50 protein-coding genes and 2 pseudogenes (1 of these 52 cut by a window edge) are annotated in these 57,671 nt (G+C 35.1%); 26 read left to right on the top strand and 26 right to left on the bottom strand.

Going from position 1 to position 57,671, the window contains the following annotated elements:
- The 4 genes from pepE to SCA31_RS02130 form a co-directional block, all read left to right on the top strand.
- Positions 1-433 carry the 3' portion of a dipeptidase PepE gene (gene pepE, locus SCA31_RS02145; RefSeq protein WP_410695171.1) on the top strand. Its footprint begins 260 nt before the window's first position, so 433 of the gene's 693 nt are visible here — the last part of the coding sequence; the start codon falls outside the window, past its left edge; it ends in the stop codon at positions 431-433.
- Complete coding sequence (locus SCA31_RS02140) at positions 433-1,293, top strand: hypothetical protein (RefSeq protein WP_410695170.1); 861 nt, start codon at positions 433-435, stop codon at positions 1,291-1,293. Before pepE ends, SCA31_RS02140 begins: the two co-directional genes overlap by 1 nt.
- A gap of 109 nt (positions 1,294-1,402) precedes the next feature.
- Positions 1,403-2,776, top strand: coding sequence for a D-alanyl-D-alanine carboxypeptidase/D-alanyl-D-alanine-endopeptidase (dacB, locus tag SCA31_RS02135; RefSeq protein ID WP_410695169.1), 1,374 nt, complete (start codon positions 1,403-1,405; stop codon positions 2,774-2,776).
- 7 nt (positions 2,777-2,783) lie between these two features.
- Entirely contained in the window at positions 2,784-3,950 is a 1,167-nt protein-coding gene (locus tag SCA31_RS02130; RefSeq protein ID WP_410695168.1) for a sensor histidine kinase, read from the top strand.
- 86 nt (positions 3,951-4,036) lie between these two features.
- Here SCA31_RS02130 and SCA31_RS02125 read toward each other — a convergent pair whose 3' ends face one another.
- The 6 genes and pseudogenes from SCA31_RS02125 to SCA31_RS02100 all read right to left on the bottom strand — a co-directional run bounded on the left by SCA31_RS02125 (position 4,037) and on the right by SCA31_RS02100 (position 11,364).
- Positions 4,037-5,893 (bottom strand): peptidase M61, encoded by a 1,857-nt coding sequence (locus SCA31_RS02125; protein ID WP_410695167.1) that lies wholly within the window; start codon positions 5,891-5,893, stop codon positions 4,037-4,039.
- Between the two features lie 195 nt (positions 5,894-6,088).
- Positions 6,089-7,720, bottom strand: a complete 1,632-nt coding sequence (locus SCA31_RS02120) for a M1 family metallopeptidase (protein WP_410695166.1) — start codon at positions 7,718-7,720, stop codon at positions 6,089-6,091.
- Between the two features lie 277 nt (positions 7,721-7,997).
- A complete protein-coding gene (gene tatC / locus SCA31_RS02115) occupies positions 7,998-8,825 on the bottom strand; it encodes a twin-arginine translocase subunit TatC (protein WP_410695165.1) in 828 nt (275 codons plus the stop codon).
- 221 nt (positions 8,826-9,046) lie between these two features.
- Positions 9,047-9,734: pseudogene (locus tag SCA31_RS02110) on the bottom strand (type 1 glutamine amidotransferase domain-containing protein).
- 96 nt (positions 9,735-9,830) lie between these two features.
- The gene (locus SCA31_RS02105; RefSeq protein WP_410695164.1) at positions 9,831-10,394 is read right to left on the bottom strand and encodes a Crp/Fnr family transcriptional regulator; all 564 of its coding nucleotides are present in this window, start codon (positions 10,392-10,394) and stop codon (positions 9,831-9,833) included.
- A 10-nt stretch (positions 10,395-10,404) separates the two neighbouring features.
- Positions 10,405-11,364: an SIS domain-containing protein gene (locus SCA31_RS02100; protein WP_109617704.1), complete on the bottom strand. Its 960-nt coding sequence runs from the start codon at positions 11,362-11,364 to the stop codon at positions 10,405-10,407.
- 158 nt (positions 11,365-11,522) lie between these two features.
- Here SCA31_RS02100 and recQ point away from each other — a divergent pair, with 158 nt between their 5' ends.
- From recQ to SCA31_RS02070, 6 genes are all read left to right on the top strand, one after another.
- The gene (gene recQ / locus SCA31_RS02095; RefSeq protein WP_410695163.1) at positions 11,523-13,727 is read left to right on the top strand and encodes a DNA helicase RecQ; all 2,205 of its coding nucleotides are present in this window, start codon (positions 11,523-11,525) and stop codon (positions 13,725-13,727) included.
- Between the two features lie 193 nt (positions 13,728-13,920).
- Positions 13,921-15,000 (top strand): glycosyltransferase, encoded by a 1,080-nt coding sequence (locus SCA31_RS02090; RefSeq protein ID WP_410695162.1) that lies wholly within the window; start codon positions 13,921-13,923, stop codon positions 14,998-15,000.
- A 68-nt stretch (positions 15,001-15,068) separates the two neighbouring features.
- Positions 15,069-15,416 carry a hypothetical protein gene (locus SCA31_RS02085; protein WP_410695161.1) on the top strand — a complete coding sequence of 116 codons (348 nt, stop codon included), beginning with the start codon at positions 15,069-15,071 and terminating at the stop codon, positions 15,414-15,416.
- Between the two features lie 61 nt (positions 15,417-15,477).
- Positions 15,478-15,804 carry a hypothetical protein gene (locus SCA31_RS02080; protein ID WP_410695160.1) on the top strand — a complete coding sequence of 109 codons (327 nt, stop codon included), beginning with the start codon at positions 15,478-15,480 and terminating at the stop codon, positions 15,802-15,804.
- A 121-nt stretch (positions 15,805-15,925) separates the two neighbouring features.
- Complete coding sequence (gene lpdA / locus SCA31_RS02075) at positions 15,926-17,329, top strand: dihydrolipoyl dehydrogenase (RefSeq protein WP_410695159.1); 1,404 nt, start codon at positions 15,926-15,928, stop codon at positions 17,327-17,329.
- Between the two features lie 98 nt (positions 17,330-17,427).
- The gene (locus SCA31_RS02070; protein ID WP_410695157.1) at positions 17,428-18,267 is read left to right on the top strand and encodes a DUF4476 domain-containing protein; all 840 of its coding nucleotides are present in this window, start codon (positions 17,428-17,430) and stop codon (positions 18,265-18,267) included.
- Positions 18,268-18,379: 112 nt separating this feature from the next.
- Here SCA31_RS02070 and SCA31_RS02065 read toward each other — a convergent pair whose 3' ends face one another.
- Positions 18,380-18,826, bottom strand: coding sequence for a hypothetical protein (locus SCA31_RS02065; RefSeq protein WP_410695156.1), 447 nt, complete (start codon positions 18,824-18,826; stop codon positions 18,380-18,382).
- 128 nt (positions 18,827-18,954) lie between these two features.
- Between SCA31_RS02065 and SCA31_RS02060 the strand changes: the two genes are divergently transcribed.
- The gene (locus SCA31_RS02060) at positions 18,955-19,779 is read left to right on the top strand and encodes a S1 RNA-binding domain-containing protein (protein WP_410695155.1); all 825 of its coding nucleotides are present in this window, start codon (positions 18,955-18,957) and stop codon (positions 19,777-19,779) included.
- A gap of 33 nt (positions 19,780-19,812) precedes the next feature.
- On the opposite strand, the gene SCA31_RS02055 is transcribed toward SCA31_RS02060, so the two are convergent.
- Positions 19,813-23,724 carry a T9SS type B sorting domain-containing protein gene (locus tag SCA31_RS02055; RefSeq protein WP_410695154.1) on the bottom strand — a complete coding sequence of 1,304 codons (3,912 nt, stop codon included), beginning with the start codon at positions 23,722-23,724 and terminating at the stop codon, positions 19,813-19,815.
- A 189-nt stretch (positions 23,725-23,913) separates the two neighbouring features.
- On the opposite strand from SCA31_RS02055, the gene SCA31_RS02050 reads away from it, so the two are divergent.
- The 4 genes from SCA31_RS02050 (at position 23,914) to SCA31_RS02035 (ending at position 30,214) form a co-directional block, all read left to right on the top strand.
- On the top strand, positions 23,914-24,507 hold the full coding sequence (locus tag SCA31_RS02050) for a TetR/AcrR family transcriptional regulator (RefSeq protein WP_106917642.1): 594 nt from the start codon (positions 23,914-23,916) through the stop codon (positions 24,505-24,507).
- Positions 24,508-24,594: 87 nt separating this feature from the next.
- Positions 24,595-25,947, top strand: coding sequence for a TolC family protein (locus SCA31_RS02045; RefSeq protein WP_410695153.1), 1,353 nt, complete (start codon positions 24,595-24,597; stop codon positions 25,945-25,947).
- A gap of 9 nt (positions 25,948-25,956) precedes the next feature.
- Entirely contained in the window at positions 25,957-27,018 is a 1,062-nt protein-coding gene (locus tag SCA31_RS02040) for an efflux RND transporter periplasmic adaptor subunit (protein WP_106917640.1), read from the top strand.
- Between the two features lie 7 nt (positions 27,019-27,025).
- Complete coding sequence (locus tag SCA31_RS02035; protein WP_410695152.1) at positions 27,026-30,214, top strand: efflux RND transporter permease subunit; 3,189 nt, start codon at positions 27,026-27,028, stop codon at positions 30,212-30,214.
- Positions 30,215-30,332: 118 nt separating this feature from the next.
- Here the strand turns inward: SCA31_RS02035 and SCA31_RS02030 are convergent.
- The 5 genes and pseudogenes from SCA31_RS02030 to SCA31_RS02010 form a co-directional block, all read right to left on the bottom strand.
- A pseudogene (locus tag SCA31_RS02030) lies at positions 30,333-31,064 on the bottom strand (SDR family oxidoreductase).
- 68 nt (positions 31,065-31,132) lie between these two features.
- Positions 31,133-31,537, bottom strand: a complete 405-nt coding sequence (locus tag SCA31_RS02025; protein ID WP_410695150.1) for a helix-turn-helix domain-containing protein — start codon at positions 31,535-31,537, stop codon at positions 31,133-31,135.
- A gap of 138 nt (positions 31,538-31,675) precedes the next feature.
- A complete protein-coding gene (locus SCA31_RS02020; RefSeq protein WP_410695149.1) occupies positions 31,676-32,572 on the bottom strand; it encodes a retropepsin-like aspartic protease in 897 nt (298 codons plus the stop codon).
- A 154-nt stretch (positions 32,573-32,726) separates the two neighbouring features.
- On the bottom strand, positions 32,727-33,491 hold the full coding sequence (locus SCA31_RS02015) for a hypothetical protein (protein WP_410695148.1): 765 nt from the start codon (positions 33,489-33,491) through the stop codon (positions 32,727-32,729).
- A 149-nt stretch (positions 33,492-33,640) separates the two neighbouring features.
- On the bottom strand, positions 33,641-34,390 hold the full coding sequence (locus SCA31_RS02010; RefSeq protein ID WP_410695147.1) for a hypothetical protein: 750 nt from the start codon (positions 34,388-34,390) through the stop codon (positions 33,641-33,643).
- Between the two features lie 237 nt (positions 34,391-34,627).
- On the opposite strand from SCA31_RS02010, the gene SCA31_RS02005 reads away from it, so the two are divergent.
- Positions 34,628-36,931, top strand: a complete 2,304-nt coding sequence (locus SCA31_RS02005) for a tetratricopeptide repeat protein (RefSeq protein WP_410695145.1) — start codon at positions 34,628-34,630, stop codon at positions 36,929-36,931.
- 20 nt (positions 36,932-36,951) lie between these two features.
- On the top strand, positions 36,952-39,420 hold the full coding sequence (locus tag SCA31_RS02000) for an SEL1-like repeat protein (protein ID WP_410695144.1): 2,469 nt from the start codon (positions 36,952-36,954) through the stop codon (positions 39,418-39,420).
- 63 nt (positions 39,421-39,483) lie between these two features.
- On the opposite strand, the gene SCA31_RS01995 is transcribed toward SCA31_RS02000, so the two are convergent.
- The 10 genes from SCA31_RS01995 to SCA31_RS01950 all read right to left on the bottom strand — a co-directional run bounded on the left by SCA31_RS01995 (position 39,484) and on the right by SCA31_RS01950 (position 47,406).
- Complete coding sequence (locus SCA31_RS01995) at positions 39,484-39,864, bottom strand: VOC family protein (RefSeq protein ID WP_410695142.1); 381 nt, start codon at positions 39,862-39,864, stop codon at positions 39,484-39,486.
- Between the two features lie 277 nt (positions 39,865-40,141).
- Entirely contained in the window at positions 40,142-40,828 is a 687-nt protein-coding gene (locus SCA31_RS01990) for a DUF2306 domain-containing protein (RefSeq protein WP_410695141.1), read from the bottom strand.
- A 27-nt stretch (positions 40,829-40,855) separates the two neighbouring features.
- Positions 40,856-41,314 carry a DUF2750 domain-containing protein gene (locus tag SCA31_RS01985; RefSeq protein ID WP_410695139.1) on the bottom strand — a complete coding sequence of 153 codons (459 nt, stop codon included), beginning with the start codon at positions 41,312-41,314 and terminating at the stop codon, positions 40,856-40,858.
- A 366-nt stretch (positions 41,315-41,680) separates the two neighbouring features.
- Positions 41,681-42,277, bottom strand: a complete 597-nt coding sequence (gene nudK, locus SCA31_RS01980) for a GDP-mannose pyrophosphatase NudK (protein WP_410695138.1) — start codon at positions 42,275-42,277, stop codon at positions 41,681-41,683.
- 73 nt (positions 42,278-42,350) lie between these two features.
- Positions 42,351-42,926, bottom strand: a complete 576-nt coding sequence (locus SCA31_RS01975) for a hypothetical protein (RefSeq protein ID WP_410695137.1) — start codon at positions 42,924-42,926, stop codon at positions 42,351-42,353.
- A gap of 9 nt (positions 42,927-42,935) precedes the next feature.
- Positions 42,936-43,847, bottom strand: coding sequence for a TIGR01777 family oxidoreductase (locus SCA31_RS01970; RefSeq protein ID WP_410695136.1), 912 nt, complete (start codon positions 43,845-43,847; stop codon positions 42,936-42,938).
- Between the two features lie 30 nt (positions 43,848-43,877).
- Positions 43,878-44,222 carry a hypothetical protein gene (locus tag SCA31_RS01965; RefSeq protein WP_410695135.1) on the bottom strand — a complete coding sequence of 115 codons (345 nt, stop codon included), beginning with the start codon at positions 44,220-44,222 and terminating at the stop codon, positions 43,878-43,880.
- 5 nt (positions 44,223-44,227) lie between these two features.
- A complete protein-coding gene (locus SCA31_RS01960) occupies positions 44,228-44,830 on the bottom strand; it encodes an HPP family protein (RefSeq protein ID WP_410695134.1) in 603 nt (200 codons plus the stop codon).
- 467 nt (positions 44,831-45,297) lie between these two features.
- The gene (locus SCA31_RS01955; protein ID WP_410695132.1) at positions 45,298-46,464 is read right to left on the bottom strand and encodes an iron-containing alcohol dehydrogenase; all 1,167 of its coding nucleotides are present in this window, start codon (positions 46,462-46,464) and stop codon (positions 45,298-45,300) included.
- Positions 46,465-46,530: 66 nt separating this feature from the next.
- Positions 46,531-47,406: an AraC family transcriptional regulator gene (locus SCA31_RS01950; RefSeq protein WP_410695131.1), complete on the bottom strand. Its 876-nt coding sequence runs from the start codon at positions 47,404-47,406 to the stop codon at positions 46,531-46,533.
- 836 nt (positions 47,407-48,242) lie between these two features.
- Between SCA31_RS01950 and SCA31_RS01945 the strand changes: the two genes are divergently transcribed.
- The 9 genes from SCA31_RS01945 to SCA31_RS01905 all read left to right on the top strand — a co-directional run bounded on the left by SCA31_RS01945 (position 48,243) and on the right by SCA31_RS01905 (position 55,259).
- Positions 48,243-48,575, top strand: a complete 333-nt coding sequence (locus SCA31_RS01945) for a single-stranded DNA-binding protein (protein ID WP_410695130.1) — start codon at positions 48,243-48,245, stop codon at positions 48,573-48,575.
- Positions 48,576-48,592: 17 nt separating this feature from the next.
- Positions 48,593-49,045, top strand: coding sequence for an HRDC domain-containing protein (locus SCA31_RS01940; protein WP_410695128.1), 453 nt, complete (start codon positions 48,593-48,595; stop codon positions 49,043-49,045).
- 123 nt (positions 49,046-49,168) lie between these two features.
- Positions 49,169-50,536: a histidine--tRNA ligase gene (gene hisS, locus SCA31_RS01935; RefSeq protein WP_410695127.1), complete on the top strand. Its 1,368-nt coding sequence runs from the start codon at positions 49,169-49,171 to the stop codon at positions 50,534-50,536.
- Between the two features lie 132 nt (positions 50,537-50,668).
- Complete coding sequence (locus SCA31_RS01930) at positions 50,669-51,151, top strand: SHOCT domain-containing protein (RefSeq protein ID WP_410695126.1); 483 nt, start codon at positions 50,669-50,671, stop codon at positions 51,149-51,151.
- A 109-nt stretch (positions 51,152-51,260) separates the two neighbouring features.
- On the top strand, positions 51,261-52,124 hold the full coding sequence (locus tag SCA31_RS01925; protein ID WP_410695125.1) for an SHOCT domain-containing protein: 864 nt from the start codon (positions 51,261-51,263) through the stop codon (positions 52,122-52,124).
- A 145-nt stretch (positions 52,125-52,269) separates the two neighbouring features.
- Positions 52,270-53,136 carry a PH domain-containing protein gene (locus SCA31_RS01920; RefSeq protein ID WP_410695124.1) on the top strand — a complete coding sequence of 289 codons (867 nt, stop codon included), beginning with the start codon at positions 52,270-52,272 and terminating at the stop codon, positions 53,134-53,136.
- An 11-nt stretch (positions 53,137-53,147) separates the two neighbouring features.
- Positions 53,148-54,005, top strand: a complete 858-nt coding sequence (locus tag SCA31_RS01915; RefSeq protein WP_410695123.1) for a PH domain-containing protein — start codon at positions 53,148-53,150, stop codon at positions 54,003-54,005.
- A complete protein-coding gene (locus SCA31_RS01910; protein ID WP_410695122.1) occupies positions 53,956-54,663 on the top strand; it encodes a GNAT family N-acetyltransferase in 708 nt (235 codons plus the stop codon). Before SCA31_RS01915 ends, SCA31_RS01910 begins: the two co-directional genes overlap by 50 nt.
- Before the next feature lie 65 nt (positions 54,664-54,728).
- On the top strand, positions 54,729-55,259 hold the full coding sequence (locus tag SCA31_RS01905; RefSeq protein WP_410695120.1) for a PH domain-containing protein: 531 nt from the start codon (positions 54,729-54,731) through the stop codon (positions 55,257-55,259).
- 139 nt (positions 55,260-55,398) lie between these two features.
- Here the strand turns inward: SCA31_RS01905 and SCA31_RS01900 are convergent, their stop codons facing one another.
- From SCA31_RS01900 to SCA31_RS01890, 3 genes are all read right to left on the bottom strand, one after another.
- On the bottom strand, positions 55,399-55,635 hold the full coding sequence (locus SCA31_RS01900) for a YtxH domain-containing protein (protein ID WP_410695119.1): 237 nt from the start codon (positions 55,633-55,635) through the stop codon (positions 55,399-55,401).
- A 97-nt stretch (positions 55,636-55,732) separates the two neighbouring features.
- Positions 55,733-56,575 carry an isoaspartyl peptidase/L-asparaginase gene (locus SCA31_RS01895; protein ID WP_410695117.1) on the bottom strand — a complete coding sequence of 281 codons (843 nt, stop codon included), beginning with the start codon at positions 56,573-56,575 and terminating at the stop codon, positions 55,733-55,735.
- 141 nt (positions 56,576-56,716) lie between these two features.
- Positions 56,717-57,604: a cyanophycinase gene (locus tag SCA31_RS01890; RefSeq protein ID WP_076352082.1), complete on the bottom strand. Its 888-nt coding sequence runs from the start codon at positions 57,602-57,604 to the stop codon at positions 56,717-56,719.
- Positions 57,605-57,671 lie beyond the last annotated feature (67 nt).

Raw genomic sequence — 57,671 nt, 5'->3', positions numbered from 1 at the left:
TGGTGGAAATACTTTTCTGTTGGTTAAAACATTACACGAAGAAGGCTTAATGTCTGTTCTAAAAGAAAATGTCAGCAACGGAAAAGCATATCTTGGATGCAGTGCAGGAAGTAATATCGGAGGGCAAAACATGAAAACAACGAATGATATGCCGATTGTTTATCCGCCAAGCTTTGACTGTATGGGATTGGTTCCTTTCAACCTCAATCCACATTATCTTGATCCCAATCCGGATTTGAAACATAACGGAGAAACAAGGGAAACCCGTATCATGGAATTCCTTACTCAGAATGATATCAAGGTTGTAGGGCTTAGAGAAGGGAACTGGATTAGAAGAGCCGGAGATACCATTACTGTTGAAGGGAGTGAACTGACTAGAATTTTTGAAAAGAACAAGGAACCTTATGAATTAGAGGCCGGAAGCTCATTGTAATGAGACAGGAAGAGATAGACCACTTTATAGAGCGTAATCTGAAGAATTTTTCTGTCAATAGTACCGGATGGAGGAATATGATCAGACACATGTTGTTTGAATTTGCCATTGGAGGCTGGAATATTGAAAATGATGTTTTCGGAAAAGAAAAATTCGGAGAACTGTGTTGCAATATTTATTCTGAGCATGAAGAACTCAATATAACGCTTAAAAATATTACCGACAAATACTCGAGATTATCTACAAAAACCTGTGAGATCTGTGGAAGCGAGGGTAAAATGAGAACAATAGATTCTTGGCAAACCACCTTATGCCTAAGTCATTTTCTGGAACAGCAACCTGTGATTGAAATTGACGAAGATCTTAATGTCAAATCAAAAGGTAAAAAGATATTGAACCTTAAAGACGTTACGAGCGTGGAGATTGAATATGATCTCCAAGGTATATGGTTTACAGGGCCTGAATTGGATCAAGAAGAGCAGGCTTATTTTTCCTGGCAGCAACCCAATTATTATTTGCTTTTGAAGACTGTTCCTTCACATCTGTTTGCTGAAGAGATACAATACGATGTCTCTGAATTGTTTAATAACCTGCAGGATTGTGAAATATGTGGCTATAAAGCCATTCATCAAAGAGAATGTCTGCGTTGTCATCATGAACCCTGGAATGATTCTGCATCTTCTATTGAAGATTATGGAGAAAAATCAAGCTATATCAAAGATTGTCAGATAGAGCTTTTTATAGATGAAGATGATTATGAAAAATACTTCAAGTATGACCGTTCATTTGAGAAAGTTCCTGATCATCAGATTCTTTTCAGTCACAACGATCTCAATGAATATGAGAAGCTTTTATTTTAACTATATTTGATTAGAATTTAAATTAAATAAAAATACTCCGGGCACTGCATTTATATATGTTGTAAAGGCTTGGAGGCATTAGTAAAGTTTACAACCAAACTACAATGTAATGAAAAAAACACTTGCAGTTCTTACCCTTTCTGTACAGATTTTTTCGGCTCAAAATATAGCCCAGAAATTAGATAAGGTAACCAAGGATCTTATGGATTCTTCGGGAACGGTTTCCTCTAGTTTATCGTTTTATGTATCAGATGAAAACGGGAATTTTATATATGAATATCAAGGAAATAAAGGACTTTCAACAGCTTCTACCCAGAAAATCTTTACAGCAGGCGCTGCATTGGAAACATTAGGGAAGAACTACACCTATACCACAACGTCAAGCTATTCCGGAAATATCTCCGGAGGTACTTTGAATGGGAATCTTTTCATCAGTTCCAATGGAGACCCTACGCTGGGAAGCTGGAGGTATGATGCTTATAAACCTGAAAACTTTAAAAAGAAACTCATTGAAGCTGTTAAAAAATCAGGAATCACAAAAATATCCGGTGACCTGATCATTGATGATTCCTATTTTGATCATCAGACAATTCCCGGAGGATGGCCTTGGGATGACCTTGGAAATTACTATGGAGCAGGCGTTTGGGGAATCAACTGGAGAGAAAATCAATTTGATATCAATATTAACGGATCAGATTTTAAAAGCTTTTCTTATCCATTGGAAGGAGTGAAATGGCTCAATGATTTAAAGGCTGGTGGTAGTTCCGATCAAAGCCTCATCTTTACAGCACCTCATTCCAATGTTGCTTTAATCAACGGAATGCTTCCGGGCGGAAAAACAGTAACGGTTTCCGGATCTACACCCAATCCTCCTTTACAACTGGCTTCAGAGGTAAAGCTATGGTTAAAAGAATCGGGAATAGAATTTTCAGGAAAGGCAGTGACCAATTCGGAACTTGAAATAGAAGGAAAACAGGCTTTGGAAGCTCCTAAAAATAATGTTATTTTGACGTACCAATCTCCAACCCTCGATAAAATTGTTTACTGGTTTTTGAGAAAAAGTGTCAATCTTTATGGGGAAACCCTAATTAAAACGCTGGGAAAAGAGAAAAAAGGAAACCCAAGTTTCAAAAGCGGGGTAGCTTATCTGAGAGAATTCTGGAAATCAAAGGGAATCAATCCAAATATGATCAATTTTGCTGACGGAAGCGGACTTTCCCCCCAGAATTATGTTGCTGCCAAAGCAGAAGTTCAGGCCCTTTTATACGCTAAAAAACAATCGTGGTTTGAATCCTATTATGATGGATTTCCTGTTCAGGATAATGGAATGAAAATGAAAAGCGGAACCATGAGAGACACCAAATCTTTTGCAGGCTACCATACTGCCAAAGATGGAAAAAAATATGTGTTTTCAATTATTATCAATAATTATCAGGGAAGTGGAAGTGCAGAGTTGCAGAAAATTCTTAATGTTTTAAAATAAAATAGCCTTGAGGAAATCTATACTTGCCAGAATGAATAACTGGATTATTTTTGTTGTGATGACTACCTTGGTGATTGCCATCGTGGTGGCTTCTACATCGCTTATTAATTTTCTTAGGAAAGAGGAAATAAAAAGGATTAGTCTTCTTTCCAAGGCGATAAGAATCCAACAGGAAGTAAAGACTCCAGATACCGATGTTCTTGATCTTCTTCCTGAAATCCTGAACATTAATAATACCATTCCGTTCATTGTAACAGATAAATACAAAAAACCTATTCTTGACCTGGGGTATTACAGAAATATTCCGGAAAGCACTATAAAGAACCCTGAGAAACTGCATGATTTGATGGCAAGTATGGAGAAAAACTATACTCCAATCGAAATCAAGGTTCCGGATGGGAATAATCAGTTTGTGTATTATGATAACTCACGTCTACTGAATAATCTGCGCTATTCACCTTATATTTTAGGATTATTTATTCTGTTGTATTTTGGATTTACTTTCTGGTTTTTCAGAACGATCAAAAAAACAGATGAAGGATATCTTTGGGCAGGTTTGGCGAAAGAGACAGCCCATCAGATTGGAACACCTTTGTCCTCAATGATCGGATGGATGGAGATTATGAAGCTGGATACTCCGGATTCTGAGGGAGTTCATGAAATTGAAAAAGATATTGAAAGACTAAGAACCATCTCCGAACGTTTTTCAAAGATCGGTTCAGTTCCGGAATTGAATGACATGAATTTTAATGAAACCATTCAGGAAAATTACGATTATTTAAAGACCAGAATCTCCCGAAAAGTCAATTTTACCCTTCATCTTCCTACTTATACCGTTCAGGTTCCTCACAATAAAATTCTGATGAGCTGGGTAATCGAAAACCTTGTAAAAAATGCAGTGGATGCCATGAAAGGGGAGGGTGCCATTACCATGTCAGTTTTTGAGAGAAATAAAAATATTCTGATCGAAGTAAAGGATAACGGAAGCGGTATGACCAAGCAACAAGCGAGAAATGCCTTTAAACCGGGATACTCTACCAAGAAAAGAGGTTGGGGACTTGGCTTGTCATTAGCCCGAAGAGTGATTCATGAATATCATAACGGAGATATTAAGATTTCTCAGACAGAAGTAGGAAAGGGAACTACCTTTAGAATAACGATTAGAAAAGCGTAAATTAATAATTTTATACCTGGAAATACAGAAATCTATTTTCAGAGTAAGCATAATAAAAGCGGGGAAAACATCCCCGCTTTTTGTTTTTATTTTTTACCAGTCAGCCACTGGCTTTGTAATTTCAGCTCTGCCGGTGTCGCGTTGGCTTTAAACCCAAGTACCTCCATGGACATTTTATCTAAAATAGCTTTTCCTTTAAGGTCCATTTTTTCTTTCTTACCTCCATTATCTCTCAAAATGGTTACGGTAACATTTTGACCGTCTTTAATGGTTTTGGTGTAACCGATAAAATCCTGAATTTTTTGAATGTCTATTGTTTTTCCGTCCATAGCAAGGATCTGATCGGTAATTTTAAATCCTATGCTTTTAGCGAAAGGAGACAGTGCAGAATTCTCATCAAAGGCTAGAGCTTTCGTTTTATCATCATAACCTGTCTGATTTGGATCTCTGATAAACCAGAAAATAGGAGATGTTTCCTGCTTATGTACTTCTACACCTACTGAGTTTAGATATTCGGCATAAGGAGTTGGCTGGCTTCCTGCAATATATTTATTATAGAAATCCTTTACCTGCGGATATCCGGTTACCGTTACCAGTTCATCAATCAGTTTATCATCCTTGAACGGCTTATTTTCCCCGAATCTTTGAGATAATTTTCTGATCATATCACGGTAACCCATTTCTCCATTAGATAATTTTCTCAGTTCAATATCCAGACACATGGCTAGTAATGCTCCTTTCTCATATACATTTCTGTATTGGTCTTTATAAGCATCCTGTAATACATTTTTGCTCATTACCGTAAAGGGCATGGTATCATCATAATTCTTGGAGTTAGCAATTTTTTCTCCAATTCTTTGAAGAAATTCATCCTTGGTGATTAAGCCTTCCTGAATCTGGAATAGATTGGCAAAATATTCTGTTCCTCCTTCGTACATCCATAAGTGCTGAGACATTTTAGGATCTGCATAATCGAAGTAGTGAATCTCCTCAGAATGGGTCTTCAAAGGATTAACGGTGTGGAAGAACTCATGGGAAACCACATCAGTGATTGTTTGGTCAATAGCATCCTTTGGCATAGCCTCTGGAAGTACTACACTGGTAGATTCATGATGTTCTAAAGCTCCGAAGCCCTTAATTTTTGGTCCGTCACCACCGGAAAGATACAACATGATTGCATACTTTTTATTGGTGTTCATATCCCCAAGGAATTTCTTTTGGGCAACAACCATTTTTTCAAGATTGGCCTTGAAGTCTGCTGCCTTATATTTTCCTGTCGGCGAATAAACGCCCAGTACAAGTTCCATTCCGCCTGCATTAAAGGTGATGAAATCAGGTTTGGTATACATCAGCGGAGAATCAGTTACCTTGGCGTAGTTGGCCAGTATATAGGTGTCTGTAGAGTCAGACTTATCCTGATCTACCAAAGCTGTTGTTCCATAGAAATCAGTTGGTTTTTGTATGATCAATTGATAAGGTACATCCTGCATATTATCAATATACCCAACAAAGCCATGGGTGTTTACCATATAGACCTTTCCTTGTTCAATGTCAGTTCCTGAAGGAGAAAATACGGCTTTATGCTTTGATGCATCCATTTCTTCATCAAAACTATCATTTACAAGATAAGAGATCTTGCTCAGGTTCTGAGCGTTTTTTAATGAATAGGTATTGTCATTTACCTTTGTATAAGTAAGTTCTTTGCCTTTGTTATCATAAAACTTGATTCCCTCTACAAATCTTCCATAATCATCTACAGAATAAGTACCCGGAACCGTTTTTGGGAAATGAAATTTAATATCCCCGGATTTCATTTTCGGAAATTCCATGGTAACGGCTACTTTATCATCTTTTACATTAACGAGGTCAATAGTGGTTTTTATTGATTGTGCATTGGCTAAAAAAGCGGCAAAAAGGCCTAAGCTAAGTGCTGTTTTTCTCATTAGGTTTAAATTTTATAGTTAACTAGTTGTTTTTTTCTGCAATTTGTTACGCAATGGAGTATTAAACTTTTCTTAAAATTTCATGGGATAAGAAAGTAAAACTGTAAAAAGAGTGAATGCGCAGAACTGAGGTATAGAATTAAAAAAAGGCAAAATCTGCAGTGTTATTTTGCGATTTTGCCCTTTGTGTTTTATTTATTGAACACTCTTATAATTAATATAATAATTCTTACTCAATTCAACCGGAGTACTTTTTTTAAGCGTTACAGTCTGCCATTCCTCGGTGGGGTTTATGGTTTGATCTCCATTGATGATGATAGGGAGCTTCAGGTTTTTTACCACATCCGTATATCTGAATTTAAAAGAATCTCCATTTTGAGCATATTCAAGAGTAGGAATCTTTATGGTTCTTAAATACTGATTGAATACGCTTGAAAAATCAATTCCTGATTTTGATGAAATATAATCTTCAACTTGCTTCGTAGTAACCGTCTGATGATAAAAGTCTTTGCTCAATCCTCTTAAAATCTGTCTGAATTTTTCATCATTATTAATCACCTGTCTAATGGTATGCAGCATATAAGCTCCTTTAGGGTACATATCACCACTGCCTTCATTTCTGACACCATATTGCCCAATGATAGGAACATCATTCTGAATCTTATTTCTAAGACCGACCATGTAGATATCAGCAGACTTTTTATCGATGTAGTTTTCTGTAAAAAGAACCTCGGAATACATTGTAAAACTCTCATGAATCCACATATCTGCCTGATCTTTTGCTGTGATATTATTGGCAAACCATTCATGACCGCTTTCATGGACAATGATGTAATCCCATTGTAGCCCGACTCCCGTTCCGGAAAGGTCTTTTCCACGGTATCCATTCTGATAATCGTTCCCATAGGCAACATTACTCTGATGTTCCATCCCTAAATAGGGCGAATCTACCAGTTTATAAGAATCTTCATAGAAAGGGTAGGGACCAAACCAATGTTCAAATGCAGAAAGCATCGGCTTTACCTGTTGAAACTGTTTCTTTGCCTTTTCCAGGTTATAATCAAGAACCCAGTAATCCAGATCCAGTTTTCCTTTTTCACCATCAAAGGTATCCTTAAAGTTTACGTATTTACCAATATTAGGAATGATAGAGTAATCATTGATAGGATTTTTCACTTCCCATGTATAAGTAGTCTTACCACCGTTGGTTTTTTTGTCGATCAGTCTTCCGTTTCCAACTCCTACAAGGTCATTTGGTGTAATAATCTTCATAATGATGCCGTTATCTGGCTCATCACTCCATATATCCTTAGTTGGCAACCAAATGGAAGATCCAATTCCTTGAACAGCGGGACTCATCCACGGATTTCCATTTTGATCTTTAGTAAAAACCCATCCTCCGTCCCATGGTGCATTTTTAGCAATTAATGGATTTCCGGAATAGGTAACATCGATGGTGTATTTCTCACCTTTTTTAAACTTTTTATTGGTGGTAATAAAAATAAAGTCTCCATCCTGCTTATAGCTGGCGATTGGGAGGTTTCCAACAACCTTGTCTGCTTTCATCGGTTGTTGAAGATCAATTTGAAAGACAGGATTGGTGACGTTTTTTATAATTTCAAAGCTTATTTTATTAGTTCCCTTAATGCTTTTTTGTTCAAAGTCAGGCTCTACAGAAAAGTCATATTTTTTGACATCCCAGAAATCTCTGAACGCAGTATTGGATCCCTTTAATGTATCCTGTTTGGTATAAACCTTACCCTTTTCAAAGAACTGCCCAAAAGCAATTCCGGAAACAAATAAAAGGGTGTATGACAGCTTTTTCATATAAAATTAAATTAATAATCTTTTCAAAAGTATAAAATAAAATTAACAGCTAAATAAAGATGAAGTGAAAATGATGAGTAATTTATCTACAAAACAATTGTGAGCTTTTTAAATTAATATGAAATTTCAGCAGTATATCAATGATCAAATATAGAATTTTTGCCCTTTAAAGAAAATAGAGACATAAAACTTTTGTGTCTTTAATCGTTTTAAAAAATTTTAAAAGCCCAACTATTGCCGGGCTTTTGATATAGATGGTGAAATTTTTATTTCTTAATTACTTCTGTACAGTAGGAAGATTTCCGTTGCTCTTTTGTAGCTTTTTATATGTAAAGGTACACATAATGATACTGAATTCATATAAAATAAGTAATGGAAATGCAGCCATCAACATACTCAAAACGTCTGCAGGAGTAATAATTGCTGCAACCACCATGATTAATACAATAGCATGACGACGGTAAGTCTTCATAAATGTTGGAGTCAAAATTCCAATAGTGGTAAGGAAATAGATCAAAATAGGGAAAAGAAAGATTACGCCCATTCCTAATACCACCTGCAAAAATAAAGTAGTATAATCACTCAGGTCATAAAGCGGAACAATAATATCTGAAATCTTAAAAATCACCCCAAAATTGACAGCAAAAGGTAGGATTAAAAAGTAGCCACATAAAACTCCTGTCATGAAAAGCATCCATACTGCATTAATAATATAAATGGAATTCTTTCTTTCCCTTGGATGTAAAGCCGGACCAATGAAACGCCACAATTCCCAAACAATATAAGGGAAAGCCGCTACCAGTCCTCCAAAAATGGAAACCGACATCATTACATTAAACTGCTGATACAGTCTCTGTACACGCACAGGGAAATCCTTTGGAAGATGAATACTGTCTTCTCCTAAGATCATTCTTGAAAAATGATTAACAACTTTGAATGTAGGAAAATCATTTCTGGTAGGCCCGAAAAAAACGTGGTCCATAATCCAATTGATATTGAAACCAACCGCAAAGGCTGCAATGATGATAGCAATAATCGAACGGACTAAATGTCCTCTTAATTCTCCAATGTGCCCAAGAAAGGACATGTCTTTGTTATTGTCCATATAGTAGAATCTATCAAAATGCTAACCCTGTGAGGCAAGCAGTTTAAGTCTGCGAAATTATGAAATAATAATCAGTATTTAGAATTTATTGCCAATGATTTTGTTCAAGTTTATGTTACAGACAGTTGACGTATTCTTGAAGATACTTTCGGATATAATAATTTGCAGTCCAAAATAATTATTTTGGACTGCAAGCTGTTTTTTATCTCTAGTTTTGGGGTTTATTTTTCCAGAATTTCCAATACTTTATCTGCTACGGCACCTCCGGATTGAGGATTTTGCCCTGTAACAAGTTTTCCATCAGAAACAGCAAAAGGAATAAAATCCTGATCCGCTTTTACATAATGTGCCCCCTTTACTTTTCAAGACATCTTCTGTTAGGTAAGGCATGTGATCTGCTAGCTCTGCGGCAATTTCTTCTGAGTTTGAAAACCCTGTAACTGTTTTTCCATTAATCAGGTGTTCTCCATTAGAAAGCTTGATATTAAACAGTCCTACAGCTCCGTGGCATACCGACGATACAATGCCCCCATCTTCATAAATACTGCGGGCAATTTCCTGTAATTCATTATTGTCAGGGAAATCCCATACAACACCATGGCCTCCTGCGTAATAAATAACGTTATAATCTTTAGGATTGATCTCTTCTGGTTTTAAGGTATTGGCCAGTTTTTCTCTGAAAATATCATCAGCGTAGTATTTCCAGTCTACAGGTTGTACAAACATTTGTAGGGAAATAGGATCTAGTGGAGTATAGCCGCCTTTTGGACTTACAAAATCAATTTCATAGCCATTCTCATTTAACTTTTCATAAAAATGAACCGCTTCACCCAGCCAAAGGCCTGTTGCTCTTTCCATATTAGGGTATTTTTCCACACTTGTTACTACAATTAATGCTTTCTTTTTCATTGGTATTTATATTAAAATTATAATACAAAGATTGGATTTTTAAACTTATCATGATAAGGACATACCTCAAAAAAAAGATGTGACCCAGGTCACATCTTAAGAGTATAATCGGCTTAATGTCTCTCTGGAGACTCCCAGATAGCTTGCAATAAGCTGTTTGGGAATATGATCTATAAAACCTGGATATTGTTGTATAAAATCTTCATAACGTTCTTTTGCAGACTTACTCATTAATGAAAGAATTCTCTGCTGTAGAGCTACATACCCGAAATTGGATTTTATCCTGAAAAAACGTTCCATGGTTGGTACCTTTGAACAAAGGGTATTTAAGTCTATATAAGATATTGCATACACTTCAGAATCTTCAATGCATTCCACAGCCAGTGATGAAGTTTCCTGATTAAAAAAGCCTGCAAAATCTGAAATCCACCAATTGGTTGCAGCGAACTGAAGAATATGTTCCTTTCCTGCATTATCTATACTACTGCTCTTAAGAATGCCTTTTTCTATCAGGAAAATCTCATGTACAGGCTGATGTTCCTGTACCAGAAATTGTCTTTTCCGGAACCTCTTTTTTGTAAAAAAACCTTGTAGAATCATAAATTCATCATCTGTAAGGTTAATGATTTCCCGGATATGTGCTTGTAGAAAATGGCTCATATCGTCAGCATTAATTTATTCCTTCATCCAGTAGCTTATGCAGATCTATAATCCCGAAATACTTTCCGTTTTCAGTAACTACAAGCTGCCCAATATTATTTTCTTTTAAAGTTTTCATGGCTTCTTTGGCTCTGGCATCCTTTTCAATGGTTCTTGGATGAGCAGACATGATGTCCTTGGCAAAGACCTTACTGATATCTTCTCCTTTCATCAACATCCTTCTCAAGTCACCATCTGTAATAACTCCTACAATCTGATCACCATTGGTAACCACAGTAATTCCGTGGCTTGAAGCACTGATGGAAATAATTACATCTCTTATAGTAGCATCTTCAGAAACCTGAGGCTTTTGTGAAGACAGGAATTGTTCAACCTTAGAAGTCAGGTTTTTTCCTAAACTTCCTCCGGGATGAAACTTAGCAAAATCATTTGCTTTGAACTCATTCAGTTCCATTAAAGCTACAGCAAGCGCATCACCTAATGCCATTTGAATAGTTGTAGAACTTGTTGGTGCCAGTTTATTAGGGCAAGCTTCAACATCCACATGGGTATCAAGGATAATTTCAGAGAATTCTGCCAATTTACTTTTTTTATTACCAGTCATTCCTATCAGTGCAGAAGAATAATCTTTCAAATAAGGAACAAGATTAGCAATTTCAGGAGAATTTCCGGAATTGGAGATGCATAGTACTACATCCTGCTTTTGAATTACTCCCAGGTCACCATGGATAGCCTCAGAAGCGTGCAGGAATTGTGATGGAGTTCCCGTAGAGTTCAGTGTAGCAACGATTTTATTACCTACATGAGCCGATTTTCCAATACCTACTACAATCAATTTCCCTTTTGCTGAATGAATAATTTCTACTGCCTGGGCAAATTGGTCGTCAATTCTGTTTTTTAATTTTTCAAGTTCTGAAATTTCAATTTCTAAAGTACTTTTAGCAATTGATATTATGTTGGTTCTATCCATTTTATAACAATAAGGTATACAAAAAAGTTTTCTAAAAATGTTATATTTTAAAAACAAAATTTAATATAAATTTTATTTTTTATAAATTCGTTCGCTTTTATTTTAAGCAGAATTTTTATAACTTTGGGTTAGATGCAAATTTAGCAATTGAAAATTAGATGAGCGCAAAAAAAGCCAATTTATCGGGCGAATTGAGAAAGTATTTTGGGTTTTCTACATTTAAGGGGCAACAGGAACAAATCATAGAAAACCTATTGAACGGGAAGGATATATTTGTTTTGATGCCTACAGGTGGAGGTAAATCATTATGTTATCAGCTTCCGGCACTTATTTCGGAAGGTACGGCAATAGTTGTTTCACCTTTAATCGCGTTAATGAAAAATCAGGTAGATGCCGTAAACGGGCTTTCATCTGAGAATGGGGTAGCGCATGTATTAAATTCATCATTAAACAAGACACAGACAAAACAGGTTTTTGACGATATAAAAAGCGGAAAAACGAAACTTTTGTATGTAGCTCCTGAATCATTGATTAAAGATGATTATCTGGACTTTTTGAAAGAAGTTAAGATTTCTTTCTTTGCTATTGATGAGGCACACTGTATTTCAGAGTGGGGACATGATTTCAGACCTGAATACAGGAACTTGAAACAGATTATTGATAAGATTGCCAATGTACCGGTGATCGCCTTAACGGCAACAGCAACGCCAAAGGTTCAGGATGATATCCAAAAGACATTGGGTATGACGAATGCTTTGGTTTTTAAGGAGAGTTTTAACCGTCCTAATCTTTATTATGAGGTATGTCCCAAAATAAATATAGATAGGGAAATTGTTAAATTTATCAATCAGCATAAGGGAAAATCAGGAATCGTATATTGCCTGAGCAGAAGAAAAGTGGAAGAATTTGCCCAACTTCTGCAGGTAAATGGGATCAATGCACTTCCTTACCATGCTGGTCTTGATCAAAAAGTAAGGGTTGCCAATCAGGATAAATTCCTGATGGAGGAAGTAGATGTTATCGTTGCAACCATTGCATTTGGAATGGGAATTGACAAACCGGATGTTCGTTTTGTGATTCACTATGATTTCCCGAAATCTCTGGAAAGTTATTATCAGGAAACGGGAAGAGCAGGAAGAGATGGTGGCGAGGGTCATTGTCTAGCATTTTACGATCCTAAGGACATTGAAAAACTGGAGAAATTCCTGGCACAAAAACCTGTTTCTGAAAGAGAAATCGGATTGCAGCTTTTGAATGAAGTAGTAGGCTATGCCGAAACTTCAATGAGCAGAAGACAATATATCTTATATTATTTTGGTGAAATATTTGATCCTGTAAATGGAGATGGAGCGAAGATGTGTGATAATTCATTCAATCCTCCGAAATTAAAGGATGCTACTACAGATCTAAAAAAGGTTCTTGAACTGATTAATGATACCGGAGAAAAATTTAAGTCAAAAGATTTGATTTCCGTTATCGTTGGAAAGGAAACAGCTGTTACAAAATCTTATAAACTGGAGCAGAATCCTCACTTTAGCTTTGGGAAAGATGAAAAGGAGAACTACTGGAAAACAATCCTTAGACAGGCTACTGTTCAAAATTATCTTCAAAAAGATATTGAAACATATGGTGTTCTAAAGATTGCAGAAAAAGGACGAGAGGTTTTAAGTGGTAAATCCAAGGATACCTTTTTAATTACAGAAGATAGGGAGTTTGACCTTACACAAGCCAAGGCAGACAGTGATCAGGTACAGCAGCAGGCTGCCGGTGGTTTAGATCAAAATCTATTCAATCTACTAAAAGAATTAAGAAAAAAAGTAGCAAAAAAGTACGGTATTCCACCTTATACGGTATTTATGGATCCGAGTTTGGAGGATATGACGGTTCAATATCCTATTACTGTAGATGAAATTACTAAGATTTATGGTGTAGGAGAAGGGAAAGCAAAAAAATATGGTAAGGAATTCGCTGACTATATCAAAACCTATGTTGAAGATAATAGTATAGAGCGTACGCAGGATATGGTTTTGAAGCAGGTTGCCAATAAATCCAGCCACAAGGTTTTCATTATCCAGAGTACCGATAAGAAAATTGACCTTGAAGATATCGCAAGAGCCAAGAATCTTTCTATGGACGAATTGTTGAAAGAGATGGAACGGATTGTCTATCAAGGAACAAAACTGAATATTGATTATTATATCGAAGATAACTTTGATGAAGATATTGTTGACGGCTTTATGGAATTCATGAACGAGTCAGAGAGTGATAGTATGAAAGTGCTGCTTGATGAATTCGGAGATGAATTGTCTGATGAGGAAGTGAGAATGCTGAGAATAAAGTTTATCAGTGACGTTGCTAATTAATGATTTTGGTATAATTAAAGAAATAAATTAAGCTCTTCGACCGAAGAGCTTAATTTATTTTGTCCATGTTGTGTTTTTAATAGTGAATATAAAATCAACTCCTATTTTAAAGCTTAGTTAATTTCTGTTAATAAGTATTGATACAGCCTAGCTTCCCTTTAAACATAACCAAACTTTTTAGTAACTTTAACTGATGAAAAGAATATCTGTCATATTTATTCTGCCGGACTTAGAAACCGGAGGCGCAGAAAGAATTGTTACCACCATTGCAAATCATCTCTCCAGGGATCGTTTTGAACCCAAGATTTTGCTTTTACGGAAACAAGGCGGATATCTTAATTTTCTGAAAAAAGACGTTGAGATCATAGACATTAATACAGAACGAATCAGACATTCATTAAAACCTATTTTGGGTGAAATCTATAGAAGAAGACCGGATATTGTATTTTCTGGTTTTGGTGAGGTGAATGCCTATTTATCATTATTTATTAAGCTTTTTCCGAGAACAAAGTTCATTGCCAGAGAAACGAATGTTGTTACGCAGCATGTCACCAGAAAGGAAATTAAGTTTTTCTATAATTTTTATAATAACTATCAGAGAATCATTGCTCAAAGTGATGATATGATGAAAGATCTGGTTGATAATTTTAAGATTAAAAAGAAAAAGATTGTCAAGATTAATAACCCAGTAGATTTTGATTTTATTGATGAAAAACTGGCGATTTCTTCTAAACCCGAATGTTTCAAATACAACTATAAAAACGTAGTGGCTATTGGGAACTTATCTTCCAGAAAAGGTTTCGACAACCTGTTGAAAGTTTTTTCAAGGCTTAAAAGTGAAAATATCCAGCTTCACATCTTAGGAGATGGAAAAGACAAGGACGTATTGCTCCAGATGAAAGAATTTCTGGGACTTAAAAATGTTATTTTTCACGGCCGTCAGGAGAATCCTTACCAATATTTAAAATATGCAGACCTATTCATCCTTTCTTCAAGATATGAGGGTTTTCCTAATGTACTTTTGGAAGCAGGAGCCTGTGGAACCTATTCTTTAGCTAATAACTGCCCAGGAGGAATCAACGAGATTATTCAGCATAATGTGAATGGTGAAGTTGGTAATATTGAAAATTATGAGGATTTTGCACAGAAAATTATATCTGCAATGCAGCAAAACTATAATCGTGATGCTATAAAGAATTCCATTAAATCCAGATTTTCAAAGAGTATTATCATGGGTAAATATGAAAAGGTACTGTTGGATTTGATGAAATAGTATCGTCCTGTCATTTGCCTTATGGGGTTTTATTTTCTTAGATTTGGGATCTGATAAAATAAATGTCAATGAATAAAATTCCTCAAATAGGATGCGCTTGTGAAAAACCAGGCTCCAATTATACTGAATACAGAAGCTCAGAATTAGGTATAGATCGTACTAACGGAAGATATGGAGAAGTAACCATTCAGCAGTGTAAGTTGTGCCAAAGAATATGGATTCATTATTTTGTGGAATATGAAAGCTTTTCCAAATCCGGAAGATGGTACAAAGGAATTGTTTCGAAAAAAGACCGTCCTCAAATAACTCCTGAAAATGCAGTTGAATATATTGAAAGCCTTGACTGGTATGTGTATGGTGGTTCTTTTTTTGAAAGCACAGGTACATTTGGTCAAGGAAAAATGAATGTGGATTAATGAGTTCTCTAAAATAAATAAAATAAAAAACTACTTTCCCAATTAATCACATTTTTTAACCATGAATGAAGATTTAAAAAGAGAAATATTCAACAAGTATAAAAAATTTCTGGCCGAAAATTACAGTGAAAAATATATTTATCGATTAATAATTCAGGAAAGCTACAATCAGGAAGATGTAGATGAGGTAATGAAAGGCATCCATGCTGATAAACAGGAGATATTAAAGGAAAAAAATAAATACCGTACTATTGTCAGCATCTTATTATATATAGGCGGGTTTATTGTTATTATTGCTGGATTAATATTGATGGTTTCAGGAGGAATTAAAATTGGAATGGCTTTGATATTTTTTGCAGTAATTATCTGGATAAATGCCAATCGGTAAAAGCTCCTTTTTTAAGGCTAAAATTCAATAAATTTGATAAATCTCACTTTCTCACGTGGTAATTTATACGTAAATTTGTAAGAATTAAGTTAGATAATAATAAACAAATTCATAAAATAACATGAGTCAATTCGATGTTACCGTAATAGGTTCTGGTCCTGGGGGTTATGTAGCTGCGATCCGTGCAGCACAGTTAGGTTTCAAAACAGCAATTATTGAAAAATATTCAACTTTAGGCGGAACTTGTCTTAACGTTGGATGTATTCCGTCAAAAGCACTTCTTGACAGCTCTGAGCATTTCGAGAATGCAAAACACAATTTTGCAAGCCACGGAATTATTATCAATGAGCCGAAAGCAGATATTGCAAGAATCATTGAACGTAAGAACGAAGTTGTAGATCAAACAACCAAGGGGATCAACTTTTTGATGGACAAAAACAAAATTACCGTTTTTGAAGGATTGGGAAGTTTTGAATCTACTACTCAGATTAAAATCACTAAAAACGACGGTTCTTCTGAAACGATCGAATCTAAATATACCATTATTGCAACAGGTTCTAAGCCGTCTTCACTTCCTTTTATCTCTCTTGATAAAGAAAGAGTGATCACTTCTACAGAAGCTTTAAACCTTAAAGAAATTCCTAAGCACCTGGTAGTAATTGGTGGTGGAGTTATTGGTCTTGAATTAGGTTCTGTATACTTAAGACTAGGCGCTCAGGTAACAGTTGTTGAATTCATGGATAAAATTATCCCTGGAATGGATGGAGCTTTAAGCAAGGAATTAACTAAGGTTCTTAAAAAGCAAGGGATGAAGTTTATGCTTTCTACTGCGGTTTCTGCAGTTGAGAGAAACGGAGATACAGTAAAAATTACGGCTAAAGATAAAAAAGGAGAAGAGGTAGTTGTAGAAGGAGATTATTGTTTAGTGTCTGTAGGTAGAAAACCTTATACAGATGGTCTTGGTCTTGAAAAGGCTGGTGTAGAGCTTGACGAAAGAGGAAGAGTAAAAACAAATGATCACCTACAGACTAATGTTGCAAATATTTACGCAATTGGTGACGTTATCAAAGGAGCCATGCTTGCTCACAAAGCAGAGGAAGAAGGAGTTCTTGTTGCTGAAATATTAGCAGGTCAAAAACCTCACATCAACTATAACCTTATTCCAGGTGTTGTATATACTTGGCCGGAAGTTGCAGGAGTAGGTAAAACTGAAGAGCAGTTGAAAGAAGAGGGAGTAGCTTACAAAGTAGGTTCTTTCCCAATGAGAGCATTAGGAAGAAGCCGTGCAAGTGGTGATACTGATGGTCTTGTGAAGATTATCGCAGACGAAAAAACTGATGAGATCTTAGGTATGCATATCATTGGAGCAAGAGCTGCTGACCTTATTGCTGAAGGAGTAATTGCTATGGAATTCCGTGCAAGTGCTGAAGATATTGCAAGAAGTTCTCACGCTCACCCAACCTATGCAGAAGCTATTAAAGAAGCTGCATTGGATGCTACTGCAAAAAGATCAATTCATATGTAATACTTGATTAAGAAATTAATCATTTCAATATAAAAGGGGAAATCAACTGATTTCCCCTTTTTTGGCATAAAAATGGAGATTGATTTTGAAAATTAGGAATGAAGAAAATTTTTATAAGTTCAATGCTTTTGATAGGTATCAGTTCATTTGCCCAGGAAGCAGGAAAAGCAGGAGAACTGCTAAGAAATGAAGCTTCTACCACAGAAATGCAGGCTCCAAACGGTATGAATGCAAGAAATAAAACATTTGAACGCAATTCAGACTGCCCCAATAATAAGATAAAAAGCCCCAATTATCAATGGAATAAAAACTATGGATATGCAGAGGTTTTTCTGCGAATTCCTGAACAAGGTTTTTTTACGGTTGAGGTGGGAGATCAGATGATAGCAAATGGCTCAGGAAAATATCGCTTCTTTGATCTACAATCCGGGAGAGTGCCTGTCTCTATTTATGAAAATGGGGTTTTAATATATAAAACTATTTTAATGCTTCGCAATAATGGCAGAATGGTGCTGGACTTTTTTACAAATGAAGGATTATATCTTTTAGATTCATATCCTGTTCAGGGACAATACGGATTTAATAATTGGAATGATGTCTGGAATAATCCCTACGGTAGTAACTCCGGAAATTGGAATAATGCGGGAAATGTCATGGATAATGCTACTTTCCGTCAGTTTTTTGATATGTTGAAGAGAAATGAAAGTTTTGACGATGGTAAAGTTGCAATGATTAATCAACAGATGCGTAATACCATGTTTACCGCTGTACAGATAAGAGACTTGGTGAAATCGCTTAGTTTTGATAAGAATAAACTGGCTTTAGCGAAATCTATGTATCGTAATTGTGCTGATAAGAACAAGTATTTTGTAGTCTACGATGCATTTGATTTTGAAAACAGCAAAAGAGAACTCATGGATTACATTTCCAGGTTATAGTACACACAGAGAGACATTCTTTAGCTCTTAGTATATGTTAATGATATAAAAATTTGCAAAATCAGACAGATCCGCGAGAGAAAATTTAGTTGATACAATTATCCGGATAAATTTACATGATCTTCATTTTGTCATAAAACTTCGAGTGATTGGGAGCAATATTGAACTGGACTCCAAAGGTAACCCCCTTAAAGTATTTCTCTTTGTGTATGGGAAAAGCGTATCCGGTATTGAGAAATAACATGTTGAACAATGAGATTCCAATTCTAGGCTCCAAGGAGTATGGGTTTACCGAAACGCCGTATAGTTGTCCATTATTAGTGTAATAGGCATGGGCTTCTGGAAGAAATTTATCGGTTTGATTGATGCGTGTATAAAGGATGGATGGACCAAGAATGACAGATTGATAACGAGAATCACCCAGTCTGAATTCAAGTCCGGCTTGCAAAACATTTCTTCCAGTGTATCTATAAGCTACATTGATGGCTGTTTTTTCCAGTAGTTGTGCGTTTGCAGTGGTCATTGAAATAAGAAATAGTATAGCGAAATATTTTTTCATGTTTTTTCGGTATTTTTATTCAAATGTAGAGGTTTTAAAGGCTTTTGGAAAGATAAAATAATTCTTAAAAGTATTCACTAGGTTAAAATCTTCAAATTTCCGTACCTTTGTCAGCTAATTTATCATCAATGCAACTCGGAAAAACTCAGAATTTAGAAATTTTAGATAAAAATAATTCAGGATGGATCTTAACGGACGAATCCGGTGAAAAGGCTTTTCTTCCTAAAATCTTCATTCGTGAAGATCAGGAAATAGGAGAGTATGTTGAGGTTTTTGTTTATCAGGACGATGATAAATTAAAGGCTACCACTGAGATTCCATTGGCAGAAGTAGGTGAATTTGCAGTAATGAGCTGTGTGCAGAGTCTTCCTAGTGGAGCGTTTATGGACTGGGGAATTATTAAGGATCTTTTTATTCCTTACAAACAACAGAAAACTAAGATCATTGAGGGAAAAAGATACTTGGTCTATATTTATGTAGACGAAGATATGCAACTAATCACAGGAACTACAAAATTCAAAAGAAATCCACAATATCAGGATCTTCCATTCAAAAAAGGAGATAAAGTAGATCTTATCATGATGAATGAAAGTGAACTGGGCTGGAATGTGGTAATCAATAAACAATACATAGGTTTAATATATACTTCGGATGTTTTCAAAAAACTATATCCTTTGTCGGAGGAGAAAGGTTATATCAAGGTTATTCGTGAAGATGGTAAAATTGATGTTTCCCTACAATCTGATGGTTTTGAAAACATTGATGAATTCAAACAAAAGATTTTGGATAAACTGGAAGAAAATTATGGACTTCTATATGTTTCGGATAAATCTTCCCCTGAAGAGATCAAGGATAAACTTCAGATGAGTAAAAAGAATTTTAAAAAAGCAATCGGAGGACTCTATAAAGATAAGATCATCGATATTACGGAAGACAAAATCAAATTATTATAAAACAAAAAGAGCAGATAATTCTGCTCTTTTTATTTAATCTCTATTCTTAATCAATAGCCATCCGTTATAATTTCTTCCATCAGAAACCTGTATCGTGTACCAATAGCTTCCGGTAGGAATGGGTTGTAGGTCATATTTTCCGTTCCACTGAAAAGGAGCTTTCTTTATTACTTCCTTAAAAATAAGCATTCCCTTTCTGTCGTATAGGAGAACTTCAGTTCCGGGATAATTTTCTAATCCTGCTATTCTCCAGGTATCATTGATTCCGTCACCGTTAGGCGTGATTACATTTGGAATATTGAAAATGGAGAATTTTTTCTGCCCAATAGTACAACCTGCTTTTGTTCTTACATACACGATGTATTCTCCCATACTTAGATTAGTAAAGATATTGGAATCCTGCCAGGTGGAATTATCCAAAGAGTATTCAAAGCTGCCCGTTTCGGAAAGAATAACGGTAGCAGTAGTGTTTGTAATATTTATTGATACAATATAAGGTAAAACAGTATGAGTAACTTGGGTGGAAGCTGTATTCTCACATCCGAAATTGTTGGTTACCTTTACAGAATAAGTTCCTGGAGTAGATACTGTAATGGTTTGAGTGGTGGCTCCTGTGCTCCATAAATAAGATTTAAATCCTGGCCCAGGATCCAGAATTGCAGACTTACCTGCACAAAAATCCAACTTTGCAGGAAGAGTAACAATAGGTTTAGGATTTAAAGTTAAGCTTAATCTCACTACTTTAAAACATCCGGCTGCAGTGGATACTTTCACACGAATAACTGTTGTTCCAATATTTAAAACATAAGTTGAAGGGCTGGCAATAGGATTTCCAGCTGTATCTGTATAAGTGAAAATATAGTTGCCGGGATTATTAATGATACTTCCTTCATAAGAATGAAGGTTTACAGTCATTGTATTTCCTGTATTATTGTTACATAGTGTCTCTGAATAGTCTTTAGCAGGAACATTATCCTGAGTAAGCGTTACAGAAATAGCTAGCTTTTCAGATTCACAGTTGTTTAATGTTTGGGTTACGTAGTAAGTTTGCCCATGTACAAGAGGTGTTGTAATGGGTAATATATTTCCGGCTGCATTATAGAATATCAATGATGCTCCCGTTACTATCAACTTATCTAGTGCTGGATTTGCTGATTCACAGAACTCTTGATTAACATTAGCTGTGGGTTTAGGAGTGGTGTTTACGGTTACCTGAATGGCTCCTTTGCTACTTTCACAACCATTAATAGTTTGAGTTACATAATAAGTTTGCCCATTTACAAGAGGTGTTGTTATTGGCAAAATACCACCTGCAGCATCATACCACTTTATATTTTGGCCTGTGATCTGAATGTCTGAAATTTTCGGATTGTTTTTCGCACAAAAGATTAGTGATGTACTTGCACTCATAGGAATTGCAATAGGGCTAACAATTACATTTTGGCTTTGTGTTCTTATATTTCCATGGCCATCATTATAAGTCCAATGAATAACATAGTTTCCTGGAATGGAGTATGATAGTGGGTCTGTTGTAGTTGCAGTAAGTATCCCAGCGCAGTTGTCTGTAGCAGTAGGGAAGTTGGTGACTATTGTATTGCAGTCCCCTGTAATATCGGGTAGGTTAATAATATCTGGAACCGGTAGTACACTATCACCAATAGTAACATCCATTGTGAAAACGCCATCACAGGATGATCCTGTAACCTGGCAAAAATAGGTGCCTGCATTTATAGGAGTAGCGTTAGGAATGGTCGGGTTTTGTAGGGTAGAAGTAAATCCATTAGGACCAGTCCATTTGTAAGTTGTTCCTCCATTGGCATTAAGTTGAATGGTAGAATTAGGACAGACTGGAGAATTGGACGTTAATGTTGTTGTAGATTTACAATCTTTAAACTTAGCAATAAAAATGTCATTAGAAGGATGCCCTCCCTGCTGTTGAAAAGTTCCGGGAGTGGCAATTCCTGTCGTATTGTTGCTAGACATTCCTGTTAAATAAATGAACCCATCACTGTCTTTTGTAATGCGACCCAATTGAGTACCTCCATTACCTCCATAAAATGTACCCCATTCTTTATTATTATTGAGGTCATATTTTATCATTGAGGTCTTCATATATGGGCCGGTGGATGTCATATAACCATCAGAAGTAGCTATATCGGTTTGGCCTACATTGGATAGTGCACTGAAAAATACATTACTTTCAGAATCAATATACGCTGTAAGCTGAGTAGTATAATGAAAAGGTAGAGTAACTTTGGTGATAGCATTGGTAGCCAGATCTACCCTCCAAATTCCTGCTGGGCCATAGATTGGCCCATTTAGATTAGGAAACTCACCTGCAAGTATTAAAATATTATTTACGATTCTTGCCTCCCATACAAATTCCTGAATAGAATATCCATAATAGCTAGATCTTAATAATGTTCCTGTTTTTGAGAACTTTAAGTATAATCCATCTGATACCCCTCCAAAAGTTGGTTGAAAGGGATTAACCATTGGGATTAATGGTGATTGGGTCGCTCCAATAATTTCTAAGTCCCCTGAAGAAGAGAATATGTTAAAAATAGCAGTTGAGTGATCTGAAGCTCCAAAAAATGAAGACCATATCATATTGCCGGTTAATGCATCTAGTGCAGTCAGATAAGCATCAGCATAACCATTGGGACTTAGTTTTGTTGGCTGCGATGCATTTAAAACTGGGAAATTAGGACTCATTGTTTGTCCGCCTAGAAATACCTGTCCACTGTTGTAAGAGACAGTATATAGTTCATCAGGTGAGTTGCCTATAAAATTTTTTTCGTAGATTAAACCTCCATTATTGTTAAACTTAACTAATGTAGCATCTGTGTTACTTCCTAATCTATACGTTTTGCCTCCTGCATAAATATTGAAATTTCCATCAAAATCAACATCCTCAAACGAATCATTTAGCGGTGTTCCATAATAAGTACCCCATAGCTTTTGTCCATCTTTGGTTATTTTTGTTAAAAAAGAATCAAAGGTTCCTATTATAATTTGTTGGTAAGTCCCAGAAGTTGCCAAGTTGGTTGTGCTATTGGTAGAGCCAAACAAATAAGCATTATTTTGACTATCCGTTTCTATTCTTCCGTATTCTTCGCCATACCCTCCGGCATAGCTTCCCCAAACTCTTGTAGGAACAGGATCAATAACAAGGGTGTTTTTATAAGTGTCATTCTGAGAGTTGAACCCAAAAGTCTGGTTTCCCAGATCATTAAAAGAAATGTTTATATTTTCCTTTTTATCAGCGATGATCCAGCTATTAGGAATATTTTCATGAATTTCCCCAAAGCGAACATTCATAGTAAGTTTGTCATTTTTAATGGATGTAGGTGCTCCATTAAATTTCATTTTTATATCCGAGACCTTTCCTCCTGGATTGATAATGAAATTGTATTCAATTGGTTTTATAGTATCGTTAGGCTTGAAGAATATAAGGTCAATGTTTGGATAGATATCCTTATATCGAATCTTTTGGAAACGATGGACATTTGTTACACTTTTAGAGTTATTAGGAAGATTGAAATAGTTGTCATAATCAGGAGACTTTCCCTCTGTAGTAATAATTGGATTTCTATTAGAATTTACAAACTCAATATCAATTCTATGAATCAGTTTTTCATAGATGAATTCATCAATATTATAATGTCTGGGATTGGGAATAAGTTTGTCAGATTTTTTTGAAAAATTAGGATTTGCTGTTTTTTTTGTTTCATAAATATCATAAGAAAACCCATTAGTATGTAATTGTACATTTAATCCCTTAGAATGAAATAGATATTTTACATTCTTGTTTTCTTTTCCATCCTGGTCAAGGATCTGGCCCTTGTTTTCATAAAAATAATAAGAATGATTTGCTGATATTTTTTTTTGAGAAAATATAAATATCCCACTCAAAAATGAGAGGAGAAATAAAATTTTTGGCATCGGTTATTAATTTTTACAGTAAAGATATGAAAATACCCTTTTGGTTAAGTATTAAATAATAAATCACTGAATTTTATTTTTTTTTTTGAAACCTGACGAATGTCATGACAATTTTGTTTAATTTTTTTGTTTAACAATTTTGTCAAAAATAAATTTTGATATAAATTTGCACAAATTTGTTTAACAAAAATGTCAAATCAAGCAAAAAAAGACCAAACACAGGAATTGATCAAGGAGACAGCGAAGAATTTATTCTTTGTGAAAGGAAAATTTGATGCTACTACGCAGGAAATAGCTGATGAAGCGGGAGTAAACAGAACCCTTATTAACTATTATTTTAGATCAAGAGACAAGCTGATTCAGATCATATTTGATGAAGCTCAAAAAGTAGAACAGGAAAAATCTAAGATTATCCAGAACTCAGATCTTCCATTCAAGGAAAAGATCAGTGAATTTATAGAGAGTAGCCTTTCTACCAGTCTTCAGTACCCCTATCTGGAAAGTTATATTGTTTCCCAGATCAATAAGGGAACCTGCCATCAAAGAGAAATAGAAGAAGATATCCTACAAAAAATGTACAGCGATATCGAGAAAGAAATGGAATTGGGAAATATTGAAACAATGGATCCGGTGCAGTTTATACTGAATATGGTTTCATTATTGGTTTTTCCAAGTGCAATTAGACCTCTTTTTATGGAGAATCTAATGATTAGTGATGAGGATTATGATAAGATTATTTCAGCACGAAAAGAAATCATTATCAATATGTTATTTAAAAACTAAAAAAATATAAAGTATTTCTAAAAATGATTCGTCATTTAGAAAGAAAATAATAACAAGTGTATAAAAAAATAAACGAAGTATAAAATTATGAACAGAAAACGTATAACTGCTAGAAAGCTAAAAATAGGGATAGCTGCAGCATTTATGATTTTCGGCTTTTCATCAGTGTCTGCTCAGCAGCAGGTTTCTCTGCAGGAGGCAATCAAACAGGCACTTCAAAATAAAGCAGAGGCTAAGAAAGCTGCTTTACAGATAAAGAAAGCCGAATATAAGATTGATGAGGCCAGAGCCGGTGCTCTTCCGCAGATCAGTGCAACAGCCGGACTTACATACAATCCAGTTATTCAAGAATCTTTGCTTGAATTTGGGGGAGAGAGAATCAGAGCTCAGTTGGGCCAGCCTTGGAGCTCCAGTGCTGTTGTTCAGCTTCAGCAGGCGTTGTTTGACCAGAGAGTTTTCACAGGTCTTAAGGCAGCAAAATCTACAAGAGAGTTTTACGTACTGAATGCTGAATTGACCAATGAACAGATCATTGAAAATGTAGCAACAGCTTATTATCAGGTGTTTGTACAGGAAGAAAACCTTAAAACGGTAAAAGCTAGTTATGCCAATACTGAGAAAGTAAGAAATGTTATTAAAAGCTTGGTAGATAATGGGCTTGCAAAAAGCATAGACTTAGATCGTACCAATGTACAGCTTACTAATATTGGTTCAAACAAACAACAGCTAATCAACTCTGTTGAGCTTTCAAAAAATGCTCTGAAATTTTATATGGGAGTTCCTATCAGTACAGATATTGAGCTTGAAGAAAAAACTATTGAGCCAAAACCTGAATTGATAGCAAGTAACGTTAACCTTGATAATCGTACAGAAATCAGAGTTTTAAATAAAAATAGAGAGCTTCTTCAGTTTAACAAAAAAGCTACAGAAGCATATCTTTACCCTACTGTTAACCTTACAGCAAACTATGGTTGGGCTGGAATGGGAAAGAAATTTCCTTTAACCAATGGTCTTAATAATGGAGTGCTTTGGAGTGATTATTCAGCAATCGGTCTGAATGTTAATATTCCTATTTTCACAGGTGGGGCTACAAAAGCTAAAATTCAGCAGGCAGAAATTGATCTTCAGGATTTGGATCAGGATATCCAAAAAACGCAGCTGAGTTTGGATCTGGATTATAAAAATTCCATAACCAATATGGAAAATGCAATCATCAATATCCAGAGTATGAAAGATAACGTAGATCTTGCAGAAAGAGTACAGAAAAATACCCAATCCAATTATCAGTATGGTTTAGCAACACTTACAGAAGTACTGGATTCTGAAAATGCTTTAACACAGGCAAAACAGAATTATTCTAATGCGTTGTTAGATTACAAGCAAGCGGAGATCAAGCTAATAAAAGCTAAGGGTGAACTAAACACACTACAAAACTTATAATAAACTAAAATGAAAAAAACTTTAATATATATCATCGTAGCAGCTGTACTTGTAGGGTTGGCCGCATATAAGATTGCCGGTAACAAAGAAAAGCAGACTCAGGAAGTAAAGGAGGTTGCCAAGCAGGTAGATAAAATCAATGTAAACATTGTAACGGTTGCAAGAGAAAATATAGATACAGACTATTCTGCAAACGGAACATTTCTTCCTAAGCAGGAGATGAATCAATCTTCTGAAATTTCAGGACGTATTGTAAGCGTTTTGGTGAAAGAAGGATCAAGAGTAGGGGCAGGCCAGGTTTTAGCAACAATAAAAAGAGATGCTATCGAAGTTGACGTTACACAGGCTCAAAACAATCTACAGAATGCTATTATCGATAACCAACGTTACGAAAGTGCATATAAGACAGGTGGAGTTACAAAACAACAGCTTGATAACTCAAGGTTACAGCTGAAAAATATGCAGGCAGCTGTGAAAGCACAGGGAGTACGAGTAAATGATACCAGTATTCGTGCAGGTATCAGTGGTACAATCAATAAAAAAATGGTTGAGCCGGGTACCGTTGTTTCTGTAGGAACTTCTATGTTTGAAATCGTTAATATCAACAGCCTGAAGCTTTCTGTATTGGTAGACGAAAGCCAGATCGGAAAAATTCAGTTAGGTCAGGAGGTTCCAATCAAGGTTAACGTTTTACCTGAGGATTCTTTTGTAGGTAGAATTACATTTATCGCTCCAAAAAGTGATGCTTCTTTGAATTTCCCTGTTGAAATTGAAGTTCAGAACAGAGGAAACCTAAAAGCAGGGATGTATGCAACAGCTAAGTTTAGTACAAACAACGGTGCAGAAACTCAGAATATGCTGACAGTTCCTGCTGAAGCGTTTGTAAACGGAGTAAGTTCAGGACAATTATTTGTTGTTCAGAATGGTGTTGCTAAATTAATTAAAGTAACCATTGGAAAAGTTTACGGAGATAAAGTACAGGTGCTAAGCGGATTGAACGGAGGTGAGCAAGTGGTAACCAGCGGACAGATCAACCTGGACAACGGATCTAAAGTAAACATTATAAAGTAAACGATATATGAAGTTAGCAGAAATATCGATTAAAAGACCCTCGTTGGTAATTGTATTATTTACAATTCTGACGCTGGGAGGTATCCTGAGTTATACGCTCATGGGATACGAATTGATTCCGAAGTTTGAAACCAACATGGTAACTATTTCCACGGTATATCCGGGAGCTTCACCGGCCGAGGTGGAGACCTCCGTCACCCGAAAGATTGAGGATGCCGTAGGTTCTTTGGAAAACGTGAAAAAAGTAGAATCTTCTTCATACGAAAGTTTATCCGTTATCATGGTTCAGCTGAACGATGGAGCAGATGTTGACTATGCTTTGAATGATGCTCAGAGAAAGGTAAATGCTATTTTGGCAGACCTTCCGGATGATGTAAAAGCACCGTCACTGAATAAATTCTCCTTAGATGATCTACCTATTATCACCATGAGTATTTCATCTGATAAACTAAATAGTAAGGACCTTTATGACTTATTAGATAAAAAGATAGAACCTATTTTCTCTCGTGTAAACGGTGTGGCTCAGGTTGATCTTGTAGGTGGACAGGAAAGAGAAATTCAGGTGAACCTTGATGAGAAAAAATTACAGGGGTACGGACTTTCTATAGCAGATGTACAACAATCAATTCTTTCCTCAAACCTTGACTTCCCTACAGGTAGTTTGAAAACGAGAACTTCAAAATCTACGATTAGATTATCAGGGAAATATAAGTCGATTGAGGAAATGAACAACCTTGTTGTTTCCAATAAAAATGGTGCACAGGTTCGTTTATCTGATATTGCAACAGTTTTTGACTCTCAGAAAGATGCTGAAAAAGTAGCGAGATTCAATCAGTCTTCTACAATTTTGATGCAGGTGAAAAAACAGTCTGACGCAAATGCGGTGGCTGTATCTGAAAGTGTTCAGAAAACCATTAAAACAGTAGAAGAAGCGTATAAAGTTCAGGGAGTAAAAGTAAAAATTGTAAACGATACAACAGAATTTACCCTAGAATCTGCAAACCACGTTATTTTCGACTTATTCTTAGCGATTATTCTTGTGGCAATTGTAATGTTATTGTTCCTTCACAGTATCAGAAATGCATTTATCGTAATGGTTTCTATCCCGGCTTCATTGGTAGCAGCATTCATTGGGATGAACCTAATGGGGTATACCTTGAACTTGATGAGTTTACTAGGACTTTCGCTTGTGGTAGGTATCCTTGTGGATGATGCAATTGTTGTACTTGAGAACATTTACCGTCACATGGAGATGGGCAAAAGCAAGATCAGAGCAGCCTATGACGGAGCTTCAGAAATCGGATTTACCGTTGCTGCCATTACATTGGTAATTGTGGTGGTATTCTTACCGATTGCAATGAGTTCAGGTCTTGTGGCAAACATTTTGGCTCAGTTCTGCGTCACGGTGGTTATTGCGACCTTATTATCATTGTTGGCTTCATTTACCATCATTCCTTGGTTGTCATCAAGATTTGGTAAACTAGAGCATTTAACAGGTAAAAACTGGTTCGAGAAATTCATTCTTTGGTTTGAAGGATTAATTGACAGCTTCACGCACTGGATCACAGGAATTCTTGAATGGTGTCTGAAAACAACATTGAGAAGAATTTCTACCGTGATTATTACATTTATTGTCTTGATCAGTTCATTCATGCTGGTAGCATTTGGTTTCATTGGAGGAGAATTCTTCCCACCAATTGACCGTGGTCAGTTCTTGGTACAGATGGAGCTTTCAAAAGATGCAACCGTTGAGAAAACAAACCAATTAACATTAGATGTTGAGAAGTTTTTAAGAAACGATAAAGATGTTGTAGACCTTATTACAACAGTAGGGCAGCAGTCTACAGGTTTTGGGGGTGCTCAGGCAACAACGTATCAGTCTGAGGTTCAGGTAAACTTAACAGATAAATCTGAACGTTCTGAAAGCACCAATATCAAAGCCGCAAAAATAAAAAGAGAGCTAGAGGAGAAGTTTACAGGAGTTGAGTTCAAAACTGCTCCAATCGGGATTATGGGGGCTGAAAATGCTCCAATCGAAATGGTAGTAACAGCTCCGGATAATGCAATAGCTGTAAAAGAAGCAACAAGAATCTTAGAATTATTGAAAAAAGTTCCTGGAGCAGTAGATGCAGAATTATCTACAGATTCAGGTAACCCTGAAGTACAGGTATCTATTGACAGAGATAAAATGGCTTCTTTAGGCCTGAACCTTTCAAGTGTAGGACAGACGATGCAGACTGCATTCAACGGAAATACAGACGGAAAATTCAGAGCCGGAGAATATGAATACGATATTAATATCCGTTTTGGAGATGTGAACAGACAATCCATTGATGATGTTAAAAACCTAATGTTTACAAACCCTCAGGGACAACAAATTCGTTTGAGCCAGTTTGCAGATGTAAAGATGGGTTCAGGACCAAGTTTGCTTGAGCGTAGAGATAAATCTCCATCAGTAAAAGTAAGAGCAAAAGCAGTAGGTAGACCAGTGGGTGACGTTGCCAATGAATGGGCAAATCAGTTCATGGATAGCAAGAAAAAACCTATTGGTGTAGATTACATCTGGAGTGGTGATATGGAGAACCAGCAGGAAGGTTTCGGTACTTTAGGGATTGCGCTATTAGCGGCTATCGTATTGGTATACCTGGTAATGGTTTCACTATATGATAGTTTTGTATATCCTTTCGTGGTATTGTTCTCTATTCCATTGGCGATGATCGGGGTAATGGTTATCCTAGCCTTGACAGCCAATTCATTGAATATTTTCACCATGTTGGGTATGATCATGTTGATTGGTCTTGTAGCGAAGAACGCAATTCTAATCGTTGACTTTACAAATGCTAGAAAAGCAGCCGGTGCCAGTACACATGATGCTTTGGTACAAGCCAACCATGCACGTCTTCGTCCGATCCTGATGACAACCATTGCGATGATCTTCGGGATGTTACCGATTGCATTGGCAAGTGGAGCAGGAGCAGAAATGAACAAAGGTCTTGCATGGGTAGTTATTGGTGGTTTAACATCATCTCTATTCCTTACCTTGATCATTGTACCGGTAGTATACTCCCTATTTGACTCCGTTCTAAGACGAATGGGTAAGGATACTAAAGTAGACTACGAAGCGGAAATGAAAGCAGAATACGTACACAGAGAACTAAATGAAGACGGATTTACTCCTAAGCATTTAGATAAATAAATTAAACCTTTAATTAACCGAAAGCGCCTCAGAATTTCTGAGGCGCTTTTTTGTTTCAACATCATCACTCTTTTTTATTATAATGAAAGCATTCTACTTTATAATTTTTTTGAGAGGGTTACCAGGCTACTTCAAATCCATCACTGAAAAATTTTCCAGAAGGTCCATTTTCATCAATTGTAGCAAATTGTATGATAGCTTTAGTTCCTTGCTCAGGAGTTTGATATCCGGTAAATCCATTAAGATCAGTAGCGGTGAATCCGGGGTTGACACTATTGATTTTAAAATTTGTGTCTTTAAGCTCATAAGCAAGCATTACTGTAAAAGTGTTGACTGCTGTTTTTGAGCTGGAGTAGGCGATAGGTTTAACCTCATAAAATTCATAATTGGGATCGCTATGATTAGTTAAGGAACCAAGATCACTGGAAACATTTACTATTCTAGGATGTTCGGATTTTTTCATTACATCCAAAAAGTGTTGGGTTACCTGGATTACTCCAAAAAAATTGGTCTCGTAAACGGTTCTGATATTATCTAAAGAAATTTAAGATGCATTTTGAGGCATTTCTCCTATTATTCCTGCATTGTTGATCAGAACATCCAGTTTGGAAATTTTAGATTCCAGTTCAGTTTTGGCTTTTTGCACAGAGAGTAGATTGGTGACATCAATTTGTAAAATATCAACATCCGTATAACCCAAATCCTTTAAGGTTTCAAGAGCTTTTAAACCCCTGTTAAGATCTCTGCTTCCAATGAAGACGAAATACCCAAGTTGTAAAAGTTGTTTTGCTGTTTCAAAACCGATTCCTTTATTTGCTCCTGTAATCAGAGCTGTCTTTTTGCTTGTCATAATTTTACCATTAAATAATAGTGTAAAATTAAAAAGCGTATGACAGACAAAATAGTAACCTTTTCTGTTTAAATGGTAACCTTTTCTGTTTTTAGATCAGGACGGTTGTCATTTCTGTATTTTTTTGGTGTTTTGCCAGTAAATCGTTTGAAGAACTTCGTAAAATTAGAAGGATCGTAGTCTAATATTCTTGCGATCTCATTAATAGGCTTGTTGGTATTAATGATCATATCTTTAGAAATAACAATCAGTTTCTCTTCATACACGGCACATGGTGATTTTCCTATAACTTCTTTGACAGTATCACTTAAGTGATTCGGATTGATAAATAAAAGCTCTGCAAATTGATTAACTTCATACGCTGTTTCAACTTGCCCTGACTGAAGATCAGCCAAGTGTTGGTCTAATTCAGCCAGAAATTGGTTTACTATTTCTACCTGTCTGAAAGAAATATTTTTATCCTGTTTTTTCATTCTTGTTCATTTACAGATCTAGCAGCAGCAAACTCCTCATAATATTTCTGAAGAATGAGGAATATCCGAGCTTTTTATATTACTATCAAATTCAAAACCAACTCCGTGTTTTTTATGATCAATAATAACTTAAAATAATTAGTTAAACTCCGAATACAGATTTTGATTCAGCTTAAAATAAATATACTGGTTCTTAAAATCAATAATGGTATTGAATCTTTTTAAAAATCCATTTCCAAAAAATCCAGCCATTTTTTCTGAGGCATCAATTCCTTCCGTAGAGCTGGAAAGCGTGATAGGGACATTATAAAGATGCTTCTGTGCAAATTGAATGGATGGACAAAGTACAACAGGCATTTCATAAACAGAACCATCAGAACCCTGTGCTGTAGCCTTTCCCATAGTTCTCATAGTACTACTAAAGGCATTTTTTTTAGCATAGGGAGAGGCTATAGTTAAAGCATCATCTGCTCCCGAATCAAGACCAAAAAATCCCGAGTATTGCTTATCGTTTACCGTGATAATACTCTCTACGGCAGGGTAGTTGTCAATCATATGAAGCTTCATTTTTTCATATCCTGAATAATCAATGGAGGTGTCATTTTCATCATAAAAGCGGATTACATTTTTGTGATAATCAATCTCTATGACATTCCCTTTCATCATATCTGTACCGAAAACACCATCAAAATTCACTGTACCATAAGGAATTAGGGTAAAAGTAATATTGTCTTTCCGTATACCTCCGAACTGTACCATATTGTGGCTGCTATAACTAACTGTATTTACCCCATTGGAACCTCTGTTTTCAGACTTGCCATCAATTTTCAAAGCTACTTTTTTCTTTGAATTGATATTGATGACAGAACCATCTGCTCCCGTGTCAAATAAGAATTTAATACTGTCCGTTTTGTTTACTTTACATTGTAGATAAACAGAATTGTTCTCCAGAGAAAAAGGAATGATGACGGGTCCCTTTTGTGCCGAAACGGTCAGACTGATAAACGCCGTTAAAAAAAGGTAAATAAAATCCATGTGAGTATTGTTTTTAAGCGAAAATAGGCCTAATTATAATTGAGGCAAAGAAATAGAATGTTATTAACCTTCCCTTAACCTAGCTGCTATTAAATAAAAAAAGCAGTACCCAAAATGAGTACTGCCATTATAAAATTTAAATTTTTAATTTTCTTTACGGCTCATCACAATTCCTTTTCAGCTTTGTAAAGATTTTGTCAAAGCTTTTATAAACCGTTCCCTCATCATCACGTTTCTGCCTGAAGCTGCTGTTGGCACAGTTATGAAAACTAAGGCCAATCAGATCTATAAGAGCATAATCTTCCTTTTGAGGATCTTCCATTTTAGCATTGAACCTCTTCATTACCCCTTGCGGATCAGCATTATTTTTACTTTTAAGCTCAGTATACATCTTCCATGAGGCAAACATTTTCTCTCTGTCAGGAGAAGATATAGCATCAATAGGTTCCTTGCAGGTGGCGTAGAACTTGCTGTCCTTAAGAGTGGTAGGATCAGAAAAAGCCAGAATTTCTTCCTTGTTCAGTTCATATTCGTTTTCAAAGGTTTTTATTGCCTCTTCATACAAATTTTGCCATACAGGCAGATTGATTACCTTAAGGTTGTAAAGCTCCTTTTTCTTTTCCTGATATTGTTTTTCCAGATTTTCTAAATGAATATCTTTATTTTTACGAACATCTTCAAGGCTCGAAAGCTTAAAGATAGGATTGGTATCAAAATGAACCCCGTTAAATTTATATAGAAGTTTGTTAACCCCGTCTATTTCTTCCTTTTCATATTTGGTGGCATCAAAATATCCCTTGTTATCACAATTGAATGTCTGATAGCTGTATAGTGTCAGATTGTTTGTTTTTGTGGGGCCTTTTTGTCCCCAAATAGGAGCAGATAAGGCTATGGAAAGCCCAATCATCATATTTTTCATGCGCATAGTTGTAGAAAGAATCCGAATTTTCTAAAATTTCAGTGCAAAATTAAGGCTTTAAATTTGAAAATTAAAGAATTAGATCAATTTTATCTATCGATTTTTGTAATTTAATGTGAATTTTAATTTTTTGCTTTAAACAAGCGGGTTTATGGCTCGTCGCAATCCCTTTTCAGTTGTACAAAAACCTTTTCAAAAGCCTTAAATAAAGTACCCTCCTCATCTACCTTAGTTCTGAAACTGTGATTAGCACAATTACTGAAAGCATTAATGAGGTCTATGACTGCAAAATCATCTTTTCGTTGATCGTTCCATTTAACATTAAAGGCGTCCTTTGTACCGGAATAAGTTTCTTCATTATTTTTTTGCTCAAACAAACTTTTCCATACCGAATACATTTTTTGCTTATCATTGGTGGTGATGGCATCAATATATTTTTTACAGGTATTATAAAATTTACTGTTTTTAAGAGACTGAGGATCAGAATAGGCCATAAGAAGCTCTTTTCTGAGTTGATATTCGTTTTCCAAAAGCTTCATAGCCTCTTCTTGCTGTTTTTTCCAAATAGGAAGATCCATTGTTTTAAGGTCCAAAAGCTCTTTTTTTCTCTTCAGATAGTCTTTTTCAGCTTGTTGTAAAAGGTGGTTGCTGTTATTGCGAATATCATCAAATTTTGAAGTGCTAAAAACAATAAGAGAAGAAAACGGAGACCAGTCTAAAGGATATAAAAGTTTGTAAGTACCATCTATTTCCTCCTTTTTATATTTTGAAGGATCAAAATATCCCTTGTTGTCACAACCAAAAGTTTGATAACTGTAAAGTACCAGTTTATTACTCTGAGCAGGCTTTTTTTGTCCCCAAGCAGCAACAGATAGAACCAGTAAAAAACCTATCATCATTTTTTTCATATGCATAGTGCCCGAGTTTTCTGAATTTTGGGTTTAAAAATACTCATTTAAACCCAAAATCTAAAGAATTAAACCTGTTTTTATTGAATGCCTTTCCTTATTTTATAAGCTTTGGCATTTGTTTTTCACTTTGTTTTTTATATTTTGCATAGAATATAAAGAACGTGCAGAATTTATCTGGGCGTGCAGCAAATGAAATGATAAAATTATTAGAACAAAATATTAATAATGTATAATAAATTAGAGCAACTGTTTTATCAGGGAGACCTGGAACAGTGTATTGCAGAGGGAGAACAATATTTATTGTCTAATCCTGAGGATGAAGAAGTATTATTCTTAATGGCAGTAGCCTATCATGACAGGGTTTACTATGAGGGGCATGAAGAAGCCTACAATGCTATTCATGACAAGGTAATTCCTTATCTACGCAGGATCCTAAATGTGAATCCCAACAACATAAGAGCACTTTATAATATCCTGAATTATCCTTTAAGCAACGAATATACACTCATGCAGATAGGCAGAGTGAAAAAACATATTACAGAGGAAAATAAAGCAGAATTTATAGCCTATGCAGAGCGTTTACTGGACGATTCTGAAAATGAAGTGTATGGCTACGATTTTTTAGTCAAAATATATGAATCTCTAGGTGAGAATAAACCTCTTTTAAACAGTCTTGAAGCAGGGATGTACTATTTCCAGAGAGAATTTGCGGACAATCGTGAGCTTAGAGATAAGAACAGGTCACTGTTTTGGATCAAAAAGATCTATCTGCTAGACCGTGAAAAGATGATCTCAGGGGAAGAACTTACCGCTCTTATTGATCGGGAACATTCCACATTTGTAAGCAGAGAGGATTCTGACTTTATAAACCTTGCAGATATTGCCTATGAAAATAATGCACCGGATCTTTCATTGAAGATGATGCTAAAGGCTATTCAGGGGAGTAACAGTGCCATGTTTATACAGGAAAAGCTGGTAGAATGGCATCAGCATTTTGCAGAATTGATTCAAAACGGATTCAATAATCCTGATGTTTTCTATTACCAGCTGATCATTGAACGGAATTACGCTGATATGCTGAAAATTGCAGATGATTTTTACAAACAACACGCCCTTGAGGTTATCAATAGCTATCCGCAGATTTTCTCCGGCTATCATTTTGCAGGAACTTATTTCTATGATGCAGAACAATATTCTGAAGCAATTCCTTTACTGGAAAAAGCTTTGGAACGAACTTCCAATGCAGCAGCATGGAGACGTAAGGTAGAATCAGAATATCATTTACATAGAACTATCCCCTCTGAAATTCCGGCTTTCACAGATTTACCTACTGATATTTATAACGAAGGAGTTTATCTCAATGAATTTATAGAGGAAATAGAGAGTGAGGAAGACCAGATCAAATGGATTGAAGTGCATACTTTGGTTTATCAACAGGCTTATGAAGCATTTCAAAGGTATTACGAGGCAGAACAGTTTGAAAGCAATTATTACAACGATATGTACACCAGAGCGATGTGTTGTAATAATCTGGCCATTAAGCATTCTTTACTGGGTGATCATCTTTCTGCAATACAAGTAGCTTCTGAAGGGTTGAAATATTCAGAATTCAGGGAGCTTCATCTTGTGTTGATTGATGCATTGCTATTTGAAGAAAATCATGAGAAAGCAGAAGAAGCACTGAATAATTACTTCGGGTTGTATGATGATGAGGATGAAGATTATCTCTATAAAAATCTGTACTACAGAGCACGCCAGATAGAAGTACTAGGGTTGCAGGGATCTCCTGAAGTGTATTCTGATGCCGAAGAAGCCCTTAATTATTTTTACCAGTACACAATGGATAATCCTGAGATTAGTGATTATGACTACAGAGATTTGGAAGCAGGCAAAAATGTTTTGGAAGGAATCCTTTATCAACGCCTGGAAAGTGAAGATCATGATACCAGATTAACTTATTATAATGATCTGGCGGAACGTTTTCCTCAGGAACCCAATCCACGGTATGCATTGATGCAGATCTATAATGAAGAAGAAAACTACAAAGAGACAGCAAAAGCAGCCCAAAAATATCTGGAGAATAAAAAAGACTTCCTTTTAGACGATTTTGATAAGGCCAAAACAATTTATATGATTACTAAAAGTAATTTTCTTCAGGGCAATTATACAGAAGCAGCCTCAATATTCAGTCAATACGATTCTGAAAATGATGATGCCATGGATTCAGAGGACTATGTGCTTTGGCTAAGCTACGGAATCCGAATCTATGAAAAACTGAATAATAAAGACCAGACTTTAATGCTTGCAGAAAGATTTACTAAAATCTATAATGATGAAGAATGGGGATATGATGATCTTATGGAAAGCGTAGAATTGGCAAAAGCTCTTATACTGTACCAAGCAGGAAATCTTAAGGATGCTCACACTCTATTGGACCATGTACGATCATTTTCAGAGTATGATTCTGTTGCAGATGAATATAAGGCTGCATGGAAAAAACCGGGACTGTTTTCTAAGTTTGGATTTTAACTATTTGAAATATAAAATATATGGCACATCGTATTTATATATATAATATTGATTCAAATACCGAAGAAGTATATCCATATTATCTGGGAGAATGGAACTATGAAATTCCTGAGCTGTTTATGCCTTTATTTGGCGGAAACCCCAGATCGAAAGGGAAAGGACTTTTTTTTGATAAAATAGAGGGTGTTTCAAGATTAAAACGCTTCTATCAGCTGTTGGCAGACCATTATCAGCTCCATTATAAGAAAGCATATTACGAGCCGGTAAACAAAATGTTTGAATTTCTGGACGCACTTCCTTATGACACCTTTTCAATGAATGCAACGGATGTATTCAACATGAATGAAGAAAGCCATAAAGATCAGGCCAAAGACTGGGTATTGGAAATCACGGAAAAGAATAAACTCTATGAGAAAGCAATGCGAAATCAGAACCTTACCGGGCTGGAAAAGGAAATTTTTGCAAGACATGGTTATGATACCTTTTTAGAATTGCTGGAAACAGACTGGATAGAATATGGACTGGGATACTGGAATGATGAACTGTATAAAAATCCATCAGAACCTTTTGAAGAAAATGCACTTTGGGGACTGAAGGATATTAAAGGGAATATAGTAGTACCTCCAGTTTATAATGAAATCTTTGCATTTAATACTGAAGGTATTGCCGTAGCACAAAAAAATGGCAAGTTTGGATATCTGAGAAATGACGGAAAAGTTCTCATTGAATGTATTTATGATGATGCTATTGATACTTTTCCTATCGAAGAAAAAAATTACGGAAATGTAGAAGTTGATGGTAAATGGGGAATGATTGACATTGATTCCAGAGAACTTACCATTCCTTGTGAATACGAAGAACTGGATATTCTTTGGTACAATGGGCTTTTTAATGCAAAAAAAGATGGAAACTACCGTGTGATCAATCTATTCAACAAACAGATGATTGCAGACCTTTCGGAAACCCCTTTTGAGTATGATTATAATGATCTGATCTATAGTAAAAAGACAGGAACTTCCAAGAGATCTTATTATACAATGAATGGAGTTTACTTCGGAGAACATCCTGAAGATTCACTGGTTCATATCTCAAATGGATATTACAGAGTCAATCCTAATAAGTTTCAGAAAAAGACCAGCATTATAAAGCCGGATGGAAGCCTTTTGGATTCAGAAATAGATGTAATGATGGTTTTGGGAGACTACAGCTATACAGCTTTTGCTTACAAAAAAGAGAAGGTATGGTATATTTACGACACAAGCCATGAACAGTTTAGGCTGGCAGGTAATACCATTGAAAATATTCATAGAGACTGGTACTCCCAGTTTATGGAAAATGTATTTCTGCTTTCTGACCAAAATGGGATAGGATTGTATGATGCATCAGAAGACCGTTGGATGATTCCGTCATCCAAAGAGTATAAAAAAATTGAAGCCTGTAAACAGGAGGTCTTTCGTATCACTGTTTCCGGGGGAATGTTTTATTATGATCAAAAGACAGATGTGAAAAGTGATATTTACGATTATATCTGTGAAGGAATAGAATATGATGAACAGCTGCTTTGCCTTTTTAAGGGGAGTGAAATGTTTATATTAAATTCCGAAAGAGAATTATACAAGGTTTCCAACTCTCAAATGGGAGCTTTTTATGACAAAAGATATAATCTTCGTGGAAAAGATCAGCAGTATTTTCTTAATTTCTATAATACATGGAAAGAAAAGACAGGTTCCGGATATGAAGCCTATTTTGATAATGAAACCTTGGCATCCCGTGCCGAAGAATATGCTCAAGAAGGAAACATTAAAGACGCCATCAGGCTTTATAAAATAGGAGTAGATAGAGGTGATGCCAATATGATGGTAGAACTAGGCTATATTTATACGGATGACAGTACGCCTCCTAAGTTCTATGATCTTCAGAAAGGGCTTGCTCTGTACGAAAAAGCAGCATTACAGGACCAAACCTACGCATTGAATAATCTTGGCTATCATTATCAAAATGGTATAGGATACCCGCAAAACATTAAAAAAGCTTTAAAATATTTCCGTAGGTCTGCTGAGCTTGGCAATGGATTGGCAATGCAAAACCTGGGACTTTTATACTTCTATGGTGATTATGTATTGCAGGACTATGATATTGCGTTGGATTATTATAAGCAGGCAGAAAAGAAGTTCCAGTTCAATGAGGATAAGATATCTGAGATCTATTATCAAAAAAGAGATTATGCCAATCTTCAACGCTATTTAAGAAAAGACAGTGAAAATACCTATTCCAATATCTATTACGGAATTCTATATGATGATGGGTTAGGCGTAAAGCAGAACACGAAAAAAGCAATTACTCACTATGAAAAAGCGTTGGGATATTCCACTTATACCCATGCTTTGAATAGACTTCTATATTTTTATAAGGAAGATCCAGCTTTTGCCAACCCGGATAAATATAACTATTGGAAGGCATTTGGAGAAGAGAATGATATGGATGTATAATATGAAATTTTTAAACCATTAAGATTTAATAATGTGATCATCTTAATGGTTTAAATTGATCATTTAATAATAATTGCTTACTTCAATGAGATTCTCGTCCGGATCACGGAAATAAACTGATTTTATCTTCCCCACAGCGCCGGTTCTATCTACAATTCCCTCAATAATTTTAATCTTTTTCTGTTTCAGTTCTTCCACTACCTCCTGAATATCCGTTTCTGAAATGAAACAAAGATCTGCAGAACCACAGGTTGGGCTGTCAGCCTTAGGTTCAAACTCATGGCCTTTTTGATGCAGGTTGATCTTTTGATTTCCAAAGATGTGTGCCTTTCGGTTATCTCCGAATGTTACTACTTCAAATCCCATAATCTGAGTATAAAATTCAATCGTCTTTTCTATGCTGGCAACCGTGAATACAATGTGGTCTATATTTTTTATTATCATTTTTTTCTGTTTATTATAAATGTTTCATAAAAATACCTGAAATCAGTGATATTTAGAGCTATTTTGGTGTCTTTCAAAAAAAAATATTATATTGGATTAAAATAACTTTATGGGCTGGGAGCTTACTGATATAAACTGGGATTTTCTTTATCTGGTAATTATTTTGGCAATTTTTACGGTAATGGCTTATCTCATGATGCGTTTCTGTAAAAGATGGACAATGAAGAGTAATTATGCCATATTTTTAAACTTACTGGTTTTCCTTGTTTCATTTTTATTAATACTGTTTACTGCCGTCGTTATTTTCCTGGCGAATGTCTCTTTTGAGCGGTAATAAAGGACGATTTCTTCTAAGAATTAAATAAGCAATCAACAGGTTTATAACAAGGGCCAGCCAAACATTAAGACCATAGAAAAGCTCATAATGATACTTTTCATTATAGAATAAATTTTTAACGATTCTGAATGTAATGGCAGTCGTGGTAATGGCATAGCTTAGAATCATATAACTTTTATGGTCAGTTACATTTCCTTTTTTGATGAAAAGCACTGCCCTAATGGTAAAATAAGCCCAAAGAATATCCTGAATTAAAAATCCTGTGATCCCGATTAATCCACCATTTGAAAATAGTCCCAATACAAAGCAGGCAGGAACGTTGATGACAAGAATATTATAAACATAGACCTTTCCGATGATTCTATGCAGCTTTTTATTCTCCTCTAAAAACAGATTGGAAAATTGGGTCAAACCAGCCAAAAGGCAAAGTGTTATCGAAAAAATATGGATATAAAAAAAAGTCATCCAGTAAGGATTATCAATCACATTTTGTTTAAATGCGAGAAAGCCTACATTTTTATCAAAAGAAGTATACTGGGAAATCGTTTTCAGCATCAGAATACTGAAAATAAAAACTAAGCATAAAGCTGTTATTTTAAAGATTTTTATCCCCAAGGTCTTTAGCATTTGTTGGCTGATATAAGAATATGTACACTAATCTTTCAAAATTTCCCTGATCTGACTTTCCAGGTCCTCCATATTTTTGAATTTTCTCAGTTCCAGAGATTTTCCAGTAGCTCTAAGCTCTTCAATACTATCCATAATAACCTCTAGAGGCTCAGCTTCATAGCCGAAAAGATGGCTGTCAAAATTAGTTCCTACGATAAGACCGTCATTGTTCATCCCTAAGCACCAGTTTTCTAAAAATTCTCTGAGAGGAATAGGAGAGATCTCATAATGACTCCATTCCTGATCTACACAGGATTTTGCCCTCGCAGCATCTGACCAGAAACAAACGATCTGCACTGGTTCACCATCTTCGTCTTCTATTTCGTTAGAATAGGAGGTTGCATATCCTTTTTCATCCTTTAAGGTGTACACGGTTTCGGTCTCATTGATTTTTTTTATGAAATCTTTATAACGGTTTTGAACGGTAATATGATCCTGTATCATTTTAAAAGTAATTATAATAAGCTATTTTTTACGACTCTTTGTATATATTATTTCAGGTTTTTTTCCGTCAAGATTTCTTTTTGTTCTGCCAAATAATCTAATTTCGATATCATTGGGTATTTTATTTTCAATCTCTGATGGGTTTACGTAGGTATATATTCCGTAGCCGTGTCTTGGAATTTAGGCTTTTATTGTGAGCTTTACATGTTTAATAATTTCTGAGCTATCCATTATTCTGATATTTGAATTTGTTACTTTTTTGGTCTTTATTAACCTGATTGCAACTTGTTAAAGATAGAATAAAAGCTGTAATGAAGACTTGGTTTTTCTTCATACATGAATTGCTTTAATGTAGAGGTTATTAAATTATATAATATTTTTAAGCCTCAGATATTGCAGCAGCATAATCGTCTTGGCATCCATGATCTCCCCTTTATCGATCATAGAAAGTGCTTGATTAAAAGAGATTTCCAATACTTCAATGTTTTCGCCTTCTTCTTCCAGTCCACCTCCCTCTGTAATTTTCATTTCATTTGAATATTCAGCAATAAAGAAGTGAAGAATTTCCGTTACAGAACCAGGGGACATATAGGCTTCAAATACTTTTTCCACTTTTGAAATCTTATAGCCTGTTTCTTCTTCTGTTTCCCGTTTAATACAGTCTTCAGGATTATCATTGTCTAAAAGTCCTGCACAGGCTTCAATAAGCATTCCTGTAGGATTTCCATTGATATAAGTAGGTAACCTGAACTGTCTGGTCAGGATGACGGTATTGGAAACTTTATTGTAAAGAAGAATAACCGCTCCGTTTCCACGGTCATAAGCTTCTCTACTTTGGGTTTCTGTTGTTCCGTCATTTTTTAAAACAGCATAGGTCACTTTATTTAAAGTGTACCAGTTATCTGATAGAATTTCTGTTTTTAAGATTTTTATTCTGCTGTTCTGTATAATAGTTTTTTCCATAATATATTTCAATTGTTTGGAGCAATTTTTAAATTTTGGTATTTATTGATGATAACTTTTAGAATTTGAAAGATTAATTATTCTTCAGGATAAACGTAAGCTTAGAATTTTTAATGAAGTCTTCCATAGAAGTTGCAGCTGTTGCATTTTTATTGGTAAGTTCAATAAGATAATTGGATGTTCCTGGTGATCTTCCGTCTTTAGAAGTGATATTAAATACCTTTACTTCGGGATTTGAACTGAGAAAACTCAGATGATGGGTGTCAATTATTTTCATATTGGACATATCAAAAGAAGCGTGGGGATCTTTCTGAAGTTTGTAAAATTTCCTCTGCATCTTGTCGGTAGTTTCTGTAAGGAATTTTTCTATCAGATAATCTGTTAAAAGCTGTGGATAGATAATGCCTTCCTGTAGCAGTATTTTTGTTTCCTTATCATTTTTATCGTAATTAATAATTTTATCATCAAACATGACCAGATTATCTTGTACGGTTATTTTACCTGAAAATTTTTTATAATTTTTCTTTTTGTATCCATTTTTGAATTGTTCGGTAAGCGCTTTTTCCTTTGTATTCAGAGCCTCGTTTTTTTGTCCAACAACGGAGATGGAAAACAGTAGGAAAAGCATAAATATGTGTTGTCTTTTCATAATACCAAATTATTTTTCATGATTTAATAAATTATCAAGTGCTTCTTTCAAATCTGAAAACTGAAATTGAAACCCTGCCTCCTGAATTTTCTGTGAAGAAGCCCTTGAACCCTCCAGTATAGCCATTGCCAGTTCTCCGAACATTAGTTTTAAAATAAACCCGGGAACATTAGGCATCCATAGAGGTTTGCCCAGTATCCCAGCGATTTTTTCAGTTAAATCTTTATTGGTAGTGTGTTGTGATGAAACTGCATTATAAGCACCCTTTACAGCATGATTTTTTAAAGCAAATTCATAGATAGAACAAATATCCTCAACATGAATCCATGGCATATATTGCTTTCCGCTGCCTAGAGGTGATCCAATATAAGACTTGATAGGTGGAATCATTTTCTTTAAGGCCCCATCTTTTTCAGAAAGTACAACAGCTGTACGTACTTTGACAACCCTTTCAGCGATATTCTGCTCTTTAAATTGATCTGCGGCTTTTTCCCAAAGAACAACCACCTCACTTAGAAAATCATTGCCTGCAGGATCATTTTCTGTATAAATCTTTTCTGTAGTTTCTGTGCCATAATAGTTAATGCCTGAAGCTGAAATAAAAGACTTAAGTCGTCTATTTTTTTTCTTTAAGGTATTCAAAAGCAATCCCGCCGAATCAATTCTGCTGGATATCAATTCCTTTTTCCTTTCGGCTGTCCAGCGTTTTTCCGAGATATTGGCACCTGCCAAGTGAATGATATGAGAAACATTTTCCAGTGCTGATTCGTCAATGGTTCCCTTTTTTAAGTCCCATTCATACTCATTACTCTGCATTTTTTTTCGGGTAAGCAATCGTATATCATATTCATTACCTATCTTTTTAACCAGTTCTTTTGCAATCATACCGCTGGCTCCTGTAATCAAGACAATTTCTTTCATAATACTATATTTAAGAGAGGTGTAGATAATTTAGACTTGGCTTTTTACAATCAGAACAAAGTCATCCTCTAGAATTTTGTAGCCATAATCGTAGATAAATCTATATTCTGATCCATTTTTATAGACTTTCAGGTTGGTGAAATAGTCAGAATCAAAACCTAAGCCATCTAGCCTAGATTTTGCAACCTTTGTTTTACCATCGGTATTTATTTCTTTCAGAATGCGATAGTTTTTGCGAAGCTTGTTGTTCACATTTCGCATCAAGTTAGTAGAATCCTTATTCTGCTTATTATTGTAGGCATTTCGGCAGGCATCGTTGCAGAATTTTTTATCAGACCTTCCGATTATTTTTTCACCACATTCCAGACAATTCATAATTTTTATTTTTTCACTTTGTGTGCATGTGCATGTTTTTTTCTCAATAACCTTATAAACCTGCTATGAGTAGGGTAACTTCTGTTGGATGTTATATTATTAAAAAGTAAAGCCACAAGCAGAAGAATAATACACCCTGAAAGAACAGGAGAGATGACGTACCAGTATCCTAATTCCGGAATTTTTCCCGTAGAGCTCACTGCTATCAATGCTGTGGCTCCACCTGGAGGATGTAAGGTTTTTGTATACTGCATCAATACAATAGAAAAAGCTACGGCCAAAGGTGCAGAAAGCCATATGATGTCCGGAACGATCTGATAAACTGTAACTCCCACCAATGCTGAAAGAACGTGTCCACCAACCAGATTTCTCGGTTGGGCCAAAGGACTCTGAATTGCTCCATAAATAAGAACACTTGAGGCTCCAAAAGAACCGATCAGAAAAATATTTTCAGTCTGTGCTAAAGAGTGGGATTGGATAAATGCAATCAATCCAATTCCGAAAAAAGCACCCAGAAATGACCAAAAATGCTCTTTGTAATCAACCAGAGTTTCCTTATAGATTACATATTTTGAAACTCTGAACGTTCTTTTTATTGTCTTCTTCATGTACTTGTCTTCTTTACTTTTTATAATTGATTGTATGCAAAATGCATAGGCTTTATCCAAGTTAGAACAAAGATACAGAATTATCCGTTTGTAAATGGATAGTATTGAGGAGCTAAGCGTTTTTTACATAGAAAGTAGAATAGATTAAACTTTTTATGAATAATTTATTTTGTGTTGGTTATTTGTTGATTGGATTGATGAGGAATGTATTTATATTTTAAAAATATGCAATGCCGAAAGGGGCAAAACTTTTGGATATTGTGATGATGGATTGCTTAACCAGAAAGGAAAGAACGTTAACTGAATTTAAAATTCAGACTTCACATTTACCCGTATCATTCAGATAGGAACAGAACTTAGCAGTATTATAGAATGTGAAAAAGTATAATCTTGAATGCCTTTTTAGTTGAATAGCAAAAGCAGGAACCATTTTGGGCTCCTGCTTTTTTGGTGCTAAAATTTAAATATTATCCTAAAACCAATTCCTCACTATAAACAAGACCTTCATAACAAGCATTATAAATAGCCTTTAATTCATCTAAAGAAGGAACTCTCGGATTGAAACCGGTACAAGGATCTGCCAGTGCATTGGCAGTAATATAATCAATGTTTTTATCCCAATCCTCTCTTGAAATTCCAAATTCTTTGATTGCTGATTGATTATTAACCTCAGAACGTAACTTCTCAATTGCCTGAGCAAGTTCTTCAGCTGTTTCTTTGCCAATTACTCTTGCTAAATCAGGGTAACGTTCTGTAGCCTGTACATTGTAACGGATAACATTCGGAAGGAAAATGGCATTGGAAGCTCCGTGAGGAATCCCATACAATGCTCCAACCTGGTGAGATAATGAGTGAACAATTCCCAACCATGCATTATTGAATGCTAATCCTGCCATAAAAGAAGCATCGTGCATATTCTGACGTGCTGTAATATTGTTTGGGTTTTCTACTGCTTCTTTTAAGTTATTGAAAACAATCTCAAGACCACCTTTAGAAAGAGCATCTGCAATATTATTATCAATATTAGAAACGAAAGCTTCCACACAGTGTGTTAATGCATCTAGACCTGTATTTGATGTCACATGTGCAGGCATTGAAGCACAGATCTCTCCATCTACAATGGCAATATCCGGTGTTAATTCATAAGAAACAATAGGATATTTTACCCCTTTTTCTCTGTCTGTAATCACTGCAAGACCCGTTGTTTCAGTTCCTGTTCCGCTTGTAGAAGGAATAGCGATAAACTTCGCCTTATTTCTTAAAACCGGAACCGTGAAAGGTTTAATCATTGCATCAAAATCAGCATCAGGATACTCATAAAATACCCACATAATTTTGGCTGCATCAATAGCAGAACAACCTCCTAATCCAATAATCCAATCAGGCTCAAATGTTTTCATCATTTCAGCTCCTTTCAGACATGTTGCTGATGATGGATCTTCCTCTACACCCTCGAAAATTTTAGTTTCGATTCCAGCTTCTGTAAGGTAAGCAACTGCTTTATCAAGAGCTCCGCTTTTTCTCATAGAGCTTCCTCCCGTTACAATTACGGCTTTTTTACCTTTAATATTTGCTAATTCTGAAAGACTTCCGGCACCATGGAATACCTCTCCTGCAATAAATAATTTGCTCATTTTTTTGTTTGATTTTAATGAAACAAAATTAGATAAGCCCAAACAGAGGATGTTATACAAACAGGATTATGTGTTATACATTTGCGCCAATTCCTGCTGAAGAGCTGTAGGAGTTTCCTTCAATTTTGATTTTACGAATTTGTTGAGTGCAGATGGAGAGTTGAAACCGAGATCAAAAGCAATTTCCTTATGAGAAAGGTCTGAAAACATCAATTGTCGCTTAATCTCTATTAAAATCCGGTTGTGAATGGCCTGGATTGCCGTTTCTCCACAATGCTTTTTTGTAATTGAATTTAATTTTTTTGTTGTAATAGCCAGTTCATCAGCATAATATTGAACCGTTCTGTATTGTTTATAATGCTCATTCAGTAATTTTTTAAAACGGACATAAACTGGTTTATCAGGAGTTTCTTTATGCAAAATAGGATGCAGTCCGTGAACAGATTCAATTAAACCTAACAGAAAAATTTTGATATGAAACCTTGCCTGTTCCTTTTTGATAAGACTTGGCTGCTGATAAATCCCCTGAATGATGGAAATCAAATATAAGCTTTGTTGAAAGTCTTCAGGAGATAAAACAGTACAATGAAGCTGTGTGGAAAGATTGACATTATAAGTACTAAGTTCATTCTTCAAGATATCTGAACAAAACAGTATTTCTTCAAACAGAATGATTTTTCCTTTCAGATCATCGCTTGTCTCAGAAATAAAATGAACCTGATCAGGAAATACCACAGAGATTTTTCCCGGTTTCAAAAAATGAATTTTATCCTCAATATGGAGTTGTAGCGTTCCACTTTCTATGATAATAATAAAAAAATGATTCTTTTTGTGAGGCTTTCCATAATTTTTCAAATAGTCATTGGTTAAATCAAAAACCCGAAAAGAAAGATTCTTATCCTCTTCTTTCTGAATATTCTTTTTAATTTCTAACGTCCTCATATATTCATTTCTTTATATTCAAAAATCATTAAAGTTCCTTCTTAGTAAGAAACAGAAGACAAAATTAATTTAAATCTCAATAAAATGGCCACAAATGCACGAATAAAAAGAATTCGTGTATTTGTGGCTAAAAAAAATTAGAATAGAAGATAATCGCTGCTGATTTATATTAAGGTTGAAGAAAATAGGTTACTGTTTATTTTTCTGTTTATTGATTTCTTCTTTAAGTAAACTGATGTATTCCTGTAGGTTTTTAATGATTTCTAGGCTTAATTCATTATTAATAGTAGCATTAATGTTCCCCAGATTGCCTTATGCATTATCGTTGAAAACAGGATTTTCAATACTTATTTTTGCTTCTTTCTCTTCATAAATTTTCTCAACTGGCACCTCAAGAAACTTTGCTAGTTTATCCCATTCAGACTGTATAATTTTTTACAGTTCCGCTTTCTTTTCTACTATAATTTGAAACATCTGTAGCAATAGCATCAGCAACTTGCTGTTGGGTATAACCTTTTCTCTTTCTTACTGTACGTAGTTTTGTTAGACGTTTTTACAAGTTTGCAAAAAAATAACTTATAAAATAGAGAGGTTTTCAAAATTTTTATCTACAAAAATACAATCGATTATTCCTTAGTAAGTTCATATCATTTCCTTTAAAGCAAGTATTCCTAAACACTTTTAATTTTCATTATCCGATAACAAACGACTACAAACGAATTTAAATAGTTTATAACCGACTGACTTTTGGCGATATCGCAAACTTTGCAATAGAGATTTGAGAAAACAGTGAACGTCTCTTATCTGAAAATATTAATCTTTAAAATCTAAAAGTTATGTCACTAAGAAACAAAGTAACATTAATTGGTTACACAGGTAAGGAAGTTGAAATGGTAAACTTCGACAACGGAAATGTAAAAGCGAGTATATCTTTAGCTACCAGCGATCATTACACGAATGCTAAAGGCGAAAAAGTAGAAGAAACACAATGGCACAATCTGATTGCTTTTGGAAAGACAGCAGAAATTTTTGAAAAATATGTTCCGAAAGGAAAGGAGATTGCCATAGAGGGAAAGCTTACGTACAGATCATATGATGATAAAGACGGCGTTAAGCGATATATTACAGAGATTCGTGTAGACGAAATCTTATTGTTGGGCGGTAAATAATTCTAAAAACACAAATGATGAAAGTAAAAGTTTTTAAAATCAGACTTCCTGAAGAATTACTCTACAAGGATCAAAAGATGCTGGATGATTTTCTGGAAGCAAATGAGATTATAAAAGTAGAAACAGCTTTTGTACATGATGAATGCTATTGGTCTGTAATATTGTATTTCGAAGAATTAAAACTGACGAAAAATACAGTGAAAGAACCAAAGGTAGTTAAATACTCTGCAGAGAATGATTCCTTAAATACAGATGAGGAAAAGATTCTGGATGCTTTGAAACTCTGGAGATCAGAGAAGGCAAGGGAACAAAATCTGCCCACATACTTTATTGCAAGTAACAAGGAACTTGTATCTGTAGCCAAGTATAAGCCTGCTAGAAAGGAAGAATTGCTTGATATTAAGGGATTTGGAAAACATAAGATTGAAAATTATGGGGAAGAAATCCTGGAAATCTTGGAAAGTGTCTGATTTTTCAGAATAAATGATCATATAATGACAAAAGCTGAGGAAGATTATTTCTTCGGCTTTTTTATACTGTGTAAATTCCTTGCAATTCCGTACTTTTGCGTATATCAAAATGACATATAAGAAATGAAGCCAAGTTTAGCAAAAGGAACGAGAGATTTTACGGCACAGGAAGTTTCCAGAAGAAAATATATCATCAATATTCTACAGAATAATTTTGAATTATTCGGATTTCAACCATTGGAAACGCCAAGTTTTGAAAATCTTTCTACGTTGACAGGAAAGTACGGGGAAGAAGGAGATCGTTTAATTTTTAAGATTTTGAACTCAAGTATTAATGAAGCAAAGGAAGATAAAAAGACTCAAATGCTTCATGATTTTCAAAGAGCGTTAGAGAAACCTTTCAGTTCAGATAATCTTACTGATAAAGCACTTCGTTATGACCTTACTGTACCTTTTGCAAGATTTGTAGCGATGAATCATGGGAAATTAACATTCCCATTCAAAAGATTTCAGATACAGCCGGTATGGAGAGCAGACAGACCTCAAAAGGGAAGATATAGAGAATTTTACCAATGTGATGCCGATGTGGTAGGGAGCGAAAGCTTATTACAAGAAGTGGATTTGGTTCAATTATACCTGAAGTCATTCTCTGATTTGAAAGTTCCTGTAACGATTCATATGAACAATAGAAAGATTCTTTCCGGATTGGCTGAATATGCAGGGATTACAGACAAACTGATTGATTTTACCGTTGCTTTGGACAAGTTGGATAAAATTGGTAAAGACGGAGTTGTTAAGGAATTACAGGAAAGAGAAATCTCTCAGGAGTCTATTGATAAATTAGATTTCTTATTTGAACAATCTGATGATGCTTTAGAAAATCTTCTTCAACTGAAAGACAAATTTGTTGGTAACGCAATTGGATTACAGGGAGTGGAGGAATTAGAGTTTGTTCTTACTCAATCCTTAAACTTAGGGGTTGATATGCAGAATCTGGTATTCAATATTACGTTGGCAAGAGGACTTGATTATTATACCGGAGCAATCTTTGAGGTGAAAGCTGATGAAGTAGCAATGGGATCCATCGGTGGTGGAGGTAGATACGATAACCTGACAGAGGTTTTCGGGGTAAAGAACATTCCGGGAATAGGAATTTCATTTGGACTGGATAGAATCTATTTAGTAATGGAAGAATTAAATCTTTTCCCAGAAGAAGCAGCTTCTAAAATAGAATATTTATTTGCTAATTTCGGAGGAGAAGAAACAACTGAAGCACTAAGGTTGATTATGCAGCTAAGAGAAAAAGGAATTTCTGCAGAACTATATCCTGAAAGTGCGAAAATAAACAAGCAATTTACTTACGCTGAAAAAAAAGGAATTAAGAACCTTGTCTTCCTTGGCGAAGAGGAAATAAAAAATGGAACAGTAACCTTTAAAAACCTTGAAGCCGGGGAGCAGAAAACTGTTTCTTTGGAAGAGTTTTTAGGATAAAAAAATAATTTTATAGACAAAGGAACAGCTCAAGGCTTTTTATAAAGAATAACCTTGGGCTGTTTTTATTACAACTTAAACTGATTAAGGGTTAGAAAACTATCTTACTTTTTTATTTTTAATATGAAACTGATGCAAAATATAAGATATCAAGTTCAATATATTAATCCAGGCTTGCTTGTATGGGCAGTAGAGTCTATTGATCAACTTCCGGATATTTTGATGGAAAGTGAAAAAGTAATTCATATTATTGACGGACTGTATAATGAAAAGGCAACGTTGCTATTGTCAACGGAAACTAGACTAATTTTTAAAGGATTGGGAGCCGATGATATCGAAGTCATTCCTCATGAAAGGATAATAGATTTACAGTATCTGGAACCTATTCTTAAAATAAATACTGAAGAAAATATTTTTCAATTTGAAAATAAAGATCCAAGTCTTGCCTTAGGATTTTGTAAAGCGGTTAATATTACTCTTGGATATCAGGAAGTAGAAGAAGATCAAGTACCTGTTCTTGAACTTTTAGAGCAATTGGGAAAACTTAGAGAAAACGGAATACTTACAGATGAAGAATTTGCACAACAAAAGCAAAGACTTCTAGAAAAACTATAAGCCATTTATGTATTAATCGAATCAGAATTTGTATTTTGGATCGATAATAGGAAAAATAGAGTAGAAGAGATACTCTGTTTTAATGAAAAACTTTTAAACATAAAACCAGATGAATACTATTTGTGCACTATGCGGAACACCGTTAACGTCTACGGATATGCTTGTAGGAAAAAATAAACTTGCTGATGGCGGCTACCTCTGTGTTGAATGCTTTAATAAAGCAATTACAATCAATAGAGACCTAATCAATAATCTTGATCAATTTTATTTCGCTGAAATTACAGGAATGTTCCTTAAAAGTAAAATTGATGCCAGCCAGAATCCCGGAAACTCCCCATATACAGGATCTAATAATTTTGAATACGATGCACCAACCCGACTGGACGAAATCAAGGACCAGATTGTTACCCTTAATGCCAGATTAAGTGTCTTAGCCAATGAAGAGGTGAATGAACTGGATAAAGTTCTGGATGGAGATGAAAGGTTGGTTGCTATTGCAGAATGTATAGATCTTCATAGTAAAAGAGAAGGAATTATCTTTTCAACACAAAAGAGAGTGATTTTCATGGATAAAAAATTCTTGGGCGGAATTGTGAAGAGAGAATTCACTCATCAAGACATTATATCATTAGAACAGGTTGAAAATCTTTTGTATTCAATATTGAAAATAAATACAAGAGGAGGTGCTGCAGAATTTAAGTTGCATAATAAAAGTGACGGAAGAGCATTTTGTACTATTGCTAACGGGCGTATTAACGAGCCAGCAAAACCACTCAATCAACAACTAAGACAACCGCAATCATTGTATCAAAATACACCTGTTCAGACGCCACAAAGTTCATTCAATACTCAAAAAGAATCTCCGGAAGTGATTTTTTCACAGCTGGAAAAACTTGGGAAACTAAGAGAAATGGGAGTTTTAAGTGAAGAAGAGTTTACTGCTCAAAAAGCAAAATTATTAGAAAGACTTTAATAACCTTTTCAAGAAAAAAGAAAAACTCAATGATTAACATCTCGATTGAAAATAAATCATTATTTGTAATTTGAGTTGATACAAATTGGAACGAGTTGTTTTATCTCTGTTTTGAGTTAAAAATTTTTTAAACATAAAATTTAGAATGAACACAAATTGTGCTCTATGTGGGATTCCATTAACATCCATGGATACCGTTCTGGGAGAAAATAAACTTTCAGACGGAGGTATTCTATGTAATAAATGTCTGAATAAAGCAACTAATATTAATAAAGACCTGGTATATGACCTTGGCAATTATAGCTTGGTACAGGTAAGGGACATTGTGTTGGGAGAAAGCATAGAAAAGGAAGAGGAAATAACGCTAGAACCTGTAGTAGAATCTTCGGTATCACGAACTGTAGTGACATTTTCCCATTCTTTTCAGGTCAATGTTGGAAAAAAAGAGCCTGAAAAACCTACAAGACTTGACGAAATTAAGGATCAGATTATTGCCTTAAATACCCAGATCAGTATTTTTGCAAATGTTGAGGTTAATGAACTTGCCAATGTTCTGGATAGAGATGAAAGGCTTATCGCTATTACCGAAGGGAAATATCTGAATAATAATCTGGATGGAATTTTGATTTCAACGGAGCGCAGAGTGATCTTTATAGATAGAAATTTTTTCAGTAATACTGTAGAAAATGATTTTCCTCATCACAAAATTGTCTCGGTACAGCATAGTTATGGGTTGGTTTCTTCCGAATTGAAATTATATACAAACGAAGGAATAAAAGCCGAATTTAAGCTTAATAATCGAAATGCTGCAAAGATTTTTTATGAAGCTATACAAAACTATATACATAGTCCTCAAAATCCGTTGAGACAACAGCATCAGAAATCAATAAGAGAAGAAGATGCAGAGGCTGTCTTTGAAAAGCTGGAGAAGCTTGGAAAACTTAGAGAAAAGGGTATTTTAACCAATGAAGAATTTGAAATGCAGAAGAAAAAACTGCTGGATAAATTATAAAAAATAAGAAAATGAGTAATAACTGTTCATTGTGTACAACAGAATTAACGTCTATGGATACGCTTCTGGGAGAAAACAAGCTTGCAGATGGTGGTGTTTTATGCAATAAATGTTTAGATAAAATAAGTTATATCAATCAGGAACTACTGTACAACCTTAATAAGTTTGGTATTAATGATATTAACAACATGATAGAAAACAAAAAAGCAGAACAGAATCAACCTATAGTTGTAGAAGAAAATCTTCCGGTAGTTATGGATTCTGAACCTCAAAGTATTTCCCGGGAAGTTTATAAACGTAGAAAGCAAAAAATAAAGTCTGAACTTGAAAATCTGAATGTAAACCTTTCTGTATTCACAAAAGGTGAGATTAAGGAACTTCCTAACCTTATTTCTGAAGATGAGAAGATTATTGCTGTCACAGATGCACAGTTTGTAAAGACATTAGATGCCGGAATCCTGGTGGCAACACAGAAAAGAATGCTTTCAGTATCAAAATCAATGTTTGGGTCTGCAAAGATCATTGACTATTCCAATGATAGCATTAAGTCTGTAAGTTTTGTTACAGATCCAAGATCACCAATCATTAAACTCCATTTGGATGAAAGAGTAATAGAGTTTGAGTGCTATCTTGATAGAGAAGATGCCGAAAAATTTTATGATACCATAAAGGGAATCTATAATCAGCCTCAGAAAACACAAACCAATCCTGCAGTACCAACTAAAGTACAACCTAAAAATCTAAAATCATTATCAACAGAAGAAGTTTTTGAACAGTTGGAAAAATTAGGAAGGCTGAGAGAAAATGGAGTTCTGACAGATGCAGAATTTGCAGAACAAAAAAAGAAACTTCTGGAACAACTTCAATAATATTAGTGGAATGAAAGATAAAGTCTCTGTAGATCTATTGAGAAAATGGTTGACGGCATGGTCTTTATCCAGAAAATTACCATTGCCTATTCAGTTTATATCAGGTTTTAAAGTTGAGGTTAGTGAGGAAAAACAAAAGCAGCGGTATGTATTTTCTGAGCCTAATGAGGATTTTTTCGAGCTTTCCCATACTATTGATGAAGCGTGGGTTTACCTTAAGGTTTGTACAGGCTTGGACCATTTTATAAAAAATATCTCTGAAAAATGGCAAATTCAGCCGCAGGGATACATGATGTGCTGCTTTCATCCTATGAATATTCCAGATTCAAAACTTGCCGATGGTTATAATTTAGAATACAGTGATGACGGCTCCGTATTTACAGTGCAAATTATTGCAGAAAACGGAGAGCTGGCATCCATTGGGCGTATTGTTTTAGTGGATGATCTGGCAGTATATGACAGAATTGTTACAGATGAAAAGCACAGAAGAAAAAGGCTTGCTTCTTGCGTTATTAAAGAATTAGAGAAAATAGCTTTATCAAAAGAGGTTTTCAATAATTTTTTGGTTGCCACAGAAGAGGGTAGGCTTTTGTATGAAAATCTGGGATGGAAAGTCTATAGCCTGTATACCTCCTTTGTCATACCCTCTAAAATCTAATATTTTTATTGAATTAAATTATTTTCTTGCCAATAAATAGTAATTTAGACCCATAAACTATTGCTATGAGTAAAAAATCAAGATTGGACGAAATAAAAGAAGAACTTGAACAACTGGATATTAATCCCACTTTTTTTGCAAGAAAAGAAATTCGAGAATTACCCAATATATTGTCAGAAGAGGAGAAGATTGTCTATCTTGTTGAGGGCAGAAATAAAATTACAACGCATCATATTATTTTAGTAGCAACAGACAGGAGATTGATCTTTGTAGATAAAGAATTCATGTATGGGCTAAAAGTTGAAGACTTCTCTTACAGTAAAGTAAGCTCCATACAATATGAAACTGAATTGATGCTGGCATCCATAGATATTCATGTATCGGATGACATTGTAGAAATTGATGGAGTAGGAAAATATGACGCTGAATTATTTTGTGAAAAAGTAAGAGACTTTATGTCTCGTCCCGAAGAATATTTTCAAAATAAGTCAGAACCAAGTACCCTGGATCAGTTGGAACAGTTAGGAAGATTGAAAGGGAATGGAGTGTTAAGTGAAGAAGAATTTAACGAGCAAAAGAAAAAATTGCTTGATTAATGAGCTAAATCACAGATTGAATAATTATTTTTCAGTAGAAAAAAAGTGGTTCTAAGAAATTAAAGAATCAAAAAAGTCATCGCACAATTACGATGACTTTTTCTATATATGAATGTTAAAAAAAACTACTTTCTGTTTTTTAATTTAAAGAATCTTCAGCCTTTGTTTTAGCTTCATCTACTTTAGTCTGAACTTGAGAAGCAACGTCATTAGCTTTATTTTTAAGGTCATTTCCCCATTTGTTAAGATTATCTTTTGCTGTATTAAGTTTATCCTTTACAGCCTGTTGATCTTCAGGAGTTGAATTCTTATATTTCCAATAAGCTAAAGCACCTAATCCTAGTAAAGCTAATAAGCCTTTTGTTTTGTTTCCCATGATTTCTATTTTTAAGATTTAATATTAAAATTTGTTATTAGTAAACATGTAAAATACGTGCCAAAAAATTAAGTAGAATGATAAAAAAATGTTAAAATTAAGAAAAGGTCTCAAAATTTTCACCATCAAAACTAGCAAAGACCATAGTAGGGTATGAATCCTGATGATAAACATTGCCGTCTTTATCAATAGCGATGGCCCCTGCAAATCCGTCAATGGTTTTAAGTTCGTCAAAGGTTTTACTGAAAGCATTTTCTAAGCTCATTCCGTCTGTAACTCTTGTTACAATCTTTGTGGCGGTCGCATTGCTTACAATATCTTCACCCACACCCGTACAACTTACAGCACAGAAAGCATTGGCGTAATTTCCAGCCACCGTGGCAGAATCTGAGATCCGTCCCGGAATCTCAAAGCCTTTTCCACCTGTAGAAGTAGCAACAGCCAGTTTTCCATCCTTATCAATGGCTACACAGCCTACCGTACCTTTTCCGCCATTATTAAGTTTAGCTTCATATTCTTTTCTTCTTTGAGGAATTTCCGTAGAAAAATTCTCAAACCCATGTTCTATAGCATATTTTTTTGCTCCTTTCCCACCTAAAACTCTGTCATCTTCTCCCATCAGATCTTTTGCCACAAAAATAGGATTCTTCACATCCTGAATATTAATGACACCACTTAGCTTTTGGGTTTCTCCATTCATAATGGCTGCACTCATACGAATTATCCCGTCACTTTGAATTTGTGAACCGATTCCGGCATTATACAAAGGATCGTCTTCCAATAGAGAAACTGCATAGGCAGCAGCATCAAAGGCATTATGAGTCCGAAGATATTCGAAAGCTTTTTGGGCTATTTTTTTTAAAGAATCTTGTTTTGCTGTTTTTACCTCATGGCTTTGATCGCTTTCTGAAAAAAAACCGCCGTGGATGATGATTTTCATAAAATAGAAATGATAGTTAATAAATATTTTTACGAAGTTAATTTATAAATAATAGAATAAAGAATAAACTTTGGATGAGTTCTTAACAGGTAATATTAAACAAAAAACGGAGCTTCAGCTCCGTTTTTATATTTTATTCAACTATTTATCCTGAGGAATTGGATTAAATTGAGAGTTCTCAATAGTAAGCATTTTTGTTGTAAGATCATAATGATCATTCATAGACATGACATGAACCGTCAAATTATCAATGGAAATGGGTTCTCCCAGATTGATGTTTGTAAGGTTGGTATCCTTAATGAATCTTCCATCTACTAGAATAACAAGACCTGAACCTACAGCAGTCATCACATCATTATGGATGAAAAGTCCTGTATCTTCCCCAAGCCCTATTCCCAGGGTTCTTGGGTTGTTAACCACAGCCTGAAAAAGACGTCCGATTCTGCCTCTTTGTACAAAGTGAGTATCAATAATTACATTGTCTATTAAACCTAATCCCTGTGTAGTTTTAATCTCTCCTTTTAGAAGTGCTTCAGAACTGCTTCCCTGATATATCATATTTTCAGAGGCAGCAGCAGCACCTGCAGAAGTTCCTGAGTAGATAAAATCCTGTTCCTGATATTTTAGTAAAATAGTATCATGAAATCTTGTACCACCCAAAATAGAGGTCAGTCTCAGCTGATCACCTCCGGTAAACATCATTACATCAGCAGCATTGGCCCTTGCTACCATAGCATCAGAATTGGCTTCTTCACGATTATGAATATCGAGAACATTTACATTTTTAGCCCCCAGAAATTCAAATGCTTTTTTGTATTCAGAACCTACGATCTGAGGAATTTGAGAGGCTGTTGTGACAATTTCAATGACAGAATCTTCTTTGTGCTTTGATTCATTGATAATCTTTCGTAGGATCCCACGCTCAAAAAAGTTAAGATTCTTTTCGATATTCTGATCATAATCGGTTTCTGAAAAACTTCCCTTGTTTACAGCTCCTCCGATTACTATTAATTTTCCAACAGGTTTCATCATGGTACAAAAATAAAAAATAATTAGCATTCTTTGGCGAAATTCGTGCCATCTTTAGCTGATTTTT

The organism is Chryseobacterium sp. SIMBA_028, assembly GCF_046535285.1.
Lineage (GTDB): Bacteria > Bacteroidota > Bacteroidia > Flavobacteriales > Weeksellaceae > Chryseobacterium.
Note: the sequence above shows the minus strand (reverse complement) of the source record. Positions and strands in the feature narration are given on the sequence as shown.

What these genes read in the sequence shown, in the direction of transcription:
- SCA31_RS01915 (WP_410695123.1), top strand. Translation starts at nt 53,148, where the DNA reads ATGAGTAATAACTGTTCATTGTGTACAACAGAATTAACGTCTATGGAT.
- hisS (WP_410695127.1), top strand. Translation starts at nt 49,169, where the DNA reads ATGAAGCCAAGTTTAGCAAAAGGAACGAGAGATTTTACGGCACAGGAA.
- SCA31_RS02005 (WP_410695145.1), top strand. Translation starts at nt 34,628, where the DNA reads ATGTATAATAAATTAGAGCAACTGTTTTATCAGGGAGACCTGGAACAG.
- SCA31_RS02000 (WP_410695144.1), top strand. Translation starts at nt 36,952, where the DNA reads ATGGCACATCGTATTTATATATATAATATTGATTCAAATACCGAAGAA.
- lpdA (WP_410695159.1), top strand. Translation starts at nt 15,926, where the DNA reads ATGAGTCAATTCGATGTTACCGTAATAGGTTCTGGTCCTGGGGGTTAT.
- SCA31_RS01895 (WP_410695117.1), bottom strand. Translation starts at nt 56,575, where the DNA reads ATGAAAATCATCATCCACGGCGGTTTTTTTTCAGAAAGCGATCAAAGC.
- SCA31_RS01945 (WP_410695130.1), top strand. Translation starts at nt 48,243, where the DNA reads ATGTCACTAAGAAACAAAGTAACATTAATTGGTTACACAGGTAAGGAA.
- SCA31_RS02065 (WP_410695156.1), bottom strand. Translation starts at nt 18,826, where the DNA reads ATGAAAAAATATTTCGCTATACTATTTCTTATTTCAATGACCACTGCA.
- SCA31_RS01975 (WP_410695137.1), bottom strand. Translation starts at nt 42,926, where the DNA reads ATGAAAAGACAACACATATTTATGCTTTTCCTACTGTTTTCCATCTCC.
- recQ (WP_410695163.1), top strand. Translation starts at nt 11,523, where the DNA reads ATGAGCGCAAAAAAAGCCAATTTATCGGGCGAATTGAGAAAGTATTTT.
- SCA31_RS01965 (WP_410695135.1), bottom strand. Translation starts at nt 44,222, where the DNA reads ATGAATTGTCTGGAATGTGGTGAAAAAATAATCGGAAGGTCTGATAAA.
- SCA31_RS01890 (WP_076352082.1), bottom strand. Translation starts at nt 57,604, where the DNA reads ATGAAACCTGTTGGAAAATTAATAGTAATCGGAGGAGCTGTAAACAAG.
- SCA31_RS02010 (WP_410695147.1), bottom strand. Translation starts at nt 34,390, where the DNA reads ATGATGATAGGTTTTTTACTGGTTCTATCTGTTGCTGCTTGGGGACAA.
- SCA31_RS02085 (WP_410695161.1), top strand. Translation starts at nt 15,069, where the DNA reads ATGAATAAAATTCCTCAAATAGGATGCGCTTGTGAAAAACCAGGCTCC.
- SCA31_RS01910 (WP_410695122.1), top strand. Translation starts at nt 53,956, where the DNA reads ATGCAGAATTTGCAGAACAAAAAAAGAAACTTCTGGAACAACTTCAAT.
- SCA31_RS02020 (WP_410695149.1), bottom strand. Translation starts at nt 32,572, where the DNA reads ATGGATTTTATTTACCTTTTTTTAACGGCGTTTATCAGTCTGACCGTT.
- SCA31_RS02060 (WP_410695155.1), top strand. Translation starts at nt 18,955, where the DNA reads ATGCAACTCGGAAAAACTCAGAATTTAGAAATTTTAGATAAAAATAAT.
- SCA31_RS02045 (WP_410695153.1), top strand. Translation starts at nt 24,595, where the DNA reads ATGAACAGAAAACGTATAACTGCTAGAAAGCTAAAAATAGGGATAGCT.
- SCA31_RS01930 (WP_410695126.1), top strand. Translation starts at nt 50,669, where the DNA reads ATGCAAAATATAAGATATCAAGTTCAATATATTAATCCAGGCTTGCTT.
- SCA31_RS01905 (WP_410695120.1), top strand. Translation starts at nt 54,729, where the DNA reads ATGAGTAAAAAATCAAGATTGGACGAAATAAAAGAAGAACTTGAACAA.
- SCA31_RS01995 (WP_410695142.1), bottom strand. Translation starts at nt 39,864, where the DNA reads ATGATAATAAAAAATATAGACCACATTGTATTCACGGTTGCCAGCATA.
- SCA31_RS01940 (WP_410695128.1), top strand. Translation starts at nt 48,593, where the DNA reads ATGAAAGTAAAAGTTTTTAAAATCAGACTTCCTGAAGAATTACTCTAC.
- nudK (WP_410695138.1), bottom strand. Translation starts at nt 42,277, where the DNA reads ATGGAAAAAACTATTATACAGAACAGCAGAATAAAAATCTTAAAAACA.
- SCA31_RS02080 (WP_410695160.1), top strand. Translation starts at nt 15,478, where the DNA reads ATGAATGAAGATTTAAAAAGAGAAATATTCAACAAGTATAAAAAATTT.
- SCA31_RS01985 (WP_410695139.1), bottom strand. Translation starts at nt 41,314, where the DNA reads ATGATACAGGATCATATTACCGTTCAAAACCGTTATAAAGATTTCATA.
- tatC (WP_410695165.1), bottom strand. Translation starts at nt 8,825, where the DNA reads ATGGACAATAACAAAGACATGTCCTTTCTTGGGCACATTGGAGAATTA.
- dacB (WP_410695169.1), top strand. Translation starts at nt 1,403, where the DNA reads ATGAAAAAAACACTTGCAGTTCTTACCCTTTCTGTACAGATTTTTTCG.
- SCA31_RS02025 (WP_410695150.1), bottom strand. Translation starts at nt 31,537, where the DNA reads ATGAAAAAACAGGATAAAAATATTTCTTTCAGACAGGTAGAAATAGTA.
- SCA31_RS01970 (WP_410695136.1), bottom strand. Translation starts at nt 43,847, where the DNA reads ATGAAAGAAATTGTCTTGATTACAGGAGCCAGCGGTATGATTGCAAAA.
- SCA31_RS02055 (WP_410695154.1), bottom strand. Translation starts at nt 23,724, where the DNA reads ATGCCAAAAATTTTATTTCTCCTCTCATTTTTGAGTGGGATATTTATA.
- SCA31_RS01950 (WP_410695131.1), bottom strand. Translation starts at nt 47,406, where the DNA reads ATGAGGACGTTAGAAATTAAAAAGAATATTCAGAAAGAAGAGGATAAG.
- SCA31_RS01920 (WP_410695124.1), top strand. Translation starts at nt 52,270, where the DNA reads ATGAACACAAATTGTGCTCTATGTGGGATTCCATTAACATCCATGGAT.
- SCA31_RS02050 (WP_106917642.1), top strand. Translation starts at nt 23,914, where the DNA reads ATGTCAAATCAAGCAAAAAAAGACCAAACACAGGAATTGATCAAGGAG.
- SCA31_RS01955 (WP_410695132.1), bottom strand. Translation starts at nt 46,464, where the DNA reads ATGAGCAAATTATTTATTGCAGGAGAGGTATTCCATGGTGCCGGAAGT.
- SCA31_RS02090 (WP_410695162.1), top strand. Translation starts at nt 13,921, where the DNA reads ATGAAAAGAATATCTGTCATATTTATTCTGCCGGACTTAGAAACCGGA.
- SCA31_RS02120 (WP_410695166.1), bottom strand. Translation starts at nt 7,720, where the DNA reads ATGAAAAAGCTGTCATACACCCTTTTATTTGTTTCCGGAATTGCTTTT.
- SCA31_RS01990 (WP_410695141.1), bottom strand. Translation starts at nt 40,828, where the DNA reads ATGCTAAAGACCTTGGGGATAAAAATCTTTAAAATAACAGCTTTATGC.
- SCA31_RS02035 (WP_410695152.1), top strand. Translation starts at nt 27,026, where the DNA reads ATGAAGTTAGCAGAAATATCGATTAAAAGACCCTCGTTGGTAATTGTA.
- SCA31_RS02070 (WP_410695157.1), top strand. Translation starts at nt 17,428, where the DNA reads ATGAAGAAAATTTTTATAAGTTCAATGCTTTTGATAGGTATCAGTTCA.
- SCA31_RS01900 (WP_410695119.1), bottom strand. Translation starts at nt 55,635, where the DNA reads ATGGGAAACAAAACAAAAGGCTTATTAGCTTTACTAGGATTAGGTGCT.
- SCA31_RS02015 (WP_410695148.1), bottom strand. Translation starts at nt 33,491, where the DNA reads ATGAAAAATATGATGATTGGGCTTTCCATAGCCTTATCTGCTCCTATT.
- SCA31_RS01925 (WP_410695125.1), top strand. Translation starts at nt 51,261, where the DNA reads ATGAATACTATTTGTGCACTATGCGGAACACCGTTAACGTCTACGGAT.
- SCA31_RS01960 (WP_410695134.1), bottom strand. Translation starts at nt 44,830, where the DNA reads ATGAAGAAGACAATAAAAAGAACGTTCAGAGTTTCAAAATATGTAATC.
- SCA31_RS02140 (WP_410695170.1), top strand. Translation starts at nt 433, where the DNA reads ATGAGACAGGAAGAGATAGACCACTTTATAGAGCGTAATCTGAAGAAT.
- SCA31_RS02100 (WP_109617704.1), bottom strand. Translation starts at nt 11,364, where the DNA reads ATGGATAGAACCAACATAATATCAATTGCTAAAAGTACTTTAGAAATT.
- SCA31_RS02040 (WP_106917640.1), top strand. Translation starts at nt 25,957, where the DNA reads ATGAAAAAAACTTTAATATATATCATCGTAGCAGCTGTACTTGTAGGG.
- SCA31_RS02125 (WP_410695167.1), bottom strand. Translation starts at nt 5,893, where the DNA reads ATGAGAAAAACAGCACTTAGCTTAGGCCTTTTTGCCGCTTTTTTAGCC.
- SCA31_RS02105 (WP_410695164.1), bottom strand. Translation starts at nt 10,394, where the DNA reads ATGAGCCATTTTCTACAAGCACATATCCGGGAAATCATTAACCTTACA.